This window comes from Solibacillus sp. GQ1 (assembly GCF_059758555.1).
Map to the genome: position 1 here is coordinate 2,302,047 of NZ_JCAXEX010000001.1, position 57,671 is coordinate 2,359,717.

55 protein-coding genes (2 of these 55 cut by a window edge) are annotated in these 57,671 nt (G+C 37.9%); 14 read left to right on the forward strand and 41 right to left on the reverse strand.

The window, feature by feature from the left end:
* The 6 genes from AC6CH1_RS11735 to AC6CH1_RS11760 form a co-directional block, all read right to left on the reverse strand.
* Window positions 1-1,064, reverse strand: the 5' portion of a protein-coding gene (locus AC6CH1_RS11735) for an ATP-grasp domain-containing protein (RefSeq protein ID WP_251686509.1). 103 nt of this gene lie to the left of the window's left edge; only the first 1,064 of its 1,167 coding nucleotides appear in the window; it begins with the start codon at window positions 1,062-1,064; the stop codon falls past the left edge of the window.
* 240 nt (window positions 1,065-1,304) lie between these two features.
* Complete coding sequence (locus AC6CH1_RS11740; protein WP_251686508.1) at window positions 1,305-1,745, reverse strand: DNA polymerase I; 441 nt, start codon at window positions 1,743-1,745, stop codon at window positions 1,305-1,307.
* Window positions 1,746-1,908: 163 nt separating this feature from the next.
* Window positions 1,909-2,982 carry a protease modulator HflC gene (gene hflC, locus AC6CH1_RS11745; RefSeq protein ID WP_251686507.1) on the reverse strand — a complete coding sequence of 358 codons (1,074 nt, stop codon included), beginning with the start codon at window positions 2,980-2,982 and terminating at the stop codon, window positions 1,909-1,911.
* Window positions 2,979-3,950, reverse strand: coding sequence for an FtsH protease activity modulator HflK (gene hflK, locus AC6CH1_RS11750; RefSeq protein ID WP_498317620.1), 972 nt, complete (start codon window positions 3,948-3,950; stop codon window positions 2,979-2,981). The genes hflC and hflK overlap by 4 nt, the downstream gene beginning before the upstream one ends.
* Before the next feature lie 256 nt (window positions 3,951-4,206).
* Complete coding sequence (pnpS, locus tag AC6CH1_RS11755; RefSeq protein ID WP_498317622.1) at window positions 4,207-5,745, reverse strand: two-component system histidine kinase PnpS; 1,539 nt, start codon at window positions 5,743-5,745, stop codon at window positions 4,207-4,209.
* Window positions 5,745-6,455 (reverse strand): response regulator transcription factor, encoded by a 711-nt coding sequence (locus tag AC6CH1_RS11760; RefSeq protein WP_498317623.1) that lies wholly within the window; start codon window positions 6,453-6,455, stop codon window positions 5,745-5,747. Before AC6CH1_RS11760 ends, pnpS begins: the two co-directional genes overlap by 1 nt.
* Window positions 6,456-6,812: 357 nt before the next feature.
* On the opposite strand from AC6CH1_RS11760, the gene AC6CH1_RS11765 reads away from it, so the two are divergent.
* Genes AC6CH1_RS11765 through AC6CH1_RS11775 form a run of 3 tightly spaced genes read left to right on the forward strand, consistent with a single transcriptional unit; the run spans window position 6,813 to window position 9,324 of the window.
* A complete protein-coding gene (locus AC6CH1_RS11765) occupies window positions 6,813-7,592 on the forward strand; it encodes an ATP-binding cassette domain-containing protein (protein ID WP_427708655.1) in 780 nt (259 codons plus the stop codon).
* Window positions 7,593-7,605: 13 nt separating this feature from the next.
* Window positions 7,606-8,544, forward strand: a complete 939-nt coding sequence (locus AC6CH1_RS11770; protein WP_251686502.1) for a sulfonate ABC transporter substrate-binding protein — start codon at window positions 7,606-7,608, stop codon at window positions 8,542-8,544.
* Window positions 8,545-8,556: 12 nt separating this feature from the next.
* Window positions 8,557-9,324, forward strand: a complete 768-nt coding sequence (locus AC6CH1_RS11775; RefSeq protein ID WP_251686501.1) for an ABC transporter permease subunit — start codon at window positions 8,557-8,559, stop codon at window positions 9,322-9,324.
* A gap of 47 nt (window positions 9,325-9,371) precedes the next feature.
* Here the strand turns inward: AC6CH1_RS11775 and mdh are convergent, their stop codons facing one another.
* The 3 genes from mdh to citZ form a co-directional block, all read right to left on the reverse strand.
* A complete protein-coding gene (gene mdh / locus AC6CH1_RS11780; protein WP_498317626.1) occupies window positions 9,372-10,310 on the reverse strand; it encodes a malate dehydrogenase in 939 nt (312 codons plus the stop codon).
* A gap of 206 nt (window positions 10,311-10,516) precedes the next feature.
* A complete protein-coding gene (gene icd, locus AC6CH1_RS11785) occupies window positions 10,517-11,779 on the reverse strand; it encodes an NADP-dependent isocitrate dehydrogenase (protein ID WP_008407755.1) in 1,263 nt (420 codons plus the stop codon).
* Between the two features lie 79 nt (window positions 11,780-11,858).
* Window positions 11,859-12,974, reverse strand: a complete 1,116-nt coding sequence (gene citZ / locus AC6CH1_RS11790) for a citrate synthase (RefSeq protein WP_008407756.1) — start codon at window positions 12,972-12,974, stop codon at window positions 11,859-11,861.
* 262 nt (window positions 12,975-13,236) lie between these two features.
* Between citZ and AC6CH1_RS11795 the strand changes: the two genes are divergently transcribed.
* Entirely contained in the window at window positions 13,237-14,205 is a 969-nt protein-coding gene (locus AC6CH1_RS11795) for an AI-2E family transporter (RefSeq protein WP_498317628.1), read from the forward strand.
* Here the strand turns inward: AC6CH1_RS11795 and AC6CH1_RS11800 are convergent.
* The 8 genes from AC6CH1_RS11800 to AC6CH1_RS11835 form a co-directional block, all read right to left on the reverse strand.
* Window positions 14,189-14,578, reverse strand: a complete 390-nt coding sequence (locus AC6CH1_RS11800) for an FxsA family protein (protein ID WP_251686498.1) — start codon at window positions 14,576-14,578, stop codon at window positions 14,189-14,191. The genes AC6CH1_RS11795 and AC6CH1_RS11800 overlap by 17 nt on opposite strands.
* Window positions 14,579-14,704: 126 nt before the next feature.
* On the reverse strand, window positions 14,705-16,465 hold the full coding sequence (gene pyk / locus AC6CH1_RS11805; protein ID WP_251686497.1) for a pyruvate kinase: 1,761 nt from the start codon (window positions 16,463-16,465) through the stop codon (window positions 14,705-14,707).
* A 28-nt stretch (window positions 16,466-16,493) separates the two neighbouring features.
* Complete coding sequence (pfkA, locus tag AC6CH1_RS11810) at window positions 16,494-17,453, reverse strand: 6-phosphofructokinase (protein ID WP_251686496.1); 960 nt, start codon at window positions 17,451-17,453, stop codon at window positions 16,494-16,496.
* Window positions 17,454-17,608: 155 nt separating this feature from the next.
* On the reverse strand, window positions 17,609-18,565 hold the full coding sequence (accA, locus tag AC6CH1_RS11815) for an acetyl-CoA carboxylase carboxyl transferase subunit alpha (RefSeq protein WP_251686495.1): 957 nt from the start codon (window positions 18,563-18,565) through the stop codon (window positions 17,609-17,611).
* Entirely contained in the window at window positions 18,558-19,430 is an 873-nt protein-coding gene (gene accD, locus AC6CH1_RS11820; RefSeq protein ID WP_251686494.1) for an acetyl-CoA carboxylase, carboxyltransferase subunit beta, read from the reverse strand. The genes accA and accD overlap by 8 nt, the downstream gene beginning before the upstream one ends.
* Before the next feature lie 26 nt (window positions 19,431-19,456).
* The gene (locus tag AC6CH1_RS11825) at window positions 19,457-20,092 is read right to left on the reverse strand and encodes a FadR/GntR family transcriptional regulator (protein WP_251686493.1); all 636 of its coding nucleotides are present in this window, start codon (window positions 20,090-20,092) and stop codon (window positions 19,457-19,459) included.
* Between the two features lie 239 nt (window positions 20,093-20,331).
* Entirely contained in the window at window positions 20,332-23,406 is a 3,075-nt protein-coding gene (gene dnaE, locus AC6CH1_RS11830; protein WP_498317632.1) for a DNA polymerase III subunit alpha, read from the reverse strand.
* 19 nt (window positions 23,407-23,425) lie between these two features.
* On the reverse strand, window positions 23,426-24,370 hold the full coding sequence (locus AC6CH1_RS11835) for a DHH family phosphoesterase (protein WP_427708642.1): 945 nt from the start codon (window positions 24,368-24,370) through the stop codon (window positions 23,426-23,428).
* Window positions 24,371-24,462: 92 nt separating this feature from the next.
* Here AC6CH1_RS11835 and AC6CH1_RS11840 point away from each other — a divergent pair, with 92 nt between their 5' ends.
* Window positions 24,463-24,774: a YtpI family protein gene (locus tag AC6CH1_RS11840; protein WP_251686490.1), complete on the forward strand. Its 312-nt coding sequence runs from the start codon at window positions 24,463-24,465 to the stop codon at window positions 24,772-24,774.
* A gap of 47 nt (window positions 24,775-24,821) precedes the next feature.
* On the opposite strand, the gene AC6CH1_RS11845 is transcribed toward AC6CH1_RS11840, so the two are convergent.
* Both AC6CH1_RS11845 and AC6CH1_RS11850 read right to left on the reverse strand, forming a co-directional pair.
* Window positions 24,822-26,129: a DRTGG domain-containing protein gene (locus AC6CH1_RS11845; protein WP_498317635.1), complete on the reverse strand. Its 1,308-nt coding sequence runs from the start codon at window positions 26,127-26,129 to the stop codon at window positions 24,822-24,824.
* A 478-nt stretch (window positions 26,130-26,607) separates the two neighbouring features.
* The gene (locus AC6CH1_RS11850) at window positions 26,608-27,288 is read right to left on the reverse strand and encodes a metal-dependent hydrolase (RefSeq protein ID WP_251686487.1); all 681 of its coding nucleotides are present in this window, start codon (window positions 27,286-27,288) and stop codon (window positions 26,608-26,610) included.
* A gap of 117 nt (window positions 27,289-27,405) precedes the next feature.
* On the opposite strand from AC6CH1_RS11850, the gene AC6CH1_RS11855 reads away from it, so the two are divergent.
* Both AC6CH1_RS11855 and AC6CH1_RS11860 read left to right on the forward strand, forming a co-directional pair.
* On the forward strand, window positions 27,406-28,494 hold the full coding sequence (locus tag AC6CH1_RS11855) for a M24 family metallopeptidase (RefSeq protein ID WP_498317638.1): 1,089 nt from the start codon (window positions 27,406-27,408) through the stop codon (window positions 28,492-28,494).
* A 205-nt stretch (window positions 28,495-28,699) separates the two neighbouring features.
* Window positions 28,700-29,335, forward strand: coding sequence for a 5,10-methylene tetrahydromethanopterin reductase (locus AC6CH1_RS11860; protein WP_498317640.1), 636 nt, complete (start codon window positions 28,700-28,702; stop codon window positions 29,333-29,335).
* A gap of 71 nt (window positions 29,336-29,406) precedes the next feature.
* Here AC6CH1_RS11860 and ald read toward each other — a convergent pair whose 3' ends face one another.
* Window positions 29,407-30,540 (reverse strand): alanine dehydrogenase, encoded by a 1,134-nt coding sequence (ald, locus tag AC6CH1_RS11865; RefSeq protein WP_413078505.1) that lies wholly within the window; start codon window positions 30,538-30,540, stop codon window positions 29,407-29,409.
* A 332-nt stretch (window positions 30,541-30,872) separates the two neighbouring features.
* On the opposite strand from ald, the gene AC6CH1_RS11870 reads away from it, so the two are divergent.
* Window positions 30,873-31,319 carry a universal stress protein gene (locus AC6CH1_RS11870; RefSeq protein WP_498317643.1) on the forward strand — a complete coding sequence of 149 codons (447 nt, stop codon included), beginning with the start codon at window positions 30,873-30,875 and terminating at the stop codon, window positions 31,317-31,319.
* A 108-nt stretch (window positions 31,320-31,427) separates the two neighbouring features.
* On the opposite strand, the gene AC6CH1_RS11875 is transcribed toward AC6CH1_RS11870, so the two are convergent.
* The 9 genes from AC6CH1_RS11875 to ezrA all read right to left on the reverse strand — a co-directional run bounded on the left by AC6CH1_RS11875 (window position 31,428) and on the right by ezrA (window position 41,267).
* Window positions 31,428-32,369, reverse strand: coding sequence for a class I SAM-dependent methyltransferase (locus AC6CH1_RS11875; RefSeq protein WP_251686483.1), 942 nt, complete (start codon window positions 32,367-32,369; stop codon window positions 31,428-31,430).
* Window positions 32,370-32,511: 142 nt separating this feature from the next.
* Entirely contained in the window at window positions 32,512-33,018 is a 507-nt protein-coding gene (gene tpx, locus AC6CH1_RS11880; RefSeq protein ID WP_498317645.1) for a thiol peroxidase, read from the reverse strand.
* Between the two features lie 189 nt (window positions 33,019-33,207).
* Entirely contained in the window at window positions 33,208-33,699 is a 492-nt protein-coding gene (locus AC6CH1_RS11885; RefSeq protein ID WP_251686481.1) for an RDD family protein, read from the reverse strand.
* A 14-nt stretch (window positions 33,700-33,713) separates the two neighbouring features.
* Entirely contained in the window at window positions 33,714-34,724 is a 1,011-nt protein-coding gene (gene sppA, locus AC6CH1_RS11890) for a signal peptide peptidase SppA (protein ID WP_251686480.1), read from the reverse strand.
* Between the two features lie 249 nt (window positions 34,725-34,973).
* The gene (gene mbcS, locus AC6CH1_RS11895; RefSeq protein WP_498317647.1) at window positions 34,974-36,536 is read right to left on the reverse strand and encodes an acyl-CoA synthetase MbcS; all 1,563 of its coding nucleotides are present in this window, start codon (window positions 36,534-36,536) and stop codon (window positions 34,974-34,976) included.
* A 166-nt stretch (window positions 36,537-36,702) separates the two neighbouring features.
* Entirely contained in the window at window positions 36,703-36,909 is a 207-nt protein-coding gene (locus AC6CH1_RS11900) for an alpha/beta-type small acid-soluble spore protein (protein WP_008407794.1), read from the reverse strand.
* A gap of 110 nt (window positions 36,910-37,019) precedes the next feature.
* A complete protein-coding gene (thiI, locus tag AC6CH1_RS11905) occupies window positions 37,020-38,231 on the reverse strand; it encodes a tRNA uracil 4-sulfurtransferase ThiI (RefSeq protein ID WP_251686478.1) in 1,212 nt (403 codons plus the stop codon).
* The gene (locus AC6CH1_RS11910; protein ID WP_427708626.1) at window positions 38,228-39,376 is read right to left on the reverse strand and encodes a cysteine desulfurase family protein; all 1,149 of its coding nucleotides are present in this window, start codon (window positions 39,374-39,376) and stop codon (window positions 38,228-38,230) included. The genes thiI and AC6CH1_RS11910 overlap by 4 nt, the downstream gene beginning before the upstream one ends.
* Window positions 39,377-39,563: 187 nt before the next feature.
* A complete protein-coding gene (gene ezrA / locus AC6CH1_RS11915; RefSeq protein ID WP_251686476.1) occupies window positions 39,564-41,267 on the reverse strand; it encodes a septation ring formation regulator EzrA in 1,704 nt (567 codons plus the stop codon).
* Between the two features lie 141 nt (window positions 41,268-41,408).
* Here ezrA and hisJ point away from each other — a divergent pair, with 141 nt between their 5' ends.
* Window positions 41,409-42,212, forward strand: coding sequence for a histidinol-phosphatase HisJ (gene hisJ, locus AC6CH1_RS11920; RefSeq protein WP_251686475.1), 804 nt, complete (start codon window positions 41,409-41,411; stop codon window positions 42,210-42,212).
* A 12-nt stretch (window positions 42,213-42,224) separates the two neighbouring features.
* On the forward strand, window positions 42,225-42,704 hold the full coding sequence (locus AC6CH1_RS11925) for a free L-methionine (R)-S-oxide reductase MsrC (protein ID WP_427708622.1): 480 nt from the start codon (window positions 42,225-42,227) through the stop codon (window positions 42,702-42,704).
* A gap of 47 nt (window positions 42,705-42,751) precedes the next feature.
* Here the strand turns inward: AC6CH1_RS11925 and AC6CH1_RS11930 are convergent, their stop codons facing one another.
* Entirely contained in the window at window positions 42,752-44,614 is a 1,863-nt protein-coding gene (locus AC6CH1_RS11930; RefSeq protein ID WP_498317650.1) for a sensor domain-containing diguanylate cyclase, read from the reverse strand.
* A 484-nt stretch (window positions 44,615-45,098) separates the two neighbouring features.
* On the opposite strand from AC6CH1_RS11930, the gene rpsD reads away from it, so the two are divergent.
* Complete coding sequence (gene rpsD, locus AC6CH1_RS11935; protein ID WP_251686472.1) at window positions 45,099-45,701, forward strand: 30S ribosomal protein S4; 603 nt, start codon at window positions 45,099-45,101, stop codon at window positions 45,699-45,701.
* Window positions 45,702-45,943: 242 nt separating this feature from the next.
* Here rpsD and AC6CH1_RS11940 read toward each other — a convergent pair whose 3' ends face one another.
* From AC6CH1_RS11940 to AC6CH1_RS11965, 6 genes are all read right to left on the reverse strand, one after another.
* Window positions 45,944-46,252 (reverse strand): STAS-like domain-containing protein, encoded by a 309-nt coding sequence (locus AC6CH1_RS11940; protein WP_498317652.1) that lies wholly within the window; start codon window positions 46,250-46,252, stop codon window positions 45,944-45,946.
* Entirely contained in the window at window positions 46,246-47,157 is a 912-nt protein-coding gene (locus AC6CH1_RS11945; RefSeq protein ID WP_498317653.1) for an ATP-binding protein, read from the reverse strand. Before AC6CH1_RS11945 ends, AC6CH1_RS11940 begins: the two co-directional genes overlap by 7 nt.
* Before the next feature lie 415 nt (window positions 47,158-47,572).
* Window positions 47,573-48,295 carry an NADPH-dependent F420 reductase gene (locus AC6CH1_RS11950; RefSeq protein WP_498317655.1) on the reverse strand — a complete coding sequence of 241 codons (723 nt, stop codon included), beginning with the start codon at window positions 48,293-48,295 and terminating at the stop codon, window positions 47,573-47,575.
* Window positions 48,296-48,446: 151 nt separating this feature from the next.
* Window positions 48,447-49,868: a DHA2 family efflux MFS transporter permease subunit gene (locus AC6CH1_RS11955; protein ID WP_498317656.1), complete on the reverse strand. Its 1,422-nt coding sequence runs from the start codon at window positions 49,866-49,868 to the stop codon at window positions 48,447-48,449.
* A 39-nt stretch (window positions 49,869-49,907) separates the two neighbouring features.
* Window positions 49,908-51,254: an NtaA/DmoA family FMN-dependent monooxygenase gene (locus AC6CH1_RS11960; protein WP_498317658.1), complete on the reverse strand. Its 1,347-nt coding sequence runs from the start codon at window positions 51,252-51,254 to the stop codon at window positions 49,908-49,910.
* Window positions 51,255-51,419: 165 nt separating this feature from the next.
* Window positions 51,420-51,845, reverse strand: a complete 426-nt coding sequence (locus AC6CH1_RS11965) for a MarR family winged helix-turn-helix transcriptional regulator (RefSeq protein ID WP_498317660.1) — start codon at window positions 51,843-51,845, stop codon at window positions 51,420-51,422.
* A 297-nt stretch (window positions 51,846-52,142) separates the two neighbouring features.
* On the opposite strand from AC6CH1_RS11965, the gene AC6CH1_RS11970 reads away from it, so the two are divergent.
* Window positions 52,143-52,502 carry a winged helix-turn-helix transcriptional regulator gene (locus AC6CH1_RS11970; RefSeq protein WP_498317661.1) on the forward strand — a complete coding sequence of 120 codons (360 nt, stop codon included), beginning with the start codon at window positions 52,143-52,145 and terminating at the stop codon, window positions 52,500-52,502.
* Between the two features lie 677 nt (window positions 52,503-53,179).
* Here AC6CH1_RS11970 and AC6CH1_RS11975 read toward each other — a convergent pair.
* From AC6CH1_RS11975 to AC6CH1_RS11995, 5 genes are all read right to left on the reverse strand, one after another.
* Window positions 53,180-53,638: a hypothetical protein gene (locus AC6CH1_RS11975; RefSeq protein ID WP_498317662.1), complete on the reverse strand. Its 459-nt coding sequence runs from the start codon at window positions 53,636-53,638 to the stop codon at window positions 53,180-53,182.
* On the reverse strand, window positions 53,635-54,885 hold the full coding sequence (locus AC6CH1_RS11980; RefSeq protein ID WP_498317664.1) for a replicative DNA helicase: 1,251 nt from the start codon (window positions 54,883-54,885) through the stop codon (window positions 53,635-53,637). Before AC6CH1_RS11980 ends, AC6CH1_RS11975 begins: the two co-directional genes overlap by 4 nt.
* A 4-nt stretch (window positions 54,886-54,889) precedes the next feature.
* The gene (locus AC6CH1_RS11985) at window positions 54,890-55,615 is read right to left on the reverse strand and encodes an LvrA C-terminal domain-related protein (protein ID WP_498317665.1); all 726 of its coding nucleotides are present in this window, start codon (window positions 55,613-55,615) and stop codon (window positions 54,890-54,892) included.
* 63 nt (window positions 55,616-55,678) lie between these two features.
* Window positions 55,679-55,945 (reverse strand): hypothetical protein, encoded by a 267-nt coding sequence (locus AC6CH1_RS11990; protein WP_498317667.1) that lies wholly within the window; start codon window positions 55,943-55,945, stop codon window positions 55,679-55,681.
* Between the two features lie 13 nt (window positions 55,946-55,958).
* The gene (locus tag AC6CH1_RS11995; RefSeq protein ID WP_498317668.1) at window positions 55,959-56,129 is read right to left on the reverse strand and encodes a helix-turn-helix domain-containing protein; all 171 of its coding nucleotides are present in this window, start codon (window positions 56,127-56,129) and stop codon (window positions 55,959-55,961) included.
* A gap of 139 nt (window positions 56,130-56,268) precedes the next feature.
* Here AC6CH1_RS11995 and AC6CH1_RS12000 point away from each other — a divergent pair, with 139 nt between their 5' ends.
* Both AC6CH1_RS12000 and AC6CH1_RS12005 read left to right on the forward strand, forming a co-directional pair.
* Window positions 56,269-56,769 (forward strand): helix-turn-helix domain-containing protein, encoded by a 501-nt coding sequence (locus AC6CH1_RS12000; RefSeq protein WP_498317670.1) that lies wholly within the window; start codon window positions 56,269-56,271, stop codon window positions 56,767-56,769.
* 55 nt (window positions 56,770-56,824) lie between these two features.
* Window positions 56,825-57,671, forward strand: the 5' portion of a protein-coding gene (locus AC6CH1_RS12005; RefSeq protein ID WP_498317671.1) for a site-specific integrase. It continues 356 nt past the right edge of the window; the window shows 847 of its 1,203 coding nt (coding positions 1-847); the start codon lies at window positions 56,825-56,827; the stop codon falls past the right edge of the window.

Consider the following 57,671-nt stretch of genomic DNA (forward strand, 5'->3'; position numbering starts at 1 on the left):
ACAGCAAACGTCGCACCCTGACCGTACGGAATATGACGATATTCTAAAATATGGTGGAATTGTTTCTGCAATAATTCATGGTGTATCACAAGCCCGTCATCAATCTTTATCTCACCTTCAAACTCGGCACAAGTAAAGCTGTAAATTTTATTGTCCATTGCGTTTATTAAGGCAGCCCAATCCGGTTTTTTCTGTTCGAAGAAATAGTCGTACGAGTTAACCCCATATGCAAAACTTCCTAATTCGGTCGTACCTGCACCAGCAAAGCGTAATGGATTCACTTCAATTGGTATAATTGTTCCTTCATCATCCATGCGCAGTTCTACATGCAGCGGCATTTTCCGTAAATTGAAGATCTCCCCAAGTCCTTGCAGATACTCGGTAATCGGAGCTAAGTAATTTTGCAGCACTTGCTTGCTCGTATAATAAATACGATCACTCATATCTTTTTCGTCTTTGAACATACGTGCAAATAAATTGAGCACAACCGGATCATTCTTTTCATCGTAGAAAAGATCGATTGCAAATTCCTGCCCCTCAATATAACTTTCAACGATAAAGGTTTCGCTACCCAAAACATCCTTTGAATCGTCTTCACTCGATTGTTCCATCGTCTCTTCCATTTTATCGATTATACTTTGGAATTCTTGTGGATTCTCTACCCTGTAAACCCCAACACTTGAGTAACCGACTGTCGGCTTAAAGATTAACGGATAGGGTAGTGAGGATAGATCAAGTTGCCCTAACTCACCTGAAGTAGTTTCTAAAAAAAAGAAATTAGGATAACTCTCAGCTAAACGCTTTCTGAATGCAAATTTATTTTTAAATAAATTCGCTGTTTTTGTTACATGCGATTCTGCATAATATTCATTTAGAATCTGAATGGCTTCTTCAGAATTCATGATGATTAAATCCTCTTGTTGAAATACTTTCACCAGATTTTGGTCATCTTCTGATTTGTGATTTAGAATCAACTGTTGTTGAATATCCAAAACCTTTACTTTCTTTTCGATCAATGTTTCTGCTAAGAGTGGGGATACATAAGCTGTATCTAATAGAATCAAAACTTTCACTTCCTTATATGTATGAACTAATAATTAATTAACGTGCATTATTACCTAATTTTTCTGAATATATAAGTATTTATACCCTAAAAAAATTATTGCATTATATGCACAAAATACTACACTTGTTATATTATACACACTTATTCAAATTTTCCTATTTATTTTCAATTTTATTTAATTAAACTTGCTATAATAAACAAAAACCGCGTGGGATAAAATCCCGCGCGGTCTAAATATTTATTTAATTTTATTTTTGAACTTCACTACATGTACACCGTTTTTTTCTTCTTTATAAAAAATCTCTTCAAAAATAACCGTTAATAAAAAGGCATTTAAAAATGGAATGATGACATACATCGGCATGCCGCCTAAATCGTATGGCATCAACCCGCGTGCAAATACTTCTACAAAACCAATTTGTGTGAAGTAAAAGATCATACCAATACCAACTTGCCAGATTGGACGTTTATCTTCACGTTTTTCAAACCACAGCACTTTCTTGAACGAATCCCGTACATCTTCTGCAATAAACAAACTTAATACTAAAATAGCAATAAACAAAATTGGTATATGAAAAATTTCCACCTTCACGAAATTAATATTAGATTGATAAAAAAGCGCCGTTACAGATGTTGCCATAATAAAAGCGATTAAACTATTCTGTATTACTTTACTCAAACTTTGCCACTCCCCCTGTATGAACTAACTATACTATAGTATAACAGCAAAATAATAGTTTCCAATAATATAATTTGAAAATTTAATGAAGTTAAATAATGTAATTTTTTCCACACAAAAAAGCCATTTAGAACGGTTACATTCCAAATGGTTTTCATACTTTTTAATCCAATCGTCCGGATAACAGTTTTGCATATGGCGAGTCTGACGGGATGATAATCATCGTCTCATTGCCGATTGTTTTCTTGTATGATTCTAACGTTCTGAATAAACTGTAGAATTCCGGGTCTTTCGAGTATGCAGCATTATAAATTTGTGCGGCCTGTGCTTCTCCTTCTGCACGGATGACAGATGCTTCTTTGTTTGCTTTCGCAAGAGTCACTTGAACTTCCTGGTCTGTTTTCGCCTCTTTACTGCGCTTTTCCGCATCCCCTTCTGACAGATACTTTTGCGCAATCGATTGACGTTCAGAAACCATTCTTGTATAAACAGATTGTTCGTTCTCCTCCGGTAAATCCGTACGGCGAATACGTACATCAATTACTTCAATACCGAAATTGGCCGAATCGATTAATTCATTGACGCGTTGGGTAACACGGTCATTAATGTTCCCGCGTTTCGAATCCTTTTCATTAATAATATCGCCGTATTCCGTCTGACCGAATTCTGTACGAAGTGCCGAATAAATGAACTCTTCCATACGACTTTCCGCATTGAGCAACTGTCCTGCATTTGAAATTAACGCTTTTGGATCCGTTACACGCCAAACAGTATAGTTATCAATAATAATTCGCTTTTTATCCTTTGTACTGATCTCTTCTTCTGTCATATCATGTGTCATTAAATTGCTTGGTAAAGTTGTCACACTTTGAATGAACGGGATTTTCATATGAAGTCCCGGTTCACTTTCGTACTTCACTACTTCCCCGAACTGACGAACTACTTTATATTCATTTTCTTTAACAATATACAGATTCGCAAATACGACAATTAACGCTGCAAACACAACCGTTAATACAATAGCAGAAGAAACCCATTGTTTTACATTTATCGGCTTCTTATCTTTCTTTAATGGTGTTGGTGCTTTTTTTCCATTTGTATTACTGCTATTTACTTGTTGTTCAGCGTCGTTTGCTTTCGGTACTTCCTTCACTTCTTTCGACCCTTTTTTGTTGCCGAACAATTTTTTCACAAACTCATCTAAATCGCCGTCAAAGTTATTTTTGTTGTTACTCATTCACTTTTGCTCCCTTCTTTTTTCTCTTCTGTAGAAGGAGGTGTCGTTTGCATTGGCTGGATCGGCAAGTACTTCATCGTACCGCTGCCTTCATCATTCATAATATAAATTTGGGCATTCGGTAAAACTGCCTCCAATGTTTCGAGCACTAATCGTTCACGTGTAATATCTTTATTCAGACGATATTCATCATAAAGCTGGTTAAATAAAGCTACTTCACCTGTAGCTTGCTCGATACGTGAAGCCTTTTCCCCTTTTGCCTTCGAAAGAATTGCAGCTGCTTCACCAACCGCTTCACTTACTCGCTGGTTTTCGTATTTTTCCGCTTCGTTAATCTTTGTATTTTTTGTCTCTCGTGCATCAGTAACATCTGTGAAAGCTGCACGCACTTCTGCATTCGGCACCTCTACATCTTGCAGCTTTACTCCCAGAACACCAATCCCGATATCGTATTTTTCGATTAACGATACAAGCAATTCGCGTGTCTCCGCTTCAATATCCGCTTTACCATCCGTCAATGCCTCATCGATTGTTGAGCTGCCTATGATGGAACGAATCGCACTCGATGTCGCATTATGTAAAATCGCTCGCGGCTCCTGTGAACTAAATAAATATTTTTTCGGCTCAACAATACGCCATTGAACAACAAGATCTGTTAAAACAATATTTTCATCACCTGTAATCATTTTTGTTTCTTTATCGAATGCTTCAACCGTACCGTCCGGGTTTTGCTTATAGCCGAACTGTAAACTGTACGTTTCTTTTGATAAAATTTCTACAGACTGTATTGGCCACGGTAATTTAAAATGAAGTCCTGAATCTTGTATTGTTTCATCCGCTTGACCAAATGTAATCACTACTGCCTGTTCCGATTCATCTACTGTATACCAGGATGTCGTCACAACAATAATACCTACGACAGCCATGAGAATAAGCGCTACCCACATTAATGTTCTTTTTACACTCATCATATAAAGCCTCCTTACTTTTCAATTTCCTCTTATTCTACGGGTAATGAATTGTAAAAGTTTCATATTTTTTCAAAATAAGATATAAACAAAAAAACCGCACAAAAAGCTTCCAACTTTTCACGCAGTTTCTTCATTATTATATTTAGTTTTCTTGCTAAGCGTTACCTTCTTTTAGAAACGGGGGTTTCTATTAAGAACTATAACACCGCAATATAAAGTTCAATTTAATGTTTTGTAAATTTACTGTTAAATTTTAACCCTTCAAAGGTAGGAACACTTTAATACTCGTCCCTTTTCCTACTTCACTATCCACTATGATTTTACCGTTATGTGCTTCAATCAAATGCTTTACAATGGACAAACCAAGACCTGTCCCACCAGAATTTCGACTTCGTGCCCGGTCTACCCTGTAAAAGCGCTCAAAAATACGTGATATCTCAGCTTTTTCAATACCGATTCCTTCATCTTTCACTTCAAATATTCCGTATTGATCATTGGCACTAATACGTAGTGTAACGGTAGTTTCTTCTTTAGAATAAGCGATCGCATTGTTAATTAAATTTGTAAAAATTTGCATTAGACGATTTACATCACCTAAAATAACCGCATCCTGCACTATCTCTACATCAAACTGCATATTTTTATTTTCTAATTGTGAGCTTGTCAAATCAACAACCCGTACTAAAATATCCTGCAACTTTGTTGGCACCACATCGAGTGTAAATCCATGCCGCTCAATTTTAGATAGCTCAAGCAAATCATTGACGAGAACCTGAATTCGATTGCTCTCATCGTGTATAATAGTCAAAAAGGACAACAGCATCTGCTCATCTTTAAATGCCCCGTCTAGAAGTGTCTCTGAAAATCCTTTAATCGAAGTAATCGGTGTCCGCAGCTCATGCGAAACATTCGCAACGAAATCTTTTCGAATTTGCTCCAATCGCACAAGTTCACTCACATCATGCATAACAATTACAACACCAAGCCAGCGTCCATGTTCACCAACAACTGGTGCCCCATAAACTTGCTCATAATATTCTTCATTTGCGATTTCCATTTCAAGCTGCTGACGATATGGTAATTCCGTTAAAAACACATGATCGATAAACTTTTCAAGCTCTTTTGGCAATCCGAGCATCATGAAATTCTTACCAATGAGCTTCTCTTTCGGCAGCTCGAACAACGTCTGGAACTTCCTGTTAACAATCGAAATATTGCCTTCACGGTCGATCATCATTAATGCACTGCCCATATTTTCAATCAATGTTTTTAAACGTTCTTCTTCAATAGCTCTTGTTTTCGTAATATCCTGTAAATTGCGCGCCAAAATGTTAACTGAATTTCTTAACTCAACAATTGTATTCGGTCCATTCGCAAAAGCACGCGCACGATAATTACCTTTCGAGAGCTCTCTCGCAGTTTTTGTAATATTAACAATCGGCGTAATAAAATTGCTTACAACCCGGTATGCCATAAAACTCATAATAATTAAACCGCCTAATAATAATGCAGCAATAATCAAATATATTTTCTGCTTCGTGCTTTGTAGTCCTTCAGCCTGTCTATCTATTGCATAAGTGCCTAATATGGCTTCTTTCTGTGTCTCAGTAAGTTCAATCTGTTCCTGCTCGATCACTTGCTCCAATTGCTGCTCAGAATCCTTTGTCACTTCATGAACAAACTCATCTGCGAAAAATGGAAAAAGCTGCCCTATGAACAGTCCTAGAACAGCTAAACTTGATCCAATTACTAAAATAAACGAATAAAATAAACGATTTTTCATTGCGTTCATTATTTTTTTGGCTCCTCAAATTTATAACCTAAACCACGGATTGTTTTAATATACAGTGGTTTACGACTATTTTCTTCAATTTTATCCCGCAGATGGCTAATATGTACGTCTACGATTCGAGTATCCCCGGCAAAATCGTAGTTCCATACGGCACTAAGCAGCTGGTCGCGTGTTAAAACACGGTTTTTATTTTCAAGCAAGTAAACAAGCAATTCAAATTCTTTCGGTGTGAATTCCAAAGACTCATCATCGATAAATGCTTCAAATCGTTCCGGGAAAACTTTTAAATTACCGAATGAGTAAACTACTTCACTCGATTCGACTGTTTCTTCCACAACCGGTCCAGAGAAACGTCGCAGCACAGCCTTCACTCGGGCAATTACTTCACGTGGGCTGAATGGCTTTGTCATATAGTCATCCGCACCGAGCTCTAAACCTAATACTTTATCAAATTCATCGTCTCTCGCAGTCAGCATAATAATCGGTATATTGATGCGCAAACGTCGTAATTCTTTACAAACTTCAACACCATCAAGTTTTGGCAGCATTAAATCCAATAAAATCAGATCCGGTGTTTGTTCTACTGCTGTATCAAGACCCACCTGACCATCATGAGCCAATAGAACTTCAAAACCTGCTTGTTCCAAGTTATATTTTAATAATGTTGCAATTGGCATTTCATCTTCTACTACTAAAACCGTTTTAACCATTATAAGTTCCTCCAAAATCGATTTGAAACCCCCATCTCAAAATCAATCTTCCAGTGGTTGGCTATCAACTATTTTGTTAAATATGTACTGATTAAAGCACTATCTTCATAGTAACAACTTTTTTTGAAAAGTACAATTATTCCTCTGTTCAGAAGTCTAAGCTCTTTCTTACTTGAAGAAAATTTTAATTCATATTATTTCGATAGGTAAAATAATTTTTACTATTGACTGAATATTTATTATTATGGTAACATTTAGAAAAATTGTTTATACACGCTTACAGAAGTGTAAATTTTTTTATTAAGAATCCCTAGTAATTCAATATGTTAAGTATTTTAACAGAAAGTAGGTGCTTCCATGACAAATGGAATCAATATCGAGTTAGTAAATTTAACAAAAAGTTTCGGTGAAAAACAAGTATTAAAGGATATTAATTTAACAATCCCCGCTGGACAATTCGTTGCGATCGTCGGGAAAAGCGGATGCGGAAAAAGTACGCTTCTCCGTATCATTGCAAATTTAGAACATAAAACGGCAGGAGAATCTTTAAAAGACGGTATTCAACAGGAGGACTTTTCAGGCGTTCGTGTCATGTTTCAGGAAGATCGTTTACTTCCATGGCTGTCTGTTATAGAAAATGTAGGGGTTGGCACAGAGTTGAAAAAGGATTGGCAACCGATCGCATTAAAATCACTTGAACACGTAGGATTAAAAGACCGTGCAAAAGAGTGGCCACATGTACTGTCAGGAGGCCAAAAGCAACGGGTTGCATTAGCTCGTGCGCTTAGTGCACAGCCAAGACTTTTGTTATTGGATGAGCCGCTTGGTGCATTGGATGCACTGACACGACTGGAAATGCAAAATCTAATTGAACAATTGTGGTTAAAACAAAAATATACGTCGTTACTCGTGACACATGACGTGGCAGAAGCAATTACATTGGCAGATCGAATTATATTAATCGAAGACGGAAACGTTGCTTTAGATTTGCCGGTAAAACTTCCTCGTCCAAGAACACGTTCAAATCCGCATTTTGCTGAGCTTGAGGAAATTCTGCTTCAGCACTTATTAGGAAAACAAACAAAAACAGAAACACAAACGCAAACGAAACAAAAAGAATTACAAGCGATTATTTAAGGAGGTATTACAAATGAAAAAACTATTATCTGTCTTTTTGCTATTAACTTTATCAATTATTTTAGTCGGGTGCTCATCATCGAATGCTGAAAATAAAAAGGTTCGAATCGGCTACCAGAAAAATGGCACAACATTGCTATTAAAGGCGAATGGCGAACTTGAATCACGTTTAAAAGAACTGGGTTATTCAGTGGAATGGTCTGAATTCAATACCGGAAGTTCAGTTCTGGAAGCTTTAAACTCCGGAGCTATCGATTTTGCCAATGCAAGTGATGCCCCTTCAATGATGGCATTATCAAAAGGAATGAATTTCAAGTACATCGCAGGTGAAGAATCATCTCCACAAACAGAAGGAATTTTAGTGAAAAGTGATAGCTCTATCCAATCAATCGAACAATTGAAAGGTAAAAAGATTGCGTACAATAAAGCTTCCATCTCCGAATATTTATTAGTTACTGCTCTGGAAACAGTTAATCTGACACTGGATGATGTAGAATCTGTTATTTTAAGTCCAGCAGATGCGACTATTGCATTTCAAAACGGCGAGGTTGATGCCTGGGTTACTTGGGATCCGTATATGACGGTTTCCGAAAGTAAAGGCAATCAGATTTTAGCTACAGGAGAAGGCATTGTAGAACACCGCGGCTTCTACTATGCATCTGATAAATTTATCGAATCCAATAAAGATGCAGTCGTTGCCTATGTGGAAGAACTATCTAAAGTCGGTGAAGCCATTGATACTGATTCAAGTGATGCAGCAAAAATTCTTGAAGAGAATACAGGTATCGCCGCAGATGTTTGGGTAACAAGCTTAGCTCGACGTTCATCTGTTGCTACTTATTTGGATGAAGCTGCACAGGCCGATTTACAAAGATTAAATGAAGATCTTTATGACATTGGATTAACAACTAATCTTGTAGAAAATCTCGAAAACTATATTTGGAAACCATAAGAGGTGAGAAAAATGAAGAAGAAAAAATGGTTTCATTTGATTGAGCCATGGATCATTCCTATTTTAATTATTGTCATATGGGAAGTATCGAATAAAACAGGTATCCTTGCCAATACAATTTTGCCTGCCCCTTCCGATGTAGTAAAAGCAGGCTATGAACAAGCAGTTTCCGGTGTTCTGTTTGATCATCTTCAAATTAGTACGACGCGTGCTTTAATCGGTTTCCTGATCGGCGGGATTATCGCTTTTGTCATCGGTATTTTAAATGGAATCGTACCTTTTGCACAGCGTTATTTGGATACTACTATTCAAATGCTGCGTAATATTCCGAATTTGGCACTCATTCCATTAGTTATTATTTGGTTTGGAGTTGGTGAAGAAGGAAAGATTTTCTTAGTGGCAATCAGCGTATTTTTCCCGATCTATGTCAATACATACCATGGCATCCGCAATGTCGATCCACGGTTAATCGAAATGGGAAAAATTTATAATCTTTCGAAATACAAACTGTTTTTTAAAGTGATTATTTTAGGTGCAATGCCATCCATTTTAGTAGGTATTCGCTACTCCTTAGGAATTATGTGGCTTACTTTAATTGTTGCAGAAACAGTTGCGGCAAGTTCCGGAATCGGCTATATGTCGATGAATGCACGTGAGTATATGCAACTTGATATTGTTGTATTAGCCATTATTTTATATGCTATTTTAGGAAAAATTGCGGATTCCATTGCAAAACTATTAGAGAAAAAGTTATTAAAATGGAATCCCGTGTATCAGTAAACAATAAGGGCATTTCGGTATAAATAACCGAAACGCCCTTTTTTTATTTATTTCAATGCTTTCATCACATCTTTAACAGCATCTGCAGATTGATCAAGCGCTGTTTTTTCATCTTCTGTCAGCTCAAGTTCGAAAATTTTCTCAATACCGCCAGCACCTAATAATGTCGGAACCCCTAAGTATATCCCTTCATATCCATATTCGCCTTCTAAATAGGCAATTGCCGGCAATACTCGTTTTTGATCTTTTAAAATTGCCTCTGCCATTTCCACCATTGCTGCAGCCGGTGCATAATAAGCTGAACCATTTCCTAACAGATTCACGATTTCACCGCCACCTACACGGGTACGCTGCACAATTTCTTCTAAACGTTGTGCTGGTATTAGACTTTGTAAAGGAACCCCACCTACCGAAGCATACCGTATCAAAGGCACCATTGTGTCTCCGTGACCGCCTAATACAAGGGCAGATATATCTTTTACCGATACATTCAGTTCCTCGGCAATAAATGCGCGGAAACGGGCAGTATCCAATACACCCGATTGACCAATAACCCTTTGTTTCGGGAAGCCTGATTCTTTAAACACTGTATAAGTCATTGCATCTACTGGATTTGTAAGTACAATAATTGTTGCATTAGGTGAGGTACGGGCTATTTCCGTTGCAACGGCTTTCATGACACCTTGATTAATCTGTACTAAATCATCACGACTCATTCCTGGCTTACGGGCAACACCCGCAGTTATTAAAACGATATCCGAGTTTGCTGTATCCTCATAATCGGAAGAGCCTTTTATATAAGAATCAAAGCCTTGTACTGGCGCTGCTTCCCACATATCCAATGCTTTTCCTTTCGTAGGATTTTCTGCTGTTGGAAGGTCAATAATTACTACGTCGCCTAATTCTTTCTGTGCTGCTAAAAATGCTGCGGTTGCACCTGTAAAACCACTACCGATAACTGAGATTTTTTTACGTTTTAATGTCACCAAGAACCACTCCTTCATCGTAATTATATTTCATGAAAATTATATACAAAAAAAGGGAGAAAACATAATGTTCTCTCCCCCTTTTTTATGATTTCAAATAAAAAGTAAACTATTTCCATTACTGTAAAATTATATAACGATACTATTCATTGCTAAACAATTTGTTCATAATTTCACATATATAGGCAAATGAGTAAAACTTTTAATTAGAAGTTTTCGATTAATTTTGTAGCGAATTCAGAACATTTAACTTCTGTAGCGCCATCCATTAAACGTGCGAAGTCATAAGTTACATATTTAGAAGAGATTGTTTTCTCTACTGAGTTTGTAATTAAGTCCGCAGCTTCTTGCCATCCTAAGTGCTCAAGCATTAATACGCCTGATAATAATACTGAAGATGGGTTTACTTTATCTTGACCAGCATACTTAGGTGCAGTACCGTGAGTAGCTTCGAAAATAGCGTGTCCAGTTAAGTAGTTAATGTTAGCACCTGGAGCGATACCGATACCACCAACTTGAGCAGCTAATGCGTCAGAGATGTAGTCACCGTTTAAGTTCATAGTTGCTACTACGTCGAACTCGTTAGGACGAGTTAAGATTTGTTGTAAGAAGATATCAGCAATAGAATCTTTTACGATGATTTTGCCTTCTGCAACAGCTTTAGATTGTGCTTCGTTTGCAGCAGCTTCGCCTTGCTCAGCTTTGATTGCATCGTATTGGTTCCAAGTGAATACTTTATCGCCGAATTCAGCTTCAGCTACATCGTAACCCCATTGTTTGAATCCACCTTCAGTGAATTTCATGATGTTACCTTTGTGTACTAAAGTTACTGATGGACGGTTGTGTGAAATAGCGTACTCGATTGCAGAGCGTACTAAACGTTCAGTACCTTCTTTAGATACTGGTTTAATACCTAAACCAGAAGTTTCTGGGAAGCGAATTTTGTTAACGCCTAATTCGTTTTGTAAGAAGTTTAATAATTTCTTTTGCTCGTCAGAACCAGCTTTGTACTCAATACCAGCATAGATATCTTCAGTGTTTTCACGGAAGATTACCATGTCAACATCTTCTGGACGTTTAACTGGTGAAGGAACACCGTCAAAGTGACGTACTGGACGTAAGCAAACATATAAATCCAACTCTTGACGTAATGCTACGTTTAGAGAGCGGATACCGCCGCCGATTGGAGTTGTTAAAGGACCTTTAATAGCAATTAAGTATTCGTTGATTTTTTCTAAAGTTTCAGCTGGTAACCATTCGCCAGTTTTGTTGAATGCTTTTTCACCTGCTAATACTTCTAACCATTCGATTTTCTTTTCACCGTTATAAGCTTTTTCTACAGCTGCGTCAATTACGCGAGATGCTGCAGCCCAGATATCTGGACCGATACCGTCACCCTCGATGAAAGGAATAACAGGATTGTTTGGAACGTTTAATTTACCATTCTCTACTACGATTTTGTTAGTCATTGGAAATTTGCCTCCTAATAATCATAAATCTAGGACTGTGTCAAATCACAGTCCCAGATATTTTAACATACTTTTTTGATTAGCGCTCGTTAATTGGAACGTATTTTTGCATATCTGGACCAACATACTCCGCACGTGGACGGATTAGACGGTTGTTTGCATACTGCTCTAAAATGTGCGCTACCCAACCTGAAGTACGAGATACTGCGAAGATTGGTGTGAATAAGTCATGCTCGATACCTAAAGAATCATATACTGATGCTGAGAAGAAGTCTACGTTTGCAGGTAATTTCTTTTGCTCAACGATCATATCATGGATTTTCACTGACATATCGTATAATTCTGGTTTGCCTGTTAATTTAGTAAGCTTTTCAGACATTACACGTAAGTGAGGTGCACGTGGGTCGCCTTTGCGGTATACGCGGTGACCGAAGCCCATGATTTTTTCTTTGTTATCTAATTTGTTTTGAACCCAAGACTCAACTTTATCGATTGAACCGATTTCAGTTAACATTTTCATAACTTGCTCGTTAGCACCACCGTGTAATGGGCCTTTTAATGCGCCAATTGCAGAAGTTACACCAGAGTATACATCTGATAATGTCGCAACACATACACGTGCAGTAAATGTAGAAGCGTTTAATTCATGGTCAGCGTGTAAAATTAACGCTTTATCGAATGCTTCAATTTCGATTGCTGCTGGTTCTTCACCTTTCAGCATATATAAGAAGTTTGCTGCATAACCTAATTCTGGTTTTGGAGCAACTGGTTCTTTACCTTGACGTACACGTGCAAAAGTAGTTACTACTGTACCAATTTTCGCTTGTAAACGGATTGCTTTACGGTAGTTTGCTTCAGCTTCCATAACATCAGCTTCTTCGTCAAATGCACCTAACATAGATACTGCTGTACGAAGTGCTGCCATTGGGTGCACTGTGTTTAAAGGCATAGATTTGAATAAATCTGTGATTGCCGCTGGAATTTCCATATTTTTAGCTAGTTCTTCTTTTAAGTTAGCTAATTCTTCAGCGTTTGGTAAACGCGTGTTCCATAACAAGAATACTACTTCTTCAAAAGTCGCATTGTTAGTTAGGTCGTCGATGCCATACCCTACATATGTAAGTGTATCATCGATAATTGAAGAAATTTTCGATTCTGCTGCTACGATACCTTCTAAACCTTTTGTTGCTGACATAAAAAATCGCTCCTTCACTTAGTAAATTAGTTTTGTAAGTGCTTTCTTTTTACTCTATTAAAAAGTCGCACACTCATATCGTTCTGCTCAATTGAACCTATAAGTAAATCGCTTACAAATTTCATTATAATCAATTTTGACGGCTTTGTGAATGAATTAGTAGGATTTTAGGAAAAAATCACATAGATGATAGAATTCACGCAAAAAAGAGAATTTATAATTTGTAATGAGTTATTAAAGGTATTAATTAGGAGTGAGATAAATGGATTATACAAATAAAACAAACCCATGGCTAGTAAAAAGTAGGAATATTATCGTTCTTCTACTTTACTTTACCCTTTTTTATTTCATTCCGCCTATAATTTTCGGTCTATTTTTCGCCTACTTACTATTTCCCGTCTTCCTCTTTTTCAAGCAGCAATTTAGACTGCCATTCTTTCTCGTAGTCATTATACTTTCCGTATTTCTATTTTCGGTTGTCGTCTCGGTTATCATGCTCATCATTCACAGCTTTATCACAATTCTTCCTCAGCTGCAGTCAACACTTTTATCTTTGGACAGCACCTATATGAAACATCCGCTTCTTCCGTTTATTGTAGAAAAACTTCAAAGTTTAATAAGGGACTTGCTGTTCTATACAATCAACTTTATAAAAAACAGTTTTCAATCTATCTTTGAATTTTTCATTTTCATTGTAACATTCTACTTTGCGTTGATGGAAAGCTATAAAAACCGTTTATGGTTTTTCGCTTATATTCCGAAAGCTTATCGCACTGCATGGGCTCGCTACTTCCAAAAAGGAATGGAGCTTATTGGCCGCTTTATCGTAGTGGAAATGCAATTGTTTACACTGACGTTTATCCTGCTTTGTATAGGGTTTTACTTTTTGAAGTTTGAAGCAATTGTAATTAAAGCCTTTTTAATTGCCTTTGCAGACTGCCTGCCTTTTTTAGGAATCGGAATTTTTCTGATTCCAGTTTCTGTTTATTACTTTATTGTAAACGAACCGATAATGGGCAGTGCCATTTTGGTTCTGTACTTTGTTGTACAAATGATAAGACAGCTAACTGAATCAATGCTCTGGTCACACACGTTGCATTTACGTATGATCCATACATTTCTAATCAGCGCTGCCTCCGTATTATTATTCGGTTTTTACGGAATCATCCTCAGTCCAATACTATTGATGATTGCCATTAAAGTGAAACAACATGCTATTTTTGCAAAATAACGACTTGTCCTCTTTTCATTTTTTTACGTAAAAAGTAGAAGATGACCGGCTTAAACAGGTTACGTGTAATTCCTGATACAAATAGTAATCCGAGAATATCCGTAATGAAGCCCGGTACTGCTAAAAGAATGCCGCCAACAAAAATCATAAATGTTTCAATGACCGGTACTCCAGGTGGCTGACCTTGCTGCATGCTTTTTTGAATATCCTGTATAGATTTTGTACCGCGTTTTTTGGCAATCAACAGTCCTGCAATGGATGTGAAAATGATTAATAACAATGTATAGAAAACACCGATTGCATTTCCAATTACGATAAATACCGCAATTTCGGCAAATACGAGTGCGAGTAATCCAAATAAAATCTTCTTCATTTATGAACCCCCTCTTCTTCTAATTTATACGAAACAGCGAAGAAAAAGTTTCAAAATGTGTTTATAACACAAAACAAACCACCATTTTCATTGTAAGAAATGGTGGTTTTGCTGTACTTATTAATCTTAAAGAACGCTCGCGTGTCCTTTATAAATGACACCTGTTTCAGCATCCATTGTAATTTCCTGTCCATGCTGGATTAGAGTAGTTGCTTCTTTTACACCGACAATTACAGGAATACCTAAGCTTAAGCCGACTACAGCAGCGTGTGATGTTAATCCGCCTTCTTCAGTAATAATACCTGCGCATTTTTCGATTGCTGGCATCATTTCACGGTCAGAGCCTACTGTTACAATAATTGCTCCTTCTGTGTCGTAAGCTAATGCTTCTGCTGCATTGTTAGCGATAATCGCATTACCAACTACTGACAGTTTACCAATACCTTGACCACGTGCCAATAAGTCACCAATTACATGTACTTTCATTAAGTTCGTTGTACCCGCTTCACCAACCGGAAGACCAGCAGTAATAACAACTACATCACCATGGCTGACAAATTCATATTTTAGCGCTTCATCAACTGATAACTCTAAAATCTCATCCGTTGTAGATACACGCTGCGTTAAAATTGGTTTTACGCCCCATACCAATGTCAATTTCTGAGCAACATTTGGCTGACTTGTAACAGCGATGATCGATACACCTGGACGATATTTTGCAATCATTCTTGCAGTATTTCCGCTTTCAGTTGGAGCTAATACGGCTTTAACACCAAGGTTAATCGAAGTATAGGCAACTGCCTGAGAAATAGCTTCTGTCATATTTGCTTCTTTTTCACGGCTTCGTGTTGATACAATTGCTCGGTAATCCAAAGCATTTTCTGTACGAATCGCAATTTTGTTCATTGTCGCTACAGATTCTACCGGATAAAGACCCGCTGCTGTTTCCCCAGAAAGCATGATTGCATCTGTACCATCCATAATTGCGTTTGCAACGTCTGATGCTTCTGCACGAGTTGGACGTGGATTGCGCTGCATTGAGTCCAGCATTTGTGTAGCTGTAATAACAGGCTTGCCGACTTGGTTACATTTTCGGATTAATGATTTTTGTACTAATGGTACTTCTTCAGCAGGAATCTCTACACCTAAGTCCCCGCGTGCCACCATTAAACCGTCTGAAACTTCGATGATTTCATCGATGTTGTCAACGCCCTCCTGGTTTTCGATTTTAGGAATAATTTGAATGTGGCTGCCGTTATTTTGCTCCAGCAGCTCACGAATTTCGAGAACATCCTTTGCAGTACGAACAAATGAAGCTGCGATGAAATCGATACCTTGCTCAATTCCGAATAAAATATCTGCTGCATCTTTATCTGTAATACCAGGTAATTTCACAGAAACGCCCGGTACATTAACACCTTTTTTATTCTTTAAAATACCAGCGTTTTCAACGATTGCATGGATTAACCCTTGCTCCGTATCTTTCGCAAGTACACGCAATTCGATTAAGCCGTCATCCAATAAGATAATATCGTTTTGGTCTACGTCTTCAATCAGCTGATCGTATGTGATGGAGAAACGTGATTCATTTCCTAAAACTTCTGTCATCGAAATATCGATTACTTGTCCTGTTACTAAATGTAACTCACCGTTTTCCATTGAGTGTGTTCTGATTTCAGGTCCCTTTGTGTCCAATAAAATTCCAACCGGTTTTTTCATGCGTTCTGCTGCATCACGAATTGCGGCAATACGGTTTGCATGTTCTTCATGATTTCCGTGTGAGAAGTTTAAACGGGCAACATTCATCCCTGCATCAATTAACTTTTCTAACATTTCTGGTGATTCACTAGCTGGTCCAATAGTACAAACAATTTTAGTTTTTCTCATAGTTTTGTCATCTCCGTTTTTATGCACTTTAAATTGAAAGCTCTTTTGATAATGTATACAAACTTAAGTCTGCCTGGTGCTTAGTTTCAAATGCTTTTCTTAAATCATAATCGATTATAGCGTGATTTTTCACGCCAACTGCTCTTCCACCTTTGTTTTCCAACAATAGCTCTACTGCTCTTGCACCAAATCTACCTGCTAAAACGCGGTCCCGAGCAGATGGAGATCCTCCTCGCTGTATATGACCTAATACAGATGTCCGAATTTTAATTCCTGTGCGTTCTTCCAAAAGCTGCGCAAGTTTATGACCATTCATTACCCCTTCAGCGACAATAATAATACTATGGCGCTTTCCACGAGCCACCCCGCGCTCAAGACGTGCTACAATATCATCCAGCTCATAGGACTCTTCCGGTATTAAAATCGATTCCGCACCAGCGGCCAAACCTGCCCAAAGAGCAATGTCTCCAGCGTCGCGGCCCATTACTTCAATAACAAACGTATTTTCATGACTTGTTGCCGTGTCTCGGATTTTATCGATTGATTCAACTACTGTATTAAGTGCCGTATCAAAGCCAATCGTATATTCTGTACCAGGTACATCATTGTCAATTGTACCGGGAATCCCTACACACGGGAATCCTTTATCTGATAATTGCATGGCTCCACGATAAGTACCATCTCCGCCTATAACAACTAACCCTTCGATTCCCTCTTCTTTCATGCGTTCGATTGCTCTATATTGAATATCATCCTGTTTAAATTCAGGAAACCTTGCTGAATACAGTTTTGTTCCGCCTCGTTGAATAATATCGCCAACAGAACCAATATCTAAAAGTTCAAAGTTCCCATTATAGAGTCCTTCATAACCATGATATACTCCGACAACATCTACATTATGAAAACTCGCTTTACGAACGACTGCACGAATAACAGCATTCATTCCCGGTGCATCTCCACCACTCGTTAAAACTGCAATCTTCTTCATACGACCTTTTCCTCCTATTACGCTGTTACTATCCACATTAACAGAAAATACGCTCATATGTAACTATTCTAGAAAACAAATTGTAAAGCTTTTGAAAAAAATGAAGAATGCGCTCACACGCATTCTTCAAAGTATAATACTGTTATAAAACAACCTTATTGTTCTATATACTGTCCAATATTTTTAAATTTCATATAGCGATTTTCAACTAATTGATCTTCGCTCTCTTTATTTAGGTCATTTAGAACGCTTGTAAGATATTCTTTCATAAATATCGCCTGCTGCTCAACATCCTTATGGGCACCTCCGGCTACTTCCGGTATAATCCCATCAATAACTTTAAGCTGTTTTAAATCAAGGGCTGTTATTTTCATCGCTTCAGCGGCTTCTTTAGCATAGCTTGCATCTTTCCATAAAATTGATGCAGCTCCTTCTGGAGAAATTACCGAATACGTTGAGTTTTCAAGCATCAAAATTTTATTTGCAACTCCAAGTGCAAGGGCACCGCCACTTCCACCTTCACCAATTACAATACTAATAATTGGTACCCGAATACCTGCCATTTCAAACAAATTACGCGCAATCGCTTCACTTTGACCACGTTCCTCAGCTGCTTTGCCCGGGTACGCACCTTTCGTATCGATAAAGCAAATAATTGGGCGTTTGAATTTCTCTGCCTGTTTCATTAAACGTAACGCCTTGCGGTAGCCTTCCGGATGAGGCATTCCAAAATTGCGGCGAATATTTTCCTTTGTCGTTTTCCCCCGCTGGTGACCAATAATCGTAATTGGCTGACCATTGAATGATGCAATCCCGCCGACAATTGCTGCATCATCTTTAAATGTACGATCCCCATGCACTTCGATAAAATCTTCAAAAATACGTTCAATATATTCAAGTGTCGTTGGACGGTCAGCATGGCGGGCAACTTGCACACGATGCCAAGGCTCCATATTTGCATATACATTTTTTTCAAGTTCCTGCAAACGTGTTTCCAACTTTTCAATTTCTCCGCTCATATCTACATCTGCTTCCGTGGCAATTGTTTTTAACTCTACAATTTTTTCACGTAGTTTTACAACCGGTTCTTCAAATGCCATTAATTTAGACATGTGATACGCCTCCCTGTACATGCAGCTTAACAATTGTTGCAATTTTGTCGCGCATTTCTGTACGGTTAAAAATTGCGTCAAGCTGTCCATGATCTAATAAAAATTCTGCTGTCTGGAAATCATCCGGTAACTTCTCACGTACCGTTTGTTCTATTACACGACGTCCCGCAAACCCGATCAGACTTTGAGGCTCTGCAATATTATAATCACCGATCGATGCAAAACTTGCCGATACACCACCTGTAGTCGGATGCGTCAAAATTGAAATATATAGTAGGCCTTCCTCGCTATGGCGTTTTAAAGCAACACTCGTTTTTGCCATTTGCATTAATGACAATACCCCTTCTTGCATACGTGCACCGCCACTTGCCGTGAAGATGATGAATGGCACTTTCAGCTCTGTCGCCTTTTCTACAGCGCGTGTAATTTTTTCACCAACAACCGAACCCATAGACCCCATACGGAAGTTCGAATCCATTACCGCAACAACAACCTGCATCCCTTTTAATGCACCTACACCTGTTAATACAGCTTCGTTTAACCCGGTTTTCTTAATATCCGCTTCCACTTTTTCCACATATGCAGGGAAGTTTAAAGGATTGGTAGTTTGAAGATGATCGTCCATTGAAACAAAAGAGCCTTCATCTAAAAAACAGGCAATTCTTTCATTAGCATTTAAAGTAAAATGATGCTGACATTTTGCGCATACTTTCAAGTTTTTTTCGAGTTCTTTTGTGACATGAATCGTTTTACATTTAGGACATTTCGTCACGATGCCTTCCGGAAAGGATTTTTCATCTTCTTTTCTAGTAATATTATCAGTATTTTTTTTACGACTAATTGTAAACAAATCACGAATTGCCATCGTAATCCCCCTTTATATTCACGTAATCATTCTTTAATAATGACCATCCATTTTTCATATGAATCAATTGCTTCATGTAAATAACCCATTTGCAATGAAGCAAGCAGTATTTTTAATTCCATTTTCTCTTCTTCTGTAATTTCATTTGCCAATAAATTATTGCTGAAAGAAAGAAGCTGGAGCCAAATTTTTAATGCAAGCCGGTTACCTGAAACGATCATACACTCACGAAGTATATCTTCTCTTTTTAACTCCTGCCCAAGCTCTACCTTTACAAAAAAGCTCTCCCAAATCGGTAATGCCTTCAAATTGTCTGATTGGCAAATAATTCGAATCGCTTCTTTTTCGTGCATTTCTCTCGTTGCATGCACATCCGCAATCGATTTTTCGTCCTGCAAAATAAATGATCCGACAATTTCTACAAACTGATGGTGCTGCATACTGGCCAAATATGTACCACCGCCATGCCTTGTTTCAATTAAACCCAGCAACTCCAGACTGCGTAAAGCCTCCCGAACCGAAGACCTTCCCACTTGCAGCTGCTCGCTTAACGTTCTTTCTGAAGGAAGCTTTTGCCCTTCCTGAATATTTTGTTCAGCAATTAAATCGTGTAATTGCTTAACAATTTGAATAAACATCTTTTTTGCGGGCTTATCTTCCACAATTTTCACCTCACCGTGACTAACGCTTTCAATTATTATTAACAAAAGTGGTCAGACCAGTTACTAAAGTAAGAATACAAAATGTTTTTGACATTGTAAAGAGAAAATATAAAACTTATATTTTATATATAATAAAATTTGCGAATATATAACTAGATTTACGTTTTTTCGATAAATTTAGATGAACCCATATAAAAAGAGCGCCTCCAAAGCTATTAGAAGGCGCTCTTTAATACTATTTATTTTATAATAATCTGTTTAACTTTTATTTGTTGTTTATTAAATCGCTGCTCGTAAAAGCCTTCGATATAAAGCAGTCCCTCTTCCCGGATTTTCCCGATAACTTGCTCGTATTCTTTCGGAAATAATGTTAAAGAGACAGTTCCAAACTCATCTTCCATTTGAACAAATGCCATCAGTTCACCGCGCTTTGTGCGGAGCTGGCGCATTTCCCGAACCTGACCGATCATTTTTACGAATGCATTGTCTTTAAGATGCGCCAAATTTTGAACAGTTGCCGTAACTTCCGGAAAATGGCTTCGTAATTTTACGATTGGATGATCAGATAAATAAAAACCGAGCACATCCTTTTCGTACTGCAGTTTGATTTTTTCCGGTATTGGCGATGTTTCGCTATATTTCGGTTTCCCGAATGCTAGCAATGCCCCTTCAAACAAGTCATCCCCGCCCGGTCGCACGAAATCTGCCTGTTTCTGTGCACCTTCGATAGTAGCGAGTAATGTTGCACGATCTTTGCCGAATTCATCAAGTGCACCTGCTTTAATAAGCGGTTCGATAATTTTTCTGTTGAAATTCGCTGTCGTCAATGTCACAGCCAAATCAAATATAGAGTCAAACGGCTTTTGTCTTTCTTGACGCGCAATTAACAGTTTTTGCATAAAAGGCTGCGGTACACCTTTAATCGCTGACAGACTAAATCGGATTTTCCCGCCTTCCACTTTAAAATGACGCATACTTCGATTAATCGACGGCGGCAATATTTCGATTCCCCTTGCTTTTGCCTCCATTATAATTTGGGCAAGCTTTTCCGGATTACCCGTAGCATTTGTCAGGAGGGCAGCATAAAAATTGACCGGATAATTGGCTTTCAAGTACGCCATCTGATAGGAAATAACACTATAGGCAACGGCATGGCTTTTAGGGAAGCCATAATCGGCAAACCGGACAATTAATGCATACACTTCTTTCGCTGCCTGCTGTGTATAGCCTTTTGTTAAAGCACCTTTTATGAAAGATGCCCGCTGCTGTTCTAGTACATCCCGCTTCTTTTTACTGACTGCACGACGGAGCAAATCAGCCTGTCCAAAAGAAAAGCCCGCCATCACATTCGCAATGCGCATTATTTGCTCCTGATAAATAATAACGCCGTATGTCTCTTCCAAAATCGGTGTTAAATGCGGATGCGGCATGATAACCTGCTCTTTTTTATGTTTTCTTCTTGCATACATCGGGATAAATTCCATCGGACCCGGTCGATACAATGCATTGACCGCCACAATATCTAAAAAGTGGGTCGGTTTAATTTCACGGAGTGCATTTTTCATGCCATCCGACTCTAGCTGGAAAATACCATTAGTGTCGCCATTTTGTAAAAGCTCAAATGTCTTCTCGTCATTGAGCGGAATTTGATTAAAATTGATTTGTGTATTATGAGTAAACTGAATCGACTTCCGGATTTGCTCTAAAATCGTTAAATTACGGAGCCCTAAAAAATCAATTTTCAATAATCCGTTTTGCTCTACTTCCTGCATAGGCCACTGTGTTAAAAATATCCCGTCATGTCCTTCTTCAATTGGTACGACATCGACTAATGGAACAGGACTCAATACGACCCCTGCTGCGTGTGTCGATGCATTCCGTGGAAGTCCCTCCAACCGAAGTGATGTTTGAAACCATTTTTGGCGGATAGGCTCTGCTGTAACCCATGCTCTTAAGTTTTCCGACATTGCATATGCTTCCTTCAGTGTAATGCCGGGTTTATTCGGAATCAGCTTAGAAATCATTTCCAATGCTTCACTTTCGAAATTAAACATACGGGCAACATCACGGGCAACCGCTTTGGCTGATAATGTACCGAACGTAATAATTTGTGCGACATATTGTTTGCCGTATTTTTTTGCAACATACTGAATGACTTCATGCCGTCTCGTATCTAAAAAGTCGATATCGATATCCGGCAGTGTAATACGCTCCGGATTTAAAAAACGTTCAAACAGCAAATCGTATTGCAATGGGTCCACCTGTGTTATCTCGAGTGCAAATGCGACAAGGGAAGATGCGGAAGAACCACGGCCCGGTCCTGTTAATATTTGTGCCTCACGTGCAAACTGCATAAAGTCGGCAACAATCAGAAAATAATCTGAATAACCCATCGACTGAATAACATGAAGCTCATAGTTCATCCGTTCAACATAGTGTGTTGGCAATGTGTGCATATTTAAACGTCGCTGTAAACCAGTCACTACTTGCTGCTGCAGCAAGTTTTCCGACGTCTCCCCTTCACCAACCGGAAACTTCGGCATATAAACATTATTTGTGTTTATTTCAATTTGACAGCTCAGTAATAAATTTTCCATTTGGATGAGCCATTGTTGCTGATCATGGAACTTCTGCTGCCACTGTTCTGTTGTCAGTAAATGATTTTCCTGCTTATTGCTTTCTACAGCATCACTCAGTTTTACCCCGGTATGGATGGCTTGTGCCACTTCATAGGCAAAAAAGTCCTCGTCATTAAGAAACAGACTTTCATGTGTTGCAACAATTGGAAGAGCATTTTTTTCAGAGAGCTGCACTGCCGAACTTTCCAAACCCGCTGTGTCGGATAAACGAGAAATCCCGATATACACTTCATGCGGATAGGCCTTAATAATTTCTTTCAATAGCGGCTCCACTTCCTGTTGCAACCATATTGCCTGCTGTTCGAGCGCGGGAATCATAAAAGCAATTCCCTTACCATATGCGAGCAGCCATCTTAACGGAATCGTCTGCTCCGGACGAATGGAGATACTGCTGGAGATTTTCAACAAATTACGATACCCTTCGTTTGTTTTTGCATATAAAACAAGCGGCAATGATTGATCTTCAGTCAATTCGAGCTGAATCGTCAAGCCTATTACCGGATGAATACCGGCCCTTTTCATTTCAAACCAAAAAGGCAAAAGTCCGTACAATTTCGTATTAACAATTGCACAGCTTTTTGCCTCTTGCTGATGTAAGAAAGGGATGAGCTCTTCGATACGAATTGTACTTTTCAATAAATCGGCACTTGTCCGTACTTGCGGATATACAGTCACCCGTCATCCCTCCATCATATTATTTATATTCACTGCAAATGACTTTCAAATCTTCAATTACTTGATCTGCCTCTTCCCAAGAATATGCTGTAGCACCAGATGCCAGCGGATGCCCGCCGCCATTATACTTTTTCGCCAGGCCGTTGATAACCGGACCTTTTGAACGGATACGAACGCGAATCGTATCATTGTCTTCAATGAACATCACCCATGCACGGATATTCTTTACATTGCCCAATGAACTAACTAATAGGGAGGTTTCGGAAGGGGTAGCATCAAATTGCTGTAAAATAGCTGCAGGCAATTTAATCGAAGCCGCACCGTTTTCATCCATTTCGAAATGCTGGTATATATAACCTTGGAGATTTAATAGTTTACGTTCCATTTCGTACATACCATCAAAAACTTCATTTCGGTCGAAATTATATTGTACAAGTTGTCCTGCTGTTTCAAATGTTTTCGGGCTCGCACTCGGATATAAGAAACGCCCTGTATCACCGACAATTCCCGCAAATAACAGGCGTGCCGCTTCATCGGACATATCCCAATCCGCATACGTTTTACCTTCTTCATAAAGCTCATAAATCATTTCACTGCATGAACTAGCATCCGTATCCACCCATAATAAATCACCATAAGCATCATCATTCGGATGGTGGTCGATTTTAATAAGATAATCGCCGTTAACATAGCGCTGATCATCTATACGTTCGGTATTCGCAGTATCTGTCACAATGACAAGTGCATTTTTAAACTGTGCATCTTCTACTTGCTGAGGAGATGCCATGAAAGATAATGAGTCGTCATGTTCACCGACCGTGTATACTGCTTTCTCCGGATAATTTGCCCGAATTAACTCAGCCAGACCTATTTGTGAACCGTACGCATCTGGGTCCGGTCGTACATGGCGATGCAGTACAATTGTTTCATATTGTTTAATTTTGTCAATAATTTGACGTTTCAATACATTTCCTCCTCGTCCATAATGAATACCTATATCATTTTCCATTAAAAATCGTTACAATATTTAGTAGTTTGGCTATTAGGAGGTTCAATATGGTCTATTTAAATTTTCTGTTTGTTGCCTGTATTATAGCATCACTAGTATTTTATTTTTATTTCAAAACTAAGCAATTCCGTTCGACACTGCCTATTCGTCGTAAATGGTATACTGCGAAAGCCGGAGTTGCGCTTGCCGCATTTCTCATCTTCTTTGGTCTGAATGCAACGATTCTGTATCCGGATATTCTCGGGTTTGCCGTTGCAGCTGTTTTCTTTATCATTGGTGCAGGTTTAGGTGTTAATAACTATAAACGCATGCAGCATGAAGGGCGATACATAAAAGAAGAATACGAACTAAACAGGTAAAAGAACGGGGTCAGCTGAAAGCGGTTTACTTTCAGCATGACCCTTTTTTATCGTTCTAATAACTGGAATGTCATCATCGCTTTTCCTACAAGAATTGTCGCGCTGTATACTTCAAAATCCATTTTGACGAATTTACGTGACATGTCCAAAATTCTAGGACGGACAGTTAATACACTTTCCATCTGTACTGGCTTGATAAAATATATATTCATATTTTCAACAACCGCTTCTCCGCGCTTACGACGCTTCAATGCAAAAGCACCGACTTCGGATAACAGGATTGTAAAAGCACCATATGAAATTGCACCAAACTGGTTTGTCATTTGCGGTGTAACAGTAAATTCCACTTCAATATCCTCTTCACCCATGACACGCATTTCATTTTTCACTAAATCATCGATTGTCTCGCCATGCTGAGGCTGACGCTGTGCTAACTGTATCGCCTTTAATACATCCTGACGACTGATAACCCCTTTTAATAACCCTTCCTCATCAATGACAGGAAGCAAATCGATTCCTTCCCAGATCATTCGGTGTCCGGCTGATGCGACACTCGTTTTCATGGAAGCAGCGATCGGGTTCTTTGTCATCACTTTATCAACCGGCTCTGACTCTTCTTTACCGATTACGTCCTTGCTCGTAATCATTCCGACAAGCCTGTTTTGACCTGTTACAACAGGGAAAGCACCATGTGTCGTACGACGGTTCTGTCTATGAAAATCTGCAATCGTATCATTATTTTTTAATACAGCCGTATCTTCCATCGGGACATATATATCTTCAATCAGTAATATATCTTTTTTAATCAGCTGGTCATAGATGGCACGGTTGATCATCGTCGCCACTGTAAACGTATCATACGTTGTTGAAATAATTGGCAGATCCAAATCGTCTGCCAGCTCTTTAGTGGATTCAGTTGTATCAAATCCGCCGGTAATTAATACAGCAGCCCCTGTTTTCAATGCGTATTCATGTGCCTGTGTGCGGTTACCGACAATGAGCAAGCTCCCTGCATCTGTATAGCGCATCATATCATCAAGCTTCATCGCACCAATTACAAATTTCGTTAAAGTTTTATGGAGACCTGTCTTCCCTCCTAAAACTTGACCATCTATAATATTTACAATTTCAGCAAATGTTAAGCGTTCAATGTTTTCCTTCTTTTTCTTTTCAATTCGAATCGTACCTACACGTTCGATCGAGCTTACAAGACGTCGGTTTTCAGCTTCTTTAATCGCTCGGTAAGCTGTCCCTTCACTCACTTGCATTTCCTTTGCAATTTGACGAACCGAAATTTTATCGCCAACTGGTAGTGATTCAATGTATTGTAAAATCTTCTCGTGTTTCGTTGACAATTTCATCACCTATTTCTCATCATTCATTTATGTCTTTAGTGTACCATATTTAAACGGCGCAATTATACTATTTTCAATACATATACCCGTATAATTGCTTATAAATGTAAGAAAAAGCTCAAGAAATTAATAAGATAAAGTTAGCCTGGCCATAACCAAAAATACCATTTTTCTCTTTTGAGAAAAATGGTATTTTTTTGCTGTGAGTAAAATTGATTTCCATTCCGGGACTCTTTCCGCGGGCGTGGTCTTACACGAGCGTCTCAGGCGTCAGTGCTCCTGACGCTTCGCTTTCGTCGCAAAATAAATTTCGCTATTCCCGCAGGAAGCTTTGCTTGTAGGGAAAGGCATAGCCGTCAGCTACACTCGCCCTCCATTCCAATCAAATTTATAAAGTTTCCGTTTCTTAAATAGTGTTACTAATTTGTTTCAACCTTAAAAATAAATCATATCAAATGGATGTGCGTTCAATAGTAAATTAGAATTTCACAAATTCTCCTGGCTGCAATACTTGTACTTCTGCGCCTTCAACAAGTTTCGCAAAGTCAGCCGGATCTTGTTCAATCGGCGGGAATGTGTTGTAGTGGACCGGCACAACAATTTTCGGTTTCAATAATGAAACCGCATAAGCTGCATCTTCAGGTCCCATTGTAAAGTTGTCACCAATCGGTAAAAAGGCAATGTCAATTGGATGGCGTTTTCCGATTAACTCCATATCCCCAAATAATGCCGTATCACCAGCATGATAAATTGTTTTACCTTCTGCCGTAAATAAAATTCCGGCCGGCATTCCCGTATAGATAATTTCGTTGTTTTCCGTTACATATGAAGAGCCGTGGAACGCCTGTGTAAATTTCACTTTTCCGAATTCAAATTGGCGTGCACCACCAATATGCATATTGTGGACTTTGCAACCTTGCCAGCCTAAATAGTCTGCAAGTTCATTTGGCGCAACAACAAGTGCATCGTGTGTTTTTGCTAATTCCACAGTATCTCCAACATGATCATTATGTCCATGCGTCAATAAAATGACATCCGGTTTTTCATTTTCAACCTTTAAATCTGTTTGTCCATTTCCATTAATGAAAGGGTCAATTAAAATTGTAGTCCCATTTGTCACAATTTTTACGACGGAATGTCCGTGAAATGAAATTTGCATATAACATACCTCCTAAAATAACCTTCCCTGTATCATTCGATATTTATGCATAATTCTCCTTTTTTTGATATGCTTATACCGCGAATTCATTAATTGAATAACAAAGGAGTTTATACAATGTCGAAATTGAAACAATTACAAAATCATTTAATTGAAAATGGTTGGGATGCTGCTTTTATTACAACACCTGACAATGTCTTTTACTTTTCAGGTTTTAGAAGTGAGCCGCATGAACGCTTACTTGGTGTTATGGTATTTAAGGATGCAGAACCGTTTTTAATTTGCCCGAAAATGGAAATGCCTGATGCAGTAGCTGCAGGATGGGCTTTCGAAGTTGTCGGACATGAAGATACTGAAAATGCCTGGGATGTTGTTACAAAAAGTGTAGCGGCTCGCAACGTTACATTCGATACATTGGCTATTGAGAAATCTCATTTAACGGTTGAGCGTTTAGAAGCGATCCAAGAACGTTATGAGCAATTGAAATTTGCAGGTATTGATGAAAAAATTAACGCGCTTCGTATTTCAAAAGATGAAGTGGAACTTGAAAAATTACGTAAAGCTGCCGAATTAGCGGACTACGCAATTCAAGTTGGCTGTGATGCAATTGCAGAAGGCGTAACAGAAATGGAAGTTTTAAATACAATCGAATCAGCAATTAAGGCAAAAGGCTATGCGATGAGCTTCGATACGATGGTATTGGCTGGAGAAAAAGCAGCTTCTCCTCATGGAACACCTGGAAATCGGAAAATTAAAAAAGGTGACCTAATCTTATTTGACCTAGGTGTTATTTACGAAGGGTATTGTTCGGATATTACACGAACAGTAGCATTCGGCCAGCCAAATGACGAGCAAATTAAAATTTATAATGCTGTTCGCCTTGCAAACGAATCAGCAATTGAAGCAGTTAAACCAGGCGTCCGCGCAATGGACTTAGATAAAATTGCCCGTGATGTTATTACAGATGCAGGCTATGGCCAATACTTCACACATCGTTTAGGTCACGGTCTTGGTATTTCTGTTCACGAATTCCCGTCGATCAACGGCGCCAACGAATTTATTCTAAATGAAGGTACAGTATTTACAATCGAACCAGGTATTTATAAAACGGATGCTGCAGGCGTTCGTATCGAGGACGATGTAGTCGTAACAAAAGATGGTGTGGAGGTACTTACATCATTCACAAAAGAACTTGTAATTTTATAATATATTAGTTCATTTGAGTGTATAGAAACTATTAAATTTGCATAAACTAAGCGAGCAGTCCCTTTTCAGAGGATTGCTCGCTTTTTAATATTTATAGGCTTATTAACAAATTAATTACTTTACAATTTTTAACTTGTTTTCTAAAAGCAAAAATGTGGAATAGACTATTAATTACATAAAAATAACCGAAAGGAAGTGGTGCATTATGAAAAGATGGTCATTTACAACGCTACTTATAATTGTGCTTACTCTATTGCCAATAAGTCAAATTGAATGGAATACGGAAGCTGAAGCAAGTCAAACAAGTAAGGTAAATAATGAAGTCATTTCAAAAAGTGCATCACCGAACAAAGCGGTAAAGGAAAAAGCCCCTGTCTCGAATACAGGCTTTATGCCAAAAGTGAATCGCAGTTATACGTATAAACCATCATTCGAAGATGCCGGCCCAAGAACATATACCGCTTCTAAAAATAAATCGATCGAAAACTCGGTAGAATTGTTGGAAGATGACTATATCGGCTATACGTATATTGAAGATCAGCAGCAGTTTGCTTTAGGTGTTGCCTATTCAGATATATTTTTCTTCTCATTAAGCTACCCGATGAAAGAAAAGACAACAATTACCGATACGGATTATTTATATGACGGTACTACGGAAACAACACCAGTTTATGTTGAAAGTACAAGTACAACAGTTAAAACAAAAGCAGGAACATTCCAAAATGTAGTTGTTTTAAAATATCCAAACGACACGAAAATCTACCTAGCAAAAGATCATGGTATTATCCGTATTACTGATTTTGAAGGTAATATTACAACTGAATTAGTCTCGGTTAAATAGAATGACCCATCAAAAAAATCCGCTACGTTTGGTTTTGCCAATCGCAGCGGATTTTTGCTGTAAAATATTTATTAATTTAATCCTGTCAGTGCACCTAATACATCTTCTACTTCTGCAAATTCAAGCCCTTGTGCGTCTGCTACTGCACGGTATACAACTTTACCGTCCAATGTATTAACGCCGCGCTTTAATGCAAGATTGTCTAGGCATGCACGTAAAAAGCCTTTATTCGCAATTTGTAATGCATAAGGAACCGTATTATTTGTTAACGCGATTGTCGATGTACGTGGAACTGCACCTGGCATATTTGCAACCGTATAGTGTACAACACCATGTTTAACAAATGTAGGATTGTCATGTGTTGTTACTTTTTCAGATGTTGCAAAACAGCCGCCTTGGTCAATCGCAATATCAACCACTACAGAGCCAGGTGACATCGATTGGATCATTTCTTCAGTCACTAATTTTGGTGCCTTCGCCCCTGGAATAAGCACGGAACCAACTACTAAATCAGCAGAACGAACAGCATCTGCAATATTATACGGATTTGAAATTAATGTTTGAACATCACGTCCGAATAAATCATCAAGCTGACGTAATCGTTCAGGATTCAAATCGATAATCGTAACATCCGCTCCCATGCCGACTGCTACTTTAGCTGCATTTGTTCCCGCAATACCACCGCCAATTACCGTTACTTTACTGCGAGGAACACCTGATACTCCACCAAGTAAGATCCCTTTACCGCCCGGCAATTTTTCTAAATAATGTGCGCCGATTTGTGTTGCCATTTTACCTGCAACTTCACTCATCGGTGTTAATAATGGTAAAGAACCGTTTGGTAATTGCACTGTTTCATAGGCGATACCGATTACTCGATTTTCAAGTAAAGCTTTAGTCAATTCAGGCTCTGGTGCTAAATGTAAATACGTAAATAATATTAATCCCTCACGGAAATACTTGTATTCACTTTGCACAGGTTCTTTTACTTTTAAAACCATTTCCCCAGCCCATGCTTCAGCTGCTGTTTGTACAATATGGGCACCTGCTTCAATATAGTCCTGATCCGTAAATGCAGAACCTAATCCTGCACCTGTTTCAATATATACTTCATGACCATTTGCGATTAATGACAATACTCCTGCTGGTGTCATCGCAACTCGATTTTCATTGTTCTTTATTTCTTTCGGTACCCCTATTTTCAACGTAATTCCTCCCTTTAACAATCACTTAGAAATATGCTTTACATAAATCAAATCCATTTTACCAATTTTACCAGCAAATTAGTAGAGGATTTTGAATGTAAATTCTATTCTGATAAATGAATCACTAGTCATATCTTGCAACTGCAGGAAAACTGCTATTATTTTACTGAGAAAAATATTTTATAATAGTAAAAACTATTATTTCCTAACATACAAATTTGTGACCATTTCATGGAAGTTATTGTATTTTGCCTATATTTCAGCGCAGGAATTATGCCCTTTGGAAAATTATTTGGTATAATATAGTTATAGATAATTAGGAGGTATGTAAAATGGCAAACCATTATAAAAGCATTGTAGTAGCAGTAGACGGCTCGAAAGAAGCAGAATATGCATTCCGTAAATCAATCGATGTTGCAAAACGCAATGAAGGTGCAACAATCAACCTAGTAAATGTTATCGATACACGTTCTTTCGCAGCTATAGAAGCTTATGACCGTTCAATTGCTGAGCGTGCTCAACAGCATTCCGAGGAATTGTTAGACGGCTATAAACAGCAAGCTGAAGCAGAAGGCGTAGAAAACGTTAACCTGATTATTGAATATGGCTCTCCTAAAAATATTATTACAAAAGAACTTTCAAATGTTGTAGAAGCAGATTTAATTATTTGTGGTGCAACTGGTTTAAATGCTGTTGAACGTTTCCTGATCGGTTCTGTATCAGAAGCAATCGTACGTTCAGCTACATGTGACGTATTAGTTATCCGTACACCAGAGTGATTTAATTAAATAAAATGATAAATGCCATCTTCTCAAACTGAGTCGATGGCATTTATCATTTATATGCATTAAAGCTTATCGCCAAAGGCAATACTCCCGCTTTATACTTTATCGTTTCTGATTATTGCTTTCTTTCCACATACTTACTTTTTCGAAGAACATCGCCAGAGCATCACGGTTTGACATATTCGGTACTTTTGCCAATAAAACTTCACGCGGTGCTTTTAACTGTTCACTTTGCTTTTGTAAAATTAAAATGCTTTTCTCATGCGCTTTTGATGAGAACAGGTTTTCCGGCAATTGGATGACCGCCTGAATCCATGCATGTCCTTTAATATACTGGTGAAGCTGTTTTGCCTGATCAGATTCGAATAAATTTGCCGGAATCAGGAAAAATCCAAACCCACCTTCTTTTGTATAGTTTAAAGATTGCTCGATAAACAAATGGTGTGCGTAGCTCATTCCCTCTGCCGCGCATAATTCGTAGTCTAGTGCTACTTCTTCGTTTGGATAGTATCCTACAGGCAAGTCGCAAACTACTGCATCAACAGGATCGACTAACAGTTTTTCCAGGGCATCTTGACGGAAAAGTGTAACAGGTTGTTCGATAAGGTCTCCTGTCGCTGCTGCCAACCGAATTAATAAATCATCGACTTCCACTCCTGAAGCAACTACTTTCCCCTCCAGCGCATTCATGACTGTAAAGAGTAAATTCCCTGTACCGAGTGCCGGATCAACGATAGAGAGCGTCCGTTCCGTCAATTCCTTGTCAAAGCATTGCTCTACAAAATGGCTTACAATAAGCCCCAGTGTATCAGGTGTCATTTGGTGGTTAGGCTGCGCACTTTTACGCATCCCTTTTAAAATCGCAATTTGGATCGCTTTACGCATATCTTCCTTCGTTGCACCTTCAACTTGCCACTCAAATTTCCCGTCCAGTGTATCTTCCAATGTTTGCAGTAACGCTTCCAAATAATCCAGCTCTTGCTGCGCTGCAACTTTTTCTGCGTTGTCATTAATATATTTAAAAATTTGTTCAAACTTTTCCATTAGACTAACTCCCTCATTCCATTCATTTGGATTTCTCGCTAAATTGCGACATATCCACTAAATGAACAACCCACTCAATGATCATTGAGTGGGTGTTAATTATACATGTAATTACTTTACAACAAAATCATTCAAAACGAAATTATTTTGCAAGAGCTTTTACTGCTTCGATTGCAGCATCATAATTCGGGTGGTCTGTACCTTCAGGAACATATTCCACATAAGCAACTTTGCCTGATTCATCAACAACGAAAATTGAACGTGCTAAAAGGCGTAATTCTTTCATATGTACGCCATATGCTTCACCGAATGATGCATCACGGTGGTCTGATACTGTTACAACATTATCGATACCCGCAGCTCCACACCAGCGTTTTTGAGCAAATGGTAAATCCATTGACACTGTGTAAATTACAACATTGTCACCTAAGTTAGCCGCCGCTTCGTTAAATGTACGAGTTTGCTTATCACAAACACCTGTTTCCAATGAAGGAACAACCGAGAATAAGCGAATTTTATCTTCAGAATCTTTTAAAGTTACTTCTGATAAATCATTGGCAACTACTGTGAAATCCGGTGCTTGATCACCAACTTTCACCTCATTACCGATTAGTGTTACTGGACTGTTTTTAAATGTTACTTGTGCCATATTAAACGCCTCCTTTATATTCCCTAATATTACTAAAAAAGATTTAGCAATTGCAACTAACTGAGCTTATATTCATTTAAATAAAGAAAACAAAAAGAAAAGAGCTGTTTTATAAGAAGTATCTTACAAAACAGCTCTTCTCTTGCTTAGAAGGTGTCGATAGTAAATTATTTCCCCTTCTATTCTTTTTTAAACATCTTTTGAATAAATATTTTCATGAACAACGACCGTATCGGCAAAATAATCGGCAATGCTTTTATTGTTTGGTGAAAAAGCGACAATTAAATACGGTAAGTATAATAATGTACCGTTGATAAATCGGCCTACCCCTTCACGAAACAGAACTGTCATCCAATCCAGTGCTTCCCCATCATCTTTTTCAACCTTTATTCCAAACGTCATTTTCCCTAAAGTTTGCTTAAAAAATTTTGTCATGAGCACAAAATAAGCGTAGAAAATAATTCCCGAAAGAATTGTCATTGGCGCATACCACACATCGCTGGCAACACTCCAATTCATCAATGCAAACACCGGCTTAATCGAGACGCCGATAATCGCACTTATGACAATTGAATCCAACAGAAATGCCCAGAATCGCATCCAGAAGCCGGCTGTTTTTTGTTTAATAGAAGGCGGCTTTACGACAGATGCTTCATCCACTACTTCGATTATGTCAGTCATCGTAATCCCTCCTATTAGTAGTCACCATATAAATACATCATACGAGGCGAATTTGTCGTTGAAATAATTTTGGACAATACTTCAGACTCAGCAGATGGTCGCAGCATAGAACCTAGTTTTACACCTAATAAAGAACCCCAGCTTGATGTATCCATTGTATATTCAAACAGCTCTGCATCTTCCAATCCAAAATCCGCGCGTAATGCATTAATCGTCGCTTCTTCATTACCAATTTCATCAACTAGCCCTGCGCGCAGTGCCTGAGTACCGCCTAATACACGGCCATCCGCCACTTTCTTCACTTGAGCTTCAGACATATTACGTCCAGCTTCGATAATATCAACGAAATGCTCATAAGATTCATCAATCATTTCCTGCAGCATCGCAAGCTCCTCTTTTGTAGAAGGCCGTACACCGCCAAACATGTCTTTATGTTCGCCTGATTTGATTGTTTCAAACTCGACCCCGAAATTTTCGGCTAATTTCCCATAATTAATCGATTGCATAATAACACCGATTGAACCGGTAATTGTCTCGCGTTGAGCAAAAATCTTATCTGCCGGTGCTGAAATATAATAACCGCCGGAAGCAGCCATTGATCCCATTGAGACATAAATTGGAATTTGTTTTTCTTCTTTAATTTTCAATAACTTTTGGTAAATTTCTTCTGATTCAATGACACCGCCACCTGGAGTGTTTACAGATAATACAACGCCTTTAATTGTATCGTCTTCCAGTACAGCATCCAATTGTTCCATAAACAGCTGGTGGTTGTAATCAACCGTTTCCCATATACTTGGTTCCCCTACATCCTGGATTACACCATCTACCGTCAAATGTGCAATTCGACTCGTTAAGTCTCCTGTTTCCACGACGTTTTCGTATGTGAGCGATTCCGTACCCATTAAATTGTCGATACTAGTAAAGAAATCGGTCTTAAAAATCGAAATGATCGTATTGATCCCAATAGAGAAAAATAATAATACGGCAGCAATAATGAGTGCCACAACTCGTTTTGTATTCATATTCACGCCTCCTCAATATATGTACGAAACTATTTTACAAAAAGTTTCATCGAAAACCATTTCCTACAGCGATTTTGACATAATCCCACTTGATTAAGCAACCATACTTTAGGTTTTATCAAATGGCGAAGCCTCATTTCTATTAATTAAGCTCGGTTTAAACATGAATACTGGCAGAAAAAAAGGCGGCAAATTTCGCCACCTTTTATTCATTACCCGGGAAATATTTGTCGAGCAATGGTATTTCCCTTACTTTACACGCAATTCAACACGACGGATTTTCCCTGAAATTGTTTTAGGTAATTCATCTAAAAACTCTATAATTCGAGGATATTTATATGGTGCTGTCAGCTGTTTTACATGATTTTGCAAATCTTCTACAATTGTTGGGCTTTCTTTTAATGTAACATCTTTAAGGACGACAAATGCTTTTACAACATTCCCTCGAATTTCATCCGGACTTGCAACAACAGCACATTCCTGTACAGCAGGATGCTTCGTTAACGCATCTTCTACTTCAAATGGTCCGATTGTATAACCAGATGAAATAATAATGTCATCATTTCGGCCTTCAAACCAGAAATAGCCGTCTTCATCCTTTATTGCGCGGTCGCCTGTTACATACCAATCTCCACGATACTGAATCGCTGTACGCTCCGGATCTTTATAATATCCTTTAAATAATGCAGGAGTCGATTTGTGCACTGCAATATCACCGACTTCACCAGGCGGTACAAGGTCACCATCTTCATTGATTAAATCAATGATATTTCCCGGAGTCGGTTTCCCCATCGAGCCAGGGCGTAATTCCATATTTAACAATGTCCCGATCAACAATGTATTTTCTGTTTGACCATAACCATCACGGACAGTTAATTGGTGCTCACGTTCAAATGTTTCGATCACTTCACGGTTTAAAGGCTCACCAGCTGAAACAGCGCTGCGCAATGAAGATAAATTAAATGAATTTAATTTATCTAATTTCGCCATCATACGATATTCTGTCGGCGTACAGCAAAGCACATTGATTTGTTGCTGCTCAATTAAATGTAAAAACTGTGTTGGATCGAACTTCCCTTTGTACACAAATCCTGTTGCACCACTACCTAATACAGCAAGAAACGGACTCCAGATCCATTTTTGCCATCCTGGAGCTGCAGTTGCCCATACCGTATCGCCATCACGTACACCAAGCCACTCAGCAGCCGTTGTACGTAAATGTGCATATCCCCAGCCATGTGAGTGCATTACGGCTTTTGGATTCCCTGTCGTGCCTGAAGTATAGGCTAAAAATGCCAAATCATTAGCCGTCGTCTCAACAGAATCGAACTCGTTTGACTGCTGCTCTGCAAGCTCCATTAATGAAGTCCATCCTTCTTTTTCATTCCCTACAATAAAGCATTCTACATTCGCTAAATTTTCTACATGTTCGAATTCATATACGAACTGCTCCATCACGATAATTGCCTTAGCCTCTGAATGGTTTAGACGATAATCAATATCTTTAGCTCGCAGCAGCTCCGAACTTGGAATAATGACCAATCCTGCTTTTAATGCTCCAATATAAGAAACATATGCTTCTAAACAGCGAGGCAGCATAATTAAAATGACATCACCTTTTTTTAAACCTTGTGCATAAAAGGCATTTGCAACCTGATTTGCTCTTTGTAGTAACTCTTCGTATGTATAACGCTCTTGATGTCCGTTTTCTTCCTGAAATACTAATGCTGTTTTTGAGCTTTTATTTTCATGCTTTTCAAATTCATTTACAATATTATAAATTTCCGGTGCAACTAATTGATTTTTATTCATTTTGATACTCCCCTTTGTTTGAAAAAAATGAGCCTTACATATTTAGTATAATAATCCTTTTCATTAATATCAAAATATTCCGCACTTTTTATTGCATAACAAAAATTATTTATTAACAAAATAAAAAGAAACGCTACTTGAAAGTAGCGTTCTTTTTTAAAACGTATTATTGGTTTTGGTTGCCGCGTAATTGCTGCTCAGCCATCTGTACTAGGCGTTTCGTAATTTCGCCACCTACAGAACCGTTTGCACGAGATGATGCGTCTGGACCTAATTGTACACCAAATTCTTGTGCAATTTCATATTTCATTTGATCTAAAGCTTGTTGTGCACCAGGTACACGTAATTTGTTTGAGCTGTTGTTGTTTGCCATCTGTCTCTCACCTCCTTGTGACATTAGAATGTGCCGGGAGGAGAGATTAATACATAAAAAACATAGGTAAATTATAGCTCGATTAGGAAATCATTATCAGTTCCTAAAAATTATAGTAAATCAGCGAATTTATCTTCTTTTACTTCCTTCTGAGGGAACTGATATACTTCGCGGTTTTTAACGGCACGATCAATTAGTTCATCGAATTCCGTAAAGCTTTCAAAACGCTGAACTTTTTCTAATTTCGGTTTTGTTTTCGGACTAGACGGTGTAAATATTGTACAGCAATCCTCAAATGGCTGAATTGATGTTTCGTATGTGCCAATATCTTTTGCAATTTTGATGATATCGTTTTTATCTGCCGATATTAACGGACGTAAAATAGGTGTATTTGTCACATCATTTATTGCAGTTAAGCTTTCCAAAGTTTGTGAAGCGACTTGCCCTAAGCTTTCACCTGTTACAATACCTAATGCGCCAATGTCTTCACGCACTTTATCTGCCACTTTCATCATCATACGGCGTGTTGAAGTCATTGACATATTGTCTGGCACAGCGTCTTTTACTGCTACTTGCAGTTCTGTGAACGGAATGACATGCAGGCGAATATTTGCACCGAATTTTGTTAATTCATTTGCAAGTTCTTTAACTTTTTGTAATGCATTATCGCTCGTATATGGAGGACTGAAGAAATGAATTGCATCCAGTCGAACGCCGCGTTTCATCATTAAGTAACCGGCAACTGGGCTATCAATACCGCCTGAAAGCATTAGCAGCGAACGTCCGTTCGAACCAATCGGCATACCTCCAGCACCTTGGATTACTTGAGCCATCATATAGATCGCATCTTCACGAACTTCAATACGAAGTGCGAAATCCGGATTTTTCACCTGTACTTTAAAGTTCGGGAAATTCGGTAAAATCGTAGCTCCCATTTCACGCTGTAATTCATGCGTGTTCAACGGGAAAGTTTTATCTGTACGATGTACTTCAACTTTAAACGTTAAATCGCCTTTTTCACGATAGTCTTCTAAAATTTCAAATGCCAAAGCTTTCATCACATCTAAATCTTTTTCACAAGATGCAACTGGGCTGATTGATTGAATACCGAAAACATGTGGTAAACGATCCATTAGTACATCAAATTTTTCTTTATTTTCAACTTCAATAAACATACGGTCACGCTCTGCACGAATTTTCAATGGTGCAATATCGTTAAATGAATAGCGTACATTATCGCGTAAACGGCTGATAAAATCTTTTTTGTTTCGACCTTTTGTTGATAATTCACCATAGCGAACTAAAATTTCTTTAAAAATCATTGCGTAATATCTCCTTTTAATTCTTTCATTACGATTGTGAATTGCTTTTTGAATGAAGCAATATCTTCATCTGTGTTGATTGCGCCTAAGCTTAAACGTAGTACACCGTTTTTATAGCGGCTATCGATATTTAATGCTTCCACAACATGGCTTGTTTTCGTCTGTTTTGACGAGCAGGCACTTGATGTTGAAACGATAATATCACGTTTTTGTAACGCGTTTATTAAAATTTCACCTTTTAGTCCTCTAACACTGAACGATAAAATATGCGGCGCTCCATCTTTCGGCGACAGGACATATACTTCCTGACCGAATTGCCCAAAGAAATGATGAAGTTCTGCAGACCATTTTTTAAAGTTTTCAACATTTTCCGGCATGCCTTCAACAGCTAAACGGGCCGCTTTTGCCAATGAAACAGCTTGCGGTACTGCAACCGTACCACTTCTTAATCCAAATTCTTGTCCACCACCGACGATAAATGCCTTCAGTTGTGGTTTTTTGCGGAATGCTAACAAGCCGCTTCCTTTTAAACCTTGAATTTTATGTCCGGAAATTGAAATGACATCTGGACCATTGTCTCCGTCAAAAATGACCGGTAGCTTCCCGAAACTTTGAATTGCATCAACATGGAACATTGCCTGGCATGTACGATGAATGATTTGAGCTGCTTCCTTAATTGGCTGGACAGCTCCGATTTCGTTGTTTACATGCATAATGCTCACAATAATTGTATCTTTGCGAAGTTTTTGCTGTAATTCCTCTAAAGAAATGACTCCATATTTATTTACCTTTAGGTAGTCAATTTCATAACCCTCTTCTTCCAAACGTTTGACCGCTTCCAAAATCGAAGGGTGTTCTATTTCTGTCGTAATAATATGCTTGCCTCTAAATTTGCTAGATTTTGCAAGACCAAAAAGCGCTGCATTATTCGATTCCGTACCTCCGGATGTAAATAAAATATTCTTTTCGTCAGTATGAAGAATATTTGCCAATTGCTCACGAGCTTTTGTTAATAAAGCATTTGACTCGACTCCTGCACGGTGAATCGATGCAGGGTTGGCATAATATTGTTCATTCACTAACATAAATGTAGCCAAGACATCTTTGTGCGGTTTTGTTGTCGCACTATTATCTAAATATATCATCTATACTCAACCTTCTTTTTTAAAACTAATTTCCCGTAATCATATTTCCATTACAGTGTCCTGTTTTTTATCATTACTTACCAAAGAGAGAGGTTGTGTTAATAGTCAAATTGACTACTAACACAACCTCATAAATGTGCTTATTTATTATAACGCTAAATGGACCAACATGTAACCGTTATGCTTATTATTTTGTAAGCAGCTGCTCCTGAACGAGCTCCTCAATACGTTTGATTGCATTAGGATCGATAATTTCAACCGCCTTTGCTGCATCTTCCAGTGCTTTTATGTAGCGGAATTTCTTGAATGCGTCTTCAGCTTCAAGTAGATTTTCATGTACTTGTCGATTTGTTGCACGGTAGCGGTTTCCAAACTGAATAAGACGCTCAATAATTAATACATTCTCAATCATTTCCTGTGCTTTATCATGTGTTTCTTCAATCGATTGCTTTGCATTTAGTAAATGCTGGTTAACTTGGATAATATTCAACGGTACTTCCTGTAAACTTTGAACTACAACAAAAATCTGTTCTGCCGCCTCTTCTAATCTTGCATCCATTTCTTCCGGAATCCCAGGAATATTGGCACGTCCAAGCAGGCGCTCTGTATCTTGCAATAATCGCTTTAAAGCTTCCAATTCAGCTCTTGCTTTATTTTCATCAATACGGAGGTTCTTTAGTTTGTTCGAGAAGTTTTCCTGTTCCTCAGCAATTTGCTCAATCTCATCAGTAATTTCTTTTAGCTCTTCCTGTAAGCTTGAGTATGCGGATCTTTCTTCTTGAACACGTGTCGATAACAATTCATAGCGTTTTTGTAATACTTCCAAATGTTTTAAGCCCACTTTTGGAATTTCCGCTTCTTTGTCCTGTAAACGGTAGCTATGCTGCACATAAGCGACTTCATCATTAATGTCCTTTGTAAGGCGCATAACATCATTGATCACACTGTACATGCCTGAACAGTTACGTTCAACATATTTTCTTGCCATAACTTCTTTTTCTAGCAAATTATAAAAATGGTCGATTTCATCATTAATTGTTTGAATTCGTGGTGAAACAGCTGGCAAGTTAAGTTCAGCGATTTCTGCTTTTAACATTTCCAGTTCACTCTCAAGTCCATTCAAATATTCAGTCATTTCTAAATGGCGTAAATAATACTTTTGTTCTTCCATTTCACGCTGCCCGTTACGAAGTTCATGAATTGCGGTTGGGATTTTAGTTTGAATTTCAGTCAGCAGTGTCGGCACATCATTTAATAAACTGAAAATTTCCTGTGCTTCACTGTTCAGCTGTAGGACAATTTCACGTGCCTGCAAATAGTTGCCGTCTTTCGTTAACTCATCGAACTCTTCAAATTTCGGCGTAAATTGCTCCAGCTTCGTTTCCAATGCTTCCAAAGCTGGACCAAATGAATGCTGGTGTGCCAAAATCGTCTTGCGTGCAGAACGGTAATATTCTTTCAGCTGTTCGATTTCAATACGGTTTTTCTCTTCACTGCCAATCAATTCATCCAGCTCAGTAATAATCTGTACACGTACTTGCTCACATTTTGCAAGTTCCTGTTCGATATCGCGTTCTGTATGTGTTGCTTTGTTAAATTTAAATCGGTCGACAAATTCTTCCGCATCAAACAACAATTCGTCAATTTTCGGAATTTGCTTATCGACAACATCCAACCAACGATTACGCCAGTTTTCAAACAGCTCTTCTGTTTGACCGTTCATATTAAGGGCCTTTACTTTTGCGAGCTCCTCAAAAATCGGGTAATGTTGTATTTGTAGTTTTTCCTTATCTAATCGTCCTATTTCTGCATTATGCTTGCGTCTTACTACTAAGCCTGCCATTAATAATGCTAATAGTACGACGACAACAATGATGATATACTTTATCATTGTAAGCCCCCTAATCCCAAATAAAATCAATATTTTAGCTATATACGTACTATTTATAATAACATGTTTTTTTATATTTGTTTAACTATTTCCAGCTTTTTTTACTTTTAAATACCATATTTTTGAAGGAAGGTCATTCAATTGAAACGAGACGGTCATATACATACACCTTTTTGTCCCCATGGTTCTACAGATTCGATAGAAGAATATGTCGAAAAAGCGATAGCAAGCGGATTTAAAGAAATCACCTTTACGGAGCATGCGCCTTTACCTGAAAACTTTGTCGACCCAACACCTGACAAGGATAGCGGAATGAACCCTGCCTATTTAATGGATTACTTTAAACAACTGCAGCGCGCAAAAGAACAGTATCAATCGCAAATTAAAATCAATATCGGCTTAGAGGTCGACTATATTGTTGGCTTTGAACAGGAAACAAAACAATTTCTGAATGAAGTCGGCCCTTTACTGGATGATGCGATATTATCCGTACACTTTTTGAATTTCCAAGACGAGTATGTATGTATTGACTTTTCACAAGAAGTATATTTACAATTTGCCAATAAGGTTGGCGGCATTCTTCCTATGTATAAGCTATACTACGAAACTGTGAAAAAGTCGATTATAGCAGATTTAGGCTTATACAAACCTAAGCGTATAGGACATCCAACATTAATTCATAAATTTCAGCTTGCCCATAACGAACAGATCGATGATGCAACTGACATTACTGAATTGTTGAAGATGATGCAGACCGGTCATTATGAGCTTGATTTTAATAGTGCTGGTCTAAGTAAACCGTATTGTAAGGAGCCATACCCGCCTTATCCATTTGTGAAACAGGCAATTGATTTACAAATCCCAATTGTTTTCGGCTCGGATGCCCATACGGCAGCGGATTTACATCAGCATTATGATTTACTACAGAAAAAAATAACTTTTTAATTGGAGGTTTCTATGTTCGGAAATATTACTTATAACGGGACATTAACAGAACAGTACAATCAGCTATCAAAACAGCTGGATGCATTGCTGGAAGGGGAAAATAACTTAATCGCTAACCTAAGTAACGCTTCAGCTTTATTAAATACTTTTTTAAAAGAAATTAACTGGGTTGGGTTTTATTTAATGAATGAAGGCGAATTGGTGCTCGGACCATTCCAAGGCTTGCCTGCTTGTGTGCGAATTCCTGTAGGGCGCGGCGTTTGTGGTACAACGGTTGCGAAGGAGCAAACAATGGTTGTAGACGATGTTCACGCTTTCCCTGGTCATATCGCTTGTGACGCGGCATCAAAATCGGAAATCGTTATTCCTTTAATTAAAAATGGTGTCGTTTTAGGTGTTTTAGATATCGATAGCCCGACTGAAGCACGTTTTACTTCTGAAGATAAAGATGGTTTGGAAAAATTTGTGAATATACTGTTAAAACATATTTAATTGCTAAAATGGGAGTGCCCGAAAAATTATTATTCCGGGTACTCCCATTAATATTGTAGTTCCATAGGTTTTTCATATACACATAGACGGTTTTTTCCGTTTCGCTTTGCATGGTATAGTGCAATATCTGCTTGCAAAAACATATTTTTGAAATCCGGACGGCTGCTCTTATTCCACGTAATCATTCCCGCAGATACCGTAACTGAAGGATTTGTTACATTTGGTACCATTTGTACAATTGCATCTGAAATTTCAATCGCTTCTCTGTCAGAAATGTTCGGAATATAGATGGCGAGTTCTTCACCGCCCCAGCGCGAGCAAATACCTCTTTTCCCTATTTCATTTTGCAGTCGTCTGGCAATTTGTACAATGACATCATCCCCGACTTGATGCCCGTATGTGTCATTAACCTTTTTAAAGTTATCAATATCAATTAAAAGAAACATTCCTGAATCGTCCTTTTGAATAGCCTTTTCCACGTATGAATCAGAGTAACTTCTTGCGTAAAGCTTTGTTAAATGGTCTTGATCCACCATCTCCTGAAGCTGTTCACGTAATACCGAATTGGAAATGGCTAATGACGAATGGTGAATAAGCGATTGCATTAATTTGAAGCTATCAAAGGAGAAAAAATACGGCTCTTTATGCAATACAAGGCTAAACCCGATAATATCTTCTTCTACAATCATTGGAATGGCCATTATCGACTTATACTCAATGTCTCCTGAAATAAGACGGCTGAAATCAGCAATAAACAATGGGTCTTGTGTCGAATGAAAATGTTTTTCCACATGCTGAATATATACGTTACATGCTATACGATTGAAAAGTTCTGTACACGCTTCAGTCATGATATACTTTTCATCTTCCTTAAACAGGAAGCCAATTTCCAAAGGCTGAAAAGATTTCAACATTTGCTTTTGTAAAAATAAAAGCATTTCACTAATCGTCAATTTCATATTTAAACGATGGGAAGTTTCATTAATTAACTGTAAATCCGTGATAAGACGATGTGATTGATGATAGAGTTTCGCGTTTTCCAAAGCATTTCCTGAAGCTTGGGCAAGCATACGGATAAATTCTTTTTCTGGACTTGTAAACGAGTAATTGACGGGTGCTTTCACCTGTAAAATCCCGTAGATTGCTTGTCTCCCTTTTATAGGCACATTTAATAATCGACGGTTTTGTTCAACGGCTATATCCTCTTTCAATTCACCCGACACGAAAGATTCGATTGTTGCAGGGCGTTCCGATAAATAGTCGAAAGGCTTTATTTTCACTCTCGTTTGGCGATCTTGGTCATTTGACAAGATCAGTTCAACTTCCAGCCCTGGAAAATTTTCTTCTATTGTTATGAGGACATTTTCCAAAATTACATCGATATCCATCGTCGAATGGAAAAGGTCTGTCATCCCGTATAATTTACGGTACTTTTGCTCATTCGAATAAACTTCATAATTTTGAGTTAAAAATGAATAGGAAGCAGATATCGCTCCTACAATTTCTTCTGTCAGCACTGCTTGTACTGGTGCGTTTTCAGGATTATATTTAAATATAATAATAGCTTCTATTTTATCATTTATTATAAGTGGCATAACATCCGTATGATTTTCAAAAAACGGCTGTTCTCTAAAAAACCCGGGTAACTTCACAACTTTATTACCGTTAAAATAGGGTTGTATTAAATCTAATGTTACATCAACATTCATTAATTCTAAGTTGTCGATCGGTTTCAATTTATTCTCGCTTACATGAAATAAATAACAATGTTCCATATTAAAGTGTTTAATTAAGTTTTCTTTTAATAGGAAAAAGTAATCATAAAATTTACTTCGTTGTAATTTCGTATTCATACAAAGGCTTAAAATATCCGATTTAAATTGATCAATCTTTTGTTGATTTTCCACCATTAAATCACCTTTTCTTTTACTATTGCGATGTCGGTTCTTTTCACTTAACATCAAGTATACACATTTTATGTCTTATTGACTATTTAAATTTGTTATATTTTTCTAGTAAACACCCCAATTTGAATTGTTTTTTGAATATTAAAGTATTTTCCCATTCTTATCTACTACCCGCTTTTGTGCTTAAATACCCACAAAACGATAAATTATTTTTATTTTTCTTTACTACATATTATCTTCAAAATGTAAAACACCTTTGTTGACGGATAGATAAAAAAAAGATACAATAACCTTTGTGTAAAATGAATGCAGTAGTTGTATAACTTAAATGTAGTATTTTATTCCTTCTGTTTAGACAGAATGGTGTATTGTGTAACCCTTTCGGCTGCATGGGCGAAGATACATGAAAATAGAATACCGTTTAATGTCGGGTACAACTGGTTTTTTCTTTTACAACAAAAACCAATTTTAAGGAGGAGACACAATTATGTCTCGTTATACAGGTCCATCTTGGAAACTATCTCGTCGTCTTGGTATTTCATTAAGCGGCACAGGTAAAGAAATCGCAAAACGCCCTTACGCACCAGGTCAACACGGCCCGAACTCTCGTGGTAAAAAATCAGAGTACGGTCTACAATTAACTGAAAAGCAAAAATTACGTCATATGTACGGTATGACTGAACGTCAATTCAAAAACACTTACCTACGTGCTGGTAAATTACAAGGTGTACACGGTGAAAACTTCATGATCTTACTTGAAACTCGCCTTGACAACTTAGTTTACCGTTTAGGTTTAGCTCGCACTCGTCGTGCAGCTCGTCAATTAGTTAACCACGGTCACATCTTAGTTGATGGTAACCGCGTTGACATTCCATCTTACTCAGTAAAACCAGGTCAAACGATCTCTTTACGTGAGAAATCAGCTAACCTTTCAGTTGTTGCTGAATCAATCGAAGTAAACAGCTTCGTACCAGAATATTTATCATTCGATGCAGACTCTAAAGTAGGTACTTTCGTACGTTTACCAGAGCGCTCTGAATTATCTGCTGAAATCAACGAACAATTCATCGTAGAGTTCTACTCTCGTTAATTAGTTCACTCTGCAAAGAGTAACTTAAAAAGCCCTAGAAACGTTGTTAAATCAATGTTTCCGGGGCTTTTTCTATTTTATTTATTATGCAATATAAAGCAAGTAATTAGGGCTAAGTGGGGCTTAAAGTGGGGCTATTTTGGGGCGAACGTGTGTATAGTAATGGGTGAGTGTAATTGAAATTCATTTTTTTCGCTTTTTTGCGACAAAATAAAAAAGGCATCTCATTTGAGATGCTTTTTTCACACTGTAGCGAGAATTTCATTTTCTAATTCATCTTTAAATCGTTTAGCTATAATCGTATTTATTTGTTTGGTACTGTCAACAAACTTCACAGATTTTTTTATATCTTCAAAGGAAAAGTCTTCTAAAAGTTCGATGAAGGCACTATTTACGAATGAAGTATTAAGTGCATAAATGCCATCAAACGAAACAGTAACTTGTTCACCACTCTCAAGTGCATCTTTAATCATATTAAAGATCACTTCCCCATCTCGATTAAAAGAAACGCTGTTTACTACATCACTAACTTTAATTATGCGTTTTACCATTCAAATTCCTCCTCTTCAAAATCAAATAATTCTGCAGCAAGAGATAAATCAAGTTGAATTTCAATATGCGTACCTGGATAATAATGATTTGCTTCTCTAAAATCCTGTATTAATTTACCATTTTCTTTCCTTGAAACCAGTATTCCTTTATTTGAGTAAATATAAACTATGCCTCCTGCATTCATTACTACATTGTATATCAGCATATCTAAACCAGCACCCCTATTTTTCGGTGTTGATTTTGTTGTGAACTTTCTCCTAACAGCACTTCTAAGTGCTTCTTCATCGGTAAAATGACTATAATTAGGATTACTTTTAATGTGATTGATGATTCCCATACCCATGTCTGCTATTGAAATTATTAAGTTATCATTCCCAGGTATATGTTGTGCAAATACACAACTTGTATCAATCATGGCATGATCACGGACATTGTTGAAAATCTCTTCTAAACAAGTTTTAAATGTTGCTAATTCTTCAGGTGATCTACTAATAGTATTCGAAATCCATGGGATAAATGAAAAGTTTAACCAAGATGGAAAATTGTCTATTATAATATCTTGGACCGCTACTGTTGTTTTCCTTAAAGAAGAGCTTGTATATATTTTTTCGCCTAAATGCTTTTCAAAAAATCCGCAATCATCTAAAAAACGTTGCGGCTCTTTTGTATCAGCTAAAATTTCAATATCCTCTGTATAATAAAAGTCGACCGGTATTTCTTGAATTTTTAACCAGCCAACCAAATTGTTAATGAATGTTACTCCGATGGGCTCAATAAATTTCCTACATGTATCCATCCTGAAAACATATTCATCATGAAGCGGATCACCTTCTTCAGTAACCACTTGTTTTAATAACCTATACATTGAAGTTCGATTCAGTCTTTCGGGAAGTGTTATCTCCATAAATTACCTCATAATATCTTTATATTTACTACAATATACCATATCACTTAATTTATCCAATATCTTCGACAAAACTCGACAAAAAAAGAAGGAGCCCCCCTCAAGCAATTTTAAACCATAAATTAAACCCTTGTCTAAATTCTTTAATCTTCCCTTTAACTGTATTAACGAATTCATAAAATAAATATTCTAACGTATAGCGTAAAGAAAATAACATAAATAAAAAAGCGCTAAGAAAAAAGATTAATTAGGATGGATTCAGTTTTTTTATAAAGATGTTTGAACATTTTTTACCTGTGTTACCTCACAAACGCGCCAAATTTTGCTAATCAATCATAAATTAAATAAACGTTAGTCGATGCTGAATTGCATTTCAACTAACGTTTGTTTATTAATCACAAAGCAAATTAAGGTATTAAACTCCGTAAATTTTTCTATTTAATGCTACAATATCAACTTGCCCTGAAGAATTAGTCAACTCGGCAATAACCTGATCGCGTAAAAGTGGAGCTTTTTCTTTATTTGCTCTCTCTAGGACGTGCAATGTTTGTTCTTTTGTTAGCTCAGTGCAATAAGCCGGTGTCCCTGGTTGCACTTTCCAAGACTCAGCAATCGAACCAACATCCACTGCATCAAAGCCACATTCGTCGATTACATTCATAATCACTTCTTTATGAGCCTGATTGTCCCCTGCAACTGTCATCGCAATGCGCCCGTGTGCTCCTTTTTCTATACTCTTCGTTTCTAATGTATAGGCTAGCTGATTGTTAAAAGCCTTAATAATCGGACGGCCAAGCTGATTTGTTACCCAAACGCTCTCTACCACCCCATTTTCAATTTCATCGATTTGATTATTTCGGAATGGATAATAATTTGATGTATCTACAATTATGACACCCTCATCACATTCCTCTAAAAGTGAACGTAAGCTTGGTAGAACTTGGATTGGTATCGAGAGAATTAGTACATCAATGAATTGAATGACTTCTTCAGGACGTACTGCTGACCCTACAATCTCTTTCCCATCTAAATACTCCAGACCACGTGCATCCGCTACTTTTACCTCATGCCCCTTGTTCACTAATTTCTTAGCAATATTTTGACCGATTGGCCCTGCTCCAATAATTCCAAATTTCATGTTCCTTGCTCCTTTAAATGTTTTATATTACATTTGTTTATTTTATACATTTGTCCTTGCTTTTACGCTTTCATTTTAGGTCAGGCGTGGACTGCGGCTATCTCTCATCATCTAAAAAATTTCTTTCATCATATTATCTTTAATGAGCACTCTATGCCGTTCCTTTGTTAATCGTAGAACGTCGCATAAATAAACCTAATACAAAACCAATCATGGCAATCGCTAAAATGACCCAAAATACAGTTTGTGCGCCTGAAGTAATCGCATTCGCGATTTCTGACGGCTCCGCTGGTTCATTAGAATTGGCTAAATACCTATCCATACCTCCTGTTAAAATACTCACGGCTACGGCTGTTCCCAACGCACCGATCACTTGTTGAAGTGTGTTCATCACTGCTGTCCCGTGTGGATACAATTCGGGTGGTAATTGATTAAGACCATTTGTTTGGGAAGCTGGCCATATCAATGCAACGCCTGCCATTAACCCCATATGCAAAGCTACGATTAAACCAACTGATGATGCAGGTGTTAGTGTCGTAAAGAACCATAAAATAAGCATTACCATTACTATTCCTGGTACTACTAACCATTTCGGTCCATATTTATCAAAGATTCGTCCAATGATTGGTTGAAGTACACCATTTAATGCGCTACCTGGTAATAACATTAATCCGGTAACAAACACCGTTAATCCAGCACCTGTTTGTAAGAACATCGGTAACACAATCATCGTTGACATGTTAATTACCATACACATCATCACCAGCGCTACACCTAAAACGTACATCGGATATTTGAATACGCGTAAGTTCAGTAAAGGCACTTCTCGATTTTGACGGAAAACAAAGAGTAGAAGTGCTAATGCACCAAGGATGATCGAAGTTAAAACTACTGGGCTTGTCCAACCGCCACCCGCTTTTCCTGCTTGCCCAAAGCCAAATACAATCCCACCAAAACCGATTGTTGACAACACAACCGAGAGGACATCAATGCTTGGTTTTGTGACCTCTGTTACATTTTCTAAATACTTTAACCCGACTAGCATACCAATGACTATAAACGGTAATGACAACCAAAAAATGAACCGCCATGATAAATACTGAATAAGCATTCCACTAATAGCTGGACCAATAGCTGGTGCAAACATGAGCACTAATCCCACATACCCCATAGCAACCCCGCGTTTTTCTGGAGGAAAAATCACTAATAGTGTATTAAACATTAACGGAAGTAGTAAGCCCATTCCTACAGCCTGTAACACACGCGCTAGCAGCAGCATTTCAAAATTAATGGAAATTGCACCTAACAACGTCCCTACTGCTAAACTAGCTGTGGAAACAAAAAATAGATGCCTTGTTGTAAACCTTTGTAATAATAAGCCACTGACTGGCATTAAAATACCTAGCGTCAATAAAAAACCTGTTGTAAGCCACTGCGCTGTTGCAGCTGAAATTTGAAAAATATCCATTAAATTGGTCATGGCAATCGTCAGTGCTGTTTCGTTAAACATCCCCATAAAACCGCATAAAAGAAGTGCAGCTAAAATGGCGCGTGTATTGTATTGTTGATTCATCTATTCTTCCCCTTTAAGCTCTTCTCTATCTTTAATATTCTAGGATAGATTTTTCTCTACTCGGCGACCATATTGAAACGGGACGCCCATATTTTCGCGTAATGTTTCGCTTTCATATTCTGTATGAAACAGCCCACGCGCTTGTAAAATTGGTACAACTTGCTCAACGAAATCTTTTACTCCGTCGTGTGCGCTATCTGGTACAACCGAGAATCCATCACACGCCCCAGCTAAAAACCATTCCTCTAAAAAGTCTGCCACTTGTTCGGCAGTTCCTGCAACAACTGGATGATAATTAATCACACCATGAGCTAATACATCACGCACAGACAAGCCATGTTGTAATAAGTCAAAAGCACGCTTTGAACGCGGATCCATCGGATTTGGGTACATACGTACGAGCATCTCATCTGGGAGTTGTTGATCAATATCAATTGACTGCACGGACAATTGTAAGCCCACCATGGCACCTAGATATTGCACACGTCCTGGAATTTCATTTTCATCAAAGCTCATCAGTTTTCGACGACGCTCTAACCCTTCTTCTTGGGTTTTACCAATTGAGAACATAAAGCCTGCATACATTTTAATGTCTTCTGGGTTACGGCCAAATTTCACAGCACTTTCACGTAGTGCAGCTCGATGTGCACGCGCCGTATCAATATCATATGGATTTGCATACACACCGGAAGCAAAGCGCCCAGCAAGTCGTAAGCCTTCTTCGCCACCTCCTGCTTGGAATAATGGCGGTTGCCCTTGTTTTGAAGGTGGAATTGGTAACGGACCACGTGATGCATAGTACTGGCCACCAAGGTTGATCGGCTGCACCTTCGACATATCAGCAAATTGCCCATTTTCAACATCTAATTTCAATGCATCCAATTCCCAACTTCCCCAAAGCGCTTGCACAATTTCAATAAATTCATTCGCCTTGTCGTAACGTACTTTTCGGCTTTCAATTTGTGCTCCAAAGTTTGCAGCTGCTCTCGGCTCTGACGTCGTCACGGCATTCCAACCCACGCGTCCCCCACTGATGACGTCTAACGCTTTCATTTGACGAGCTAAGTTGTACGGATAGTTAAACGTTGTGGAAGCAGTTGCCACTAAACCAATATGCTTCGTTTCCTGTGCGACTGCCATTAGCGCAAGCATCGGATCCATTGGAAACATCGGTGTATGAATATTTAAATCTACCGTTAGCGCCGCCGTGTCTGCGATGAAAATCATGTGAAACTTCCCTTTCTCCGCAAGTTTTGCACGTTCCACATAGCTGTCGATATTTGTATACGCTGCTGGATCCGCTTCAGGCATGCGCCAAGCAGAAAATTCAGCACCATATCCTGAAACCATTTGTAATGCCAGTTGCATTTGTTTTTTTTTCTCCATATCTTCTCTCCCTTTCACCCAATAGTTAGCTTACTAACTATTTATTTCTAGTAGTTACACTTATATCGCGAATCAGTTTAGATAGTTAGCTTGCTAATTATTTCTGTGTACTTACAACCGCAAGCTGACTTTAAGAAGAAGTACTCAAGTAAACACCCTATTCATTTAAGATAAGCCATTTTCCATTCGTTTTAATAAATCCAGTAAGATAACGCGCTCATCAGGAGAAATCATGTGCAACAATTTCTCTTGCTGGTGCTTCCACTTCTTTGAAACAGGTTCTTGAAGATTTTCACCTGTTTCTGTTAAATAAATGCGCATCACACGTCCATCCACTGCATCATTTTTACGGTAAATAAAGCCGTTTTGCTCTAATGACTTCACCATATTCGTCACAGTAGGTGGCTCACATTTTAAGTGTTCACATAATTGCTTTTGTGTAAGACCATCTCCCGCCCATAAGCGCGCAAGTAAATTATCTTGACCAACATAAAGGTTCAATTCTCTTAATTCATCCGTGTACGCACGTCGCATTTGAAACGAAACTTTATCTAAAGCTTGACGAATATCACAATCTAATTTATTTGTCATAAACAATCCTCACAATCCGTTCATATATTTAGCGTACTAACTATATCAACCGTTCTTTCCTGTTGTCAATGAAACGAAGTAGTAGATGGCATTTAAATGATTCCCTGAAAATTATTTAGCTTACTAATTAAATGTATGATAAAATTAGTGGGCTAAATATTTGTGGGTTGTATTCCTTGTTAAGATTCTTGATTAGTACGTGACTAAGCATACAATGCCTCAAAACAATATAAAAGTAGGCAATAAAAAAAGACATAGTACATTTTTTTGTACCATAAAAAGAAAGTAGGTGCTCATGTGGCAAGATTATGCACAGAAGGCTTTGATCAAGAGGTCATTAATCATCACCGCGATTTTTACGGTATCGCATATACGCAAAATTTGTTATCAGGTCGTTGGAAGCATCACATTATTTGGTATTTGAGAGACAATACACGCCGTTACAATGAAATTAAACTTTTTCTAAATAACATCTCGCAAGGATCCTTAACGAAGCAATTACGTGAGTTAGAGCAAGATGGAATTATTGAGCGCAAAGTCTATCCAGTGGTCCCACCGAGAGTTGAATATTCGTTAACAACTAAAGGAGAAGCAATTATTCCTTTGCTTGAATTCATGCGTGAATTTGGAGAGCAATACGGGGAACAGGCCGAATAAAAAATATATTAAGTAAGAGCAGTCGAATTAATTAAGACATATATGTACAACCACCATTTCACGTATTCCAATGAATACGGCTTATCTAATTATTCCTTTCACAACAAGGAATCGTTTACCTCTAAAATAAAGATCTTAGTTGCGTAGTATCACTCTACGTGTTACTCCACAATCTGGCGCGATTGTGGAATAAAAAACCTGCATTTAGGTTTTTATCAAACTTTATTATAAATGACCGAACTTATTTATATATTATCAATCTTTATTAAAAGACCACAAAAATTGGATCACACATCTTAGACATATCTAAGATGTGTGATCCTTTTAGTTTCAACTGTTTTAGTCACCTAACCTAAATATAAAAAGATTTTTCAAAAATGGATGCTTCTTATTAATCTAAAAATAAGGATTTACTAAATGTTTTTGTTTAAACTTATTTCAAAGGTACAACCACAAGTTTCCCCTTCAACATTACACAGAATGTTAGCATTCATTAGCATTTAAAAGTGCAATATTCAAATATTTACCGTATTTGTGAGCATTAAATTTTATATACAACCTTAACATTCATTAACATGTAGGCCTGCAAAAAGATTTTATATAATGACAATAAAGAAAAGTAAAAAAGACGTTAATGTCGGCCACAGTCTTTACATACAAGATTGTAATTCATGACATCACCCCACTTTTCCTTTAACTTTACTTGCCATCACTCCACAAAAAAGAGGAAAGGAATTTGCCTGCTCTTGTAAGTCATAGAAGCTCCAAGTTCGCTTGGTAAGTTCATCATATATACTTATATGCTTTTTATGTGTTGCTTCTACAACGCGCTCTGGCGGCTCCTTAAACAACTTTATATGCAATTGCTCAATTTCCTTTCGACTTTTCCCCAAATATATGGCATACTCAAAATAATATTTCACCATGAATAGCTTCACGCTATTTTTCTTAAGAAGTAGGCTATCGCTGTCTATGGCTTGCCGGATTTCCTCAAATGGTAGATCGCTGGCATATAATTTGCTTTCATCGTCATTCATAGTGACGATGTTTTTTTGTACTGCGATATAAACGCTGTATGCTAAAAAGTTGTTGTCAAAAAATACGGCATCTAGTAATAAGTCTTTTACTTTTCTCATGCGATCCTCCCTGTAGCGCGGTTATATTTCATTTTGATTGTGCCGGTTTGTCCGGCTCGCTGCTTTGCGATATTGAATTCAAGTGTTTTATCATCTTTCATGTTTGCATCGTAATAGCTGTCTCGGTATAGCAGCACTACGTTGTCGGCATCTTGCTCAATGCTTCCAGATTCCCTTAAATCTGATAACATTGGGCGTTTTTCTTGTCTCTGCTCCACGCTGCGTGATAACTGAGCCAAACAAACGACCGGAATATTGAAATCTTTTGCTATGCCTTTTAAATCGCGGCTGATTTGACTTACTTGTACATGGGTAGTGGCTTTGTTATCTACTGGCGCTATAAGTGTCAGATAGTCAATGAACACCACAATTCTTTTATTAGGATTCTCTAAAGCCGCTTTACGAACTTTCGAACGAATTTCAGCGATAGTCTGCAATGACTTGTCGTAAAATTCGATATCCATTTGGGAATACTCGCCAATGATGGACGGCCATTGCTCTTTTTGTCCTTCTGTGAAGTGCATAGACGGGTTTTTAAGTTTGTTACGATTAATCTTTCCTATGTTGCACACAAACCGCCCTGAGAGGCTCTCTCGTCCCATTTCTAATGAAAAAATTAAAGCTAGTACATTCTCATTCTTTTGTTGCGTTCCGATAGTGAAGTTAATTAATACATCGGACTTCCCGATCGATGGCCGCGCTGCAATGATCGTTAATTCTTTGCTTACCAACCCGCCTGTGAATTCGTCATACTGCTCTATGCCTGTTTTAATGCCTTCTCGCTGTGGCTTGTCCTCGAAAGGCATAGTGAATAATGCTTGAGCCTCTTGATAAGCTGTGGCCCTATCATTTTCACACTGCATTTCTAATTTGCTAAGCTCCTCTAAAACCTTTTCAAGTCCCCATTCATCAGCCTGTGCTTTATTTAATAAGTTTTTTAAAACATGTTTCTGGTAGTGTTCAAGTAATGTTTCAACCCAACTATCAAATTTCTCTACGTTTGAGAAGCTTTCGAGTGACGATAGATAATTTATATCGCCCCCGATCTCCTCAATGTTTTGAACAGATACTATGATTGTTGCTGTATCTGCAACTTGCTGTTTATCTGCTAAATGCTTCATAGTTTGGTATATTTTACGGTGGATATTACCTGTAAAATGCTTTGCTTGTACCGCGCTATCGTTTATCAAGTAATTATGAGCTAGCATCGTACCTAGAATATTTCTCTCTAAAACTTGATGCTCCATGTTATCAGTCCTCATCATCGAATATTAATTGTGCTGGAACTGCTTCTCCACTTGCTGCTGTTTCGTATTCATCCATGAAATGCTCACCAGTTAAAAATGTGAGTGGATTCTTTTGGTACTGTTTAGCAACGTTGTTTAGCTGCATGTGATGTAGATATTTTTTTGTGCCTTCTTCAATTTGTGGATAACTAAATTTTTTTACTAACTGACTGAATTTCGTTTGGCATTTAGCTTTACCGATTTTTTTGTTATAGAGGCTCCACCAAATCTCAAACAGATCAGGTTGCTGATTGGACATATTTTTTTTATTTTCATTATTAACATTATTGTTTGTGTTCATCGGCTGTTCTTTTGTTGTTCTTTTGTTGTTCATTTGCTGTTCATTCTTTTGAAATTCAGACCACTTAATCACTGTAACAACGCTGAATTTCGTGGTTTTTTTGATGTTCAGCATTTGTAAACTTTCAAACATCAAAAGCCACCGCCATAATGTTATTGCTGATACGATATTTTGCTTAGTTGCACCAGCGTTAAATTCCCTTGCAAGTGCATCTCTACCCGTAACGAATTGTCCAGGTTCTAGGGCTATAACTTGCCTACCAACTAGCTGCTCTCGTTTTGTATGTGAGGCTTTCATCAAACAATGAATCCATAATTTCAATAAGTGCGGATCCGAATATATTTCATGCTCCATTAATTTTCGGTGAAGGCTTATCCATCCGTTTTGCAATCTCTACACACCTCCGCCACCTTTCCGAAACTCCTCTACACGTTCGCCCAACGCGATTTTTATTTACCACTCTGATGTGATTTCCGAAATCACCTCAAGTGCTTCTTTCGCTGGCCACCAGCGCTTTCTGTTCTTACGTTTTTCAATCATTCTCATGCGCGGATCGGTGAAAATATCATCATTTAGAAAACGAAGGGACATGCATGTTAACGCTGCCACCTTTTCGGCATCTACGAACCACAATTGTGCATGAATACAGTCGTCAAGTTGCTTTTCAATATGTTTCTTAATTGCATTTCTATCAATTTGTACATTAATCTCTTGAATCATAATTACGCTCCCTTCATCCAGTTGGTGTAGCTAACCATTTTTCTATGGTTTCACGGTGGAAAGTGATTTTACCACGTAACTTTTTATGAGGAATTTCGTTATTACGCACCATCACGTAAATAGTTGTAACGCTAACACCTAATAATTCAGCTACTTCATTTACCGTTAATGTTATTCGTTTCACTTATAGTCCCCTTTCTTGGTTAATCAAGATTCTTGATAGACCAAGACTATTACTTTTATCTTGGTTTGTCAAGATTAATGATATTTTGATTTGATATATCAAGAAATAAAACGTATTATATAATAACGGAGGTGCTAATTTGACTGAAAATAGTATTGGTAACCATATAAAAAAACAGAGAAAAGCTCGAGGATATTCAATAGTTAAACTGTCGGAATTATCAGGAGTTTCTAACCCTTACATTTCTCAAATAGAAAATGATAAATTTAAACCTTCACCTGAGGTATTAAAAAAACTCTCTAATGCTTTAGATGAACCACATATCGAATTTTTAATTAAAGCTGGGTATGTTGAGAAACCGATCACGTATGAAGATTTAAAAAATGCTTTTCCGAAATCGAATAAAGGCTCTTTAGATTTAGAAATAACATTAACAAACGATGAATTAGCTGAACTACTACAAAAAGTTAAGACAGAAAAATTAGAGGGAAATGTCGTTAATTTTAATGAAAAAATCACATTAGAAGAAGTTTTGAATTCATATACGTTAATTGAAGTAAATGGTAAAGTCTTATCTAAGGACGATAAAGAAAAAATCCTTAAAATTACAGAAACTATGTTCTCAAACAATAATAATTAATCAACTCACCTATTCCTATACACACGTTCGCCCAACGATGGAAGGAATGAATAAGGTGAAATTACACAAATCATTGAAAGAAAAGGAAGTATTTTATTATTTCAATGCAAAAGAGGAAAAGTTATGGCTTTATCGTCATAAATACTATGATGGTGCAGGCAAACGAAAAGAGAAGAAAAAAAGTGGATTTAAAACAGAAAAGGCAGCGATCAAAGCCCTCTTAGAAGTGAAGGCTCAAACGCTGCGCGGTGATATTAAAACTATTGAAAATGATAATTTAACTATAGCACATTGGGTTGATACCTGGTATGAAATGAACCACAATAAATGGAAAGTTACAACACGTAAACAGCGTGAAATTGCTATTCGATTGAATATTAAGCCGTTATTGGGCCACTACAAGTTACAAAAGTTAGACCGCGCAACCTATCAAAAAGAGTATATCAAAGCACTGGAAGCCGATTATAAGCCTTCAAGTGTTAGGTTGTTGCATAACATTTTTAAAATTGCTATAAATGCCGCGGTAGAAGAAGAAATATTATCACGGAATCGCTTTACAAAGGTTTCATTCTCTAATAGTGCAGATCAGCAGCAAGAGACAAACGAAAATTTTTTAACACCTATTGAATTAAACAAGCTACTGAAAGCCGCGAAAGACACGGAGAACATCACAAACTATACTTTCCTTCTTGCTATCGCCTACACTGGTATTAGACGCGGTGAAGCTTGCGGTCTACAATGGAAAAATATTGATTTTGAAAAAAATACAATCACAATTGAGCGCACACGAGATAACAAAGGTTCGCGGCCACCAAAAACTAAAAACAGTTATCGCACTATTTTGGTTGATGAGCTTGTTATGGTTCATCTAAAAAAGTACCAAACGTGGTGCAAACAAACTA

Bases quoted from the DNA above. Each gene is read 5' to 3' on its own strand.
- pfkA (WP_251686496.1), bottom strand. From the start codon at position 17,453: ATGAAGAAGATTGCAGTTTTAACGAGTGGTGGAGATGCACCGGGAATG.
- AC6CH1_RS11945 (WP_498317653.1), bottom strand. From the start codon at position 47,157: ATGGAGATAACACTTCCCGAAAGACTGAATCGAACTTCAATGTATAGG.
- AC6CH1_RS11850 (WP_251686487.1), bottom strand. From the start codon at position 27,288: ATGCAAATTTCATTTCACGGACATTCCGTCGTAAAAATTGTGACAAAT.
- sppA (WP_251686480.1), bottom strand. From the start codon at position 34,724: ATGAATACAAAACGAGTTGTGGCACTCATTATTGCTGCCGTATTATTA.
- AC6CH1_RS11975 (WP_498317662.1), bottom strand. From the start codon at position 53,638: ATGAGAAAAGTAAAAGACTTATTACTAGATGCCGTATTTTTTGACAAC.
- citZ (WP_008407756.1), bottom strand. From the start codon at position 12,974: ATGTCAGCAACAAAAGGTTTAGAAGGTATCGTAGCAGCAGAATCGAAA.
- AC6CH1_RS11765 (WP_427708655.1), top strand. From the start codon at position 6,813: ATGACAAATGGAATCAATATCGAGTTAGTAAATTTAACAAAAAGTTTC.
- AC6CH1_RS11760 (WP_498317623.1), bottom strand. From the start codon at position 6,455: ATGGTTAAAACGGTTTTAGTAGTAGAAGATGAAATGCCAATTGCAACA.
- AC6CH1_RS11855 (WP_498317638.1), top strand. From the start codon at position 27,406: ATGTCGAAATTGAAACAATTACAAAATCATTTAATTGAAAATGGTTGG.
- AC6CH1_RS11940 (WP_498317652.1), bottom strand. From the start codon at position 46,252: ATGGTAAAACGCATAATTAAAGTTAGTGATGTAGTAAACAGCGTTTCT.
- AC6CH1_RS11950 (WP_498317655.1), bottom strand. From the start codon at position 48,295: ATGAAATTTGGAATTATTGGAGCAGGGCCAATCGGTCAAAATATTGCT.
- AC6CH1_RS11980 (WP_498317664.1), bottom strand. From the start codon at position 54,885: ATGGAGCATCAAGTTTTAGAGAGAAATATTCTAGGTACGATGCTAGCT.
- AC6CH1_RS11795 (WP_498317628.1), top strand. From the start codon at position 13,237: ATGGATTATACAAATAAAACAAACCCATGGCTAGTAAAAAGTAGGAAT.
- icd (WP_008407755.1), bottom strand. From the start codon at position 11,779: ATGACTAACAAAATCGTAGTAGAGAATGGTAAATTAAACGTTCCAAAC.
- AC6CH1_RS11960 (WP_498317658.1), bottom strand. From the start codon at position 51,254: ATGGAGAAAAAAAAACAAATGCAACTGGCATTACAAATGGTTTCAGGA.
- mbcS (WP_498317647.1), bottom strand. From the start codon at position 36,536: ATGAATAAAAATCAATTAGTTGCACCGGAAATTTATAATATTGTAAAT.
- rpsD (WP_251686472.1), top strand. From the start codon at position 45,099: ATGTCTCGTTATACAGGTCCATCTTGGAAACTATCTCGTCGTCTTGGT.
- AC6CH1_RS11840 (WP_251686490.1), top strand. From the start codon at position 24,463: ATGGTCTATTTAAATTTTCTGTTTGTTGCCTGTATTATAGCATCACTA.
- AC6CH1_RS11870 (WP_498317643.1), top strand. From the start codon at position 30,873: ATGGCAAACCATTATAAAAGCATTGTAGTAGCAGTAGACGGCTCGAAA.
- tpx (WP_498317645.1), bottom strand. From the start codon at position 33,018: ATGGCACAAGTAACATTTAAAAACAGTCCAGTAACACTAATCGGTAAT.
- AC6CH1_RS11990 (WP_498317667.1), bottom strand. From the start codon at position 55,945: ATGATTCAAGAGATTAATGTACAAATTGATAGAAATGCAATTAAGAAA.
- ezrA (WP_251686476.1), bottom strand. From the start codon at position 41,267: ATGATAAAGTATATCATCATTGTTGTCGTCGTACTATTAGCATTATTA.
- accD (WP_251686494.1), bottom strand. From the start codon at position 19,430: ATGGCAATTCGTGATTTGTTTACAATTAGTCGTAAAAAAAATACTGAT.
- pyk (WP_251686497.1), bottom strand. From the start codon at position 16,465: ATGAGAAAAACTAAAATTGTTTGTACTATTGGACCAGCTAGTGAATCA.
- pnpS (WP_498317622.1), bottom strand. From the start codon at position 5,745: ATGAACGCAATGAAAAATCGTTTATTTTATTCGTTTATTTTAGTAATT.
- AC6CH1_RS11775 (WP_251686501.1), top strand. From the start codon at position 8,557: ATGAAGAAGAAAAAATGGTTTCATTTGATTGAGCCATGGATCATTCCT.
- AC6CH1_RS11800 (WP_251686498.1), bottom strand. From the start codon at position 14,578: ATGAAGAAGATTTTATTTGGATTACTCGCACTCGTATTTGCCGAAATT.
- hflC (WP_251686507.1), bottom strand. From the start codon at position 2,982: ATGAGTAACAACAAAAATAACTTTGACGGCGATTTAGATGAGTTTGTG.
- AC6CH1_RS11885 (WP_251686481.1), bottom strand. From the start codon at position 33,699: ATGACTGACATAATCGAAGTAGTGGATGAAGCATCTGTCGTAAAGCCG.
- accA (WP_251686495.1), bottom strand. From the start codon at position 18,565: ATGTCTAAATTAATGGCATTTGAAGAACCGGTTGTAAAACTACGTGAA.
- AC6CH1_RS11875 (WP_251686483.1), bottom strand. From the start codon at position 32,369: ATGGAAAAGTTTGAACAAATTTTTAAATATATTAATGACAACGCAGAA.
- AC6CH1_RS11925 (WP_427708622.1), top strand. From the start codon at position 42,225: ATGTTCGGAAATATTACTTATAACGGGACATTAACAGAACAGTACAAT.
- AC6CH1_RS11955 (WP_498317656.1), bottom strand. From the start codon at position 49,868: ATGAATCAACAATACAATACACGCGCCATTTTAGCTGCACTTCTTTTA.
- AC6CH1_RS11910 (WP_427708626.1), bottom strand. From the start codon at position 39,376: ATGATATATTTAGATAATAGTGCGACAACAAAACCGCACAAAGATGTC.
- hflK (WP_498317620.1), bottom strand. From the start codon at position 3,950: ATGAGTGTAAAAAGAACATTAATGTGGGTAGCGCTTATTCTCATGGCT.
- thiI (WP_251686478.1), bottom strand. From the start codon at position 38,231: ATGATTTTTAAAGAAATTTTAGTTCGCTATGGTGAATTATCAACAAAA.
- AC6CH1_RS11965 (WP_498317660.1), bottom strand. From the start codon at position 51,845: ATGACAAATAAATTAGATTGTGATATTCGTCAAGCTTTAGATAAAGTT.
- AC6CH1_RS11770 (WP_251686502.1), top strand. From the start codon at position 7,606: ATGAAAAAACTATTATCTGTCTTTTTGCTATTAACTTTATCAATTATT.
- AC6CH1_RS11860 (WP_498317640.1), top strand. From the start codon at position 28,700: ATGAAAAGATGGTCATTTACAACGCTACTTATAATTGTGCTTACTCTA.
- AC6CH1_RS11930 (WP_498317650.1), bottom strand. From the start codon at position 44,614: ATGGTGGAAAATCAACAAAAGATTGATCAATTTAAATCGGATATTTTA.
- AC6CH1_RS11900 (WP_008407794.1), bottom strand. From the start codon at position 36,909: ATGGCAAACAACAACAGCTCAAACAAATTACGTGTACCTGGTGCACAA.